Here is a 55,678-nt window from a genome sequence, read left to right on the forward strand (position 1 = left end):
GTGCGTGCTCGCACCTGGTACCGAGAATTTCGTGAACTCGTCGTGAAATGTGTCGTTTACAACATCAAGCGAGCCGTGATACGGTGAAATCAAGCGCTGTATGGCGATTCACCAGAGCCCATCGCGTGAAAACGTCTCTACCGATGGGGAGAGTCGGCCTCGGTCGTTCACGCGACCGATTCCGATGGGAAGAGTTCCGCTTTCTCATCGGTGCTGATTGGTCGAGCGACGGCTCGGTATCGTTCGAAAACGGAGATGGCCCACTCGCGGGCTTCGGAGGAATCGGTATCGATGACGGCTTCGAGCATCCCTGTCTCGGCATCGTGACAGCAGAGGCCGATGCGATCGTCGAAGATACCGATGCCACACCGATCCTCGTCGGGGAGGTCGTCGTGAAGAAAGATGGTACAATTATCACATGCAGCCGCCTGTGCAACCCGTTCCGGGTTCCACGCGATGGTCGCTTCGAGGATCTGCGGGGAGTAGATGTATTCGAAGTCCATGCCGTCCACGACACTCTGACAGACGGTTTCGTTGTTGATCGACTTGAACACGGTCGTGCCAAATCCTCTCATCACGGTCGTCTCTTCGATCAGTTGTGAAATGCGTTCGACTGGCTGATACGGGTAGCCGGGACCAGGATACGAGACTACCGCGTCAGCGAACAGGTCGACGGAGAATCCCTCCATCTCACGGGGAAGCCACCGCCAGACATCACGCAGCTTCCGCTCTGTTGCCATCGCGTCGCGGAGGTTCCTGAACTGTTCGGCCACGAACTCGCCCAGCGGCGTCAGTTCGTATGTTGGCCCGTTTCTCGTGATCCATCGGCGGTTCTCGAAATCGCCGAGGATTCGCCCGAGAGTCGGCAAGGAGGCACCTGTCCCCTCCTGCAGATCCTTCCGATCGCAGGGATGTTCGGCCAGCGTGTCAAGTACCCCGACGCGGTGGTTCGAGCGCGCCAGGAACTCGATGTCCTCGATCGGAGATTCCATGCTACTATAATAGGTTATCCGGTGTGTGGCATCGCTCATCGAAATCAATGGAACCGAGCAGCGACCGTGACCCGGATACATCTAGGACGGCGACGACTGGGGGAGTTGGCGAATATATCTTTTGTGAGTCCACTTGCCGAAACTCTATATCGACCGATTCCGAATTTGGTAGCATATACCATGCCACCCTCCAATCTCCTCGGAGCCCCACTTGAGGAGCTCGAATTCCTCGCCCGGTCGCCGAATCGCGTTAGCGTCCTCGACGCACTCACCCAGGGCCCGACCGGACGATACGATCTGGAGGAAACGGCTGGTGTGACGCGAGCTACGCTTGGCCGTATCCTCGACGATTTCGAAGAACGCGGATGGGTTATCGAGGAAGACCGGCAGTACGAGACGACCCAACTCGGAGCCTACGTCTCACGAGAGATCGTGAATCTCCTGGAGAGCTTTGAGCCTGTCCCTGCACTCAACGAGGTGGCGCAGTGGTTCCCAGAGGAGGGATTCGATTTCGATCTCAAACACCTTGCTGGTGCGAAGATCGTTCGCGCCACCAGGAACGATGCACTCGCCCCGACGGCTTACATCTCGAAGCGAATCCAGACGGCCGACCGAGCACGACTCAGTACGTATTCGGTGCTTCCGGGCATCATGGAGGTGTGTTGGCGGGGAACCGTCGATGGCGATCTCGAACTCGAGAGCGTGCTCGATGGGGGTGCGTTCGATAGTTTCGGAACAGACCCGCAGATGGTCGAACGGGCACAGGAAATGTTCGAGACTGGACAGGCTGAGGTCTTTCTGTACCACGGCGACATCCCGTTTACCGTTTTCATCGTCGACGATGTGGTGTTGCTGTGTCTCTCCGGTGGTGAGGGAGCTCCACTCGCGGTGATCGAAACTGATGACGAGGTGGTTCGCTCGTGGGCCGAATCTACGATCGATGACCACTGCCGCGAGGGAGAGCAAATCGATCCATCCCTGTTCACGGCGTGAGAATCGCGCACGGTGAGCGAGACTCCCAGCGCGAATCTATACTCTACGAAAGCGCTTCTCTCCAATTAGAACATGACGGTTAGTGAACGACGACCGCAGGAAAGCGGTAGACAAACGAGACGAGGACTACCACCGTCTCTCGCACGAAGAGCAACCGCCATCGAGCCCCAGATTGGCGAATCCCCCTGGGCGAATCACGAGTATGTACGGGGGTACGCCGTGATGGTACTCCCCTTTTCCTCGGGTCATCTCCTGGCACTCCGGGTCTGGCCTCAGAGCTCTTTCGGACCATATGCGTCGGTCTGGCACCGATCGCCCGATGGCCAGTGGTCGATGTATAGCGACGGGCCATCCCTGGAGACTACCTGTCCACGCTACTGGGGATCAGTCACAGAGCGGGCAGAACTCACGAGTATCGAAGTTACGTGGAGCGGCCCGAACGAACTTCGTGTCGACATGGACGAGCCTCGGCTGGTGTGGACGATGTCTATGTCAGCACCGCCCCTCATCAGGAAAATGAACATGATAGGCGCATCGCTACCGCTCTGGACGTGGAAGCCCAGTCTACTCCTGGAAATGCGAGAATGGATTGTAAGACGATTCCTCGATATCGGTGACATCCGTCTGTCTTTCACGATGCCGAGCGGCCACGACACCGTCATCATGCCAGAAGAGGAGTACACGATCCACGAATCGGAGGCCGTCCTGGAGGGGCACTCTCTGGGCGATCCCGTTCGACTCGAGGACAATCCGACGATCGGGGACATTCCACTGCCGACCCGGGGGAGTTTCGTGTTCGGCCAGGCTCACATGCGAATTCCAGATCTCGAAGAGTACCAGCGCACACGAGAACGAATCAACGAAGACGTATTCGAAAGTACTCTGTCGGAACGACGAGACGAACCGATCGGGTAGAGGAGATCACACACTGACACGTTTTGGCTGACCATTCGGTCAGTGGGCGTCAGGACTAATTCGATTTCTAGCGGATTCGTTGAGAATTCCAGCTACCGGACGACGCTATCCGTGCATGCTTCGAGCGAGAGCGTCGGTTACGGAACGTCGAGGAGAAGGCCCCCTCTAGAGCAGGAGGATGTCAAGGTGGAGCTCTCACTTCATGGGCGATTCTCACACCGTGTAGGACTCCCAGCGCGAGTGTATATTCCGTTGTCATCGGTACTGTTACGTGCGGAGATGAGACCAATGGCAACAGACCACCACCACCACGACCACGAAATAGATGGTCCCGGCTACGCGACGCCGCAGGCCGCCATCGAACAATCAGAGTCCGAGGAGCTCGCCTACGTGATGGGGCTCTACGTCGGTACCGACGTCGACGCCCCCGACTTTCTCGCCGTCGTCGATCTCGATCCGGATTCGGCGACGTACGCCGAAATCATCGAGCGGGTCGAGATGCCCAACCGAGGCGATGAACTCCACCACTTCGGCTGGAACGCTTGCTCGTCCTCGTGTCACGTCGACGGGCTCGAGCGTCGATACCTGATCGTTCCAAGCTTTCGCTCCTCACGGATTCACATCGTCGACACGAAGCATCGGCATCATCCGGAACTCACGAAGGTCATCGAGCCGGAGGAGGTTTTCGAGTACGACCTTTCGGCACCGCACACGACCCACTGTATTCCCGATGGCAAGATCGTGATAAGTATGCTCGGGGACGCCGAAGGCGAATTGCCTGGCGGCTTCCTCGAATTGGACGAGGAGTTCGAGATCAAGGGACGGTGGGATCCGCCGGGCGAGATCGAGATGAACTACGACTTCTGGTACCAGCCACGGCACGACGTGATGATTTCCAGCGAACTCGCGGCGCCGACGACGTACTTCCCGGGCTTCGACTTCGAAGATGTCGAGGCGGGCAAATACGGCCAGCGGCTTCACATCTGGGACTGGAGCGATCGAACGGTCGAGCAGACGATCGATCTCGGCGAGGAGGGTCTGGTTCCGCTCGAAGTCCGGTTCCTTCACAGTCCAGCGGCGACCCACGCCTACGTCGGTGCGGCGCTCTCCTCGAACATGTTCCACCTCTCGAAGAACGGCGACGAGTGGTCGGCTGAGAAGGTCATCGACGTCGAGGCACGCGAACACGAAGCGTGGGACATGCCCGTACCCGGGCTCATGACAGACCTCGTGGTCTCGATGGACGACCGGTACCTGTTCTTCTCGAACTGGCTCCACGGCGATGTCCGGATGTACGACATCAGCGACCCGGCAAATCCCAGGTTCACCGACCAGGTCTGGGCTGGCGGATACTTCGGCGACCGACGGCCGATCGAGGGTGAGCGAGCGGTGATCGGTGGGCCGCAGATGCTCCAGTTGAGCCTCGACGGCGAGCGCCTCTACTGGACCACTTCGCTCCTCTCGAGCTGGGACAACCAGTTCTATCCCGAGGAGGCTGAGAAGGGGTCGGTGATGCTCAAAGCCGACGTCAACCCCCGGAAAGGAACCATGACGCTCGACGATGAGTTCCTCGTGGACTTCGGCGACCTACCGGCGGGGCCGGCACGTGCTCACGAGATTCGGTGGGCCGACGGCGATTGCACAAGCGACGTCTGGCAGTAGTGCGATGAGTAGTCACGACCTCGCGTTGGAGTGGCGGACTGGCCGCGAGGAGACAGTACGCGCGAGCGAAAGCGAAACGATCCTCGAAGCAGCGGAGTCCGCGAGTGTTGGCCTACCGTTCGGCTGTCGCACGGGTGCGTGTTCCACCTGCGTCGGTCAACTCATCGACGGAGACATCTCGTACGATCGCTCGCCACGAGCGTTGAAGGTCCGACATAGCACGGCTGGATACCTCCTGTGCTGTATCGCTCGTCCCCGGTCTGATTGCCGGATCATCGTTGGCTCGCTCGTTCAGGCCGAGCTAGTATCGAATCCATGGAAGTAAACGACCCACTCGACTCACCAACTGATGCGACACCCGATACACCGTCGCCTGGTCACCGGTACGGAACCGACGAAGAGAGATCGATTCCCCACGGTTGGCTGTTCGTCCGTCTCGGTGCTGTGATTTGTAGCGTCAGCACGTTCTCGGTGCCTGCGAGTGCACACGGTGAGGCCGAAGCAGGGCACATTCCTGTGGGTTTCGCCGTCGTGATCGGATTACCGGTCGTCGCAGGCCTCCTCGGCGGCATCATTGCGATTCGACATCGACGCATGACCCACCAAATCGAGGCCCGGAAACGAACAAGCTACGCGCTCAGTTTCTTGCTGGTCTTCCTCGGCGGCACGTTGGTATTCGCTGCAATCAGGATGAGTCTCCTGGTAGGAATCATCGGGGGAACTATTGGAGTGGCTTCGGCCGTGTGGGTTACTGGGCCGGGGACAACCACGAGATTGGAACATCCGGGTCACGCCCATCTGACGCTTGGCACGATTTGCATCCATCGACTGCTCGAAGGGATCGTCTTAGGGGCGCTCTACAGTACCGGCGCTGTCGTCGGACTGGTCGGAGCCACGACCCTCGCTGCCCACACAGCCCTCGAAACAGCCGCTGTGGGTGGCCTGTATGCGTCTCATCGAGTCCAGGCACTGGGGACGATCGTCTTCGTCCAGCTAGCCTATGTCGTGGGGGCTGTTTCAGGGTTGGTCATGACAGGTGTAATTCCTGTGTCAGTTCGGATTACGGTGCTCGCTCTCGCAGGCGGAGTTCTCCTCGTTACAGGTGTGACCGAAACGAAGCGTTCGTTGGCCACGTGGATCGCCCCAGAATCCAGTGTTCCATGACGTAGCTACGAACAAGCGGAGGATTCGGGTATCCTTTCCTCGTACGAGCGATGAGCATCGCCCCTGCGAAGATATTTGGACTATCGGAAAAAGGGACGCTCTCTCCGGGAACGGATGCGGATATCGTCGTCTTCGATCCGGAGGAAACCAAACGCATATCGGGTGATGAGAACGCTTCGAAGGGCGATTTCACCATCTACGAAGGTCGTGAAGTCACGGGCACAGTTCAACAGACGTACGTTCGAGGAGAGCGCGTCGTTGAAGACGGTGACGTGGTTGGCCGACCGGGACATGGGCAGTACGTTTCACGCTCACTTCCGCAGTGGGAACCGACGGGCTGATCTGTGCGGATATCGTGAATCAGTTGGGCGATCCGTTCGAGTATTTAAATCAGGAATTCGAAATCAATCTCTGAACACAGCAGAAGACCTCGTCGTGTCCAGAGTCAATATCGAGTTCTAATGAAAGTGTCAAAAACAACTTCTAAACTCTGTGCTCATCTTTCAGCTACCGGTAAATCTCCTCATCTCCCATGACATCGAACTCATCGCCCGTCTTGACCAGCTGAATGCCACTTCTGAAAACATGAAAAATATTTTACAGAAGCTCGATTCTGCCCCCTGACCAACAGAAGTGTATTTCTGCTTTCATTTATGGTGCCGTGACGAGTCGGTGTAGCTATGCGAGATCTGTTCAAAAACTCGGACTTCAGACGTCTGTTCATCGGACGCCTGATCACGAACGCCGGTGACAGCCTCTACGCCGTCGCCGCGATGTGGCTTGTATACTCCCTCACGGGTTCGTCGACCTATACTGGGTTGGCGGGCTTCCTCACGATGGGCCCGCAGGTGCTTCAGGTGTTCGCCGGCCCCCTCGTCGACCGATTCCCGATTCGCCGCGTCCTCGTCGCCAGCCAGGGGGTGCAGGCAGTCCTCGTTCTGACGGTTCCCGCCGCACACCTGCTTGGTGTGCTCAGCGTGGAACTCGTCCTCGTCGTGATGCCGTTGCTCTCCCTGCTCAACCAGTTCGTCTACCCCGCTCAGACCGCCGTGCTCCCACGACTGGTCGACGACGATCAGTTGACTGCCGCGAACTCCGCGTTCAGCCTTGCCTACCAGGGCACCGACATGGTGTTCAACGCGCTGGCCGGCGTCCTGGTCGCACTGGTCGGCGCTGTCACGCTATACGCGATTGATTCGGTGACGTTCGTCATCGCGGTCGCATGTTTCCTCGGCCTGCGCATTCCATCCTCCAAGGACGCCCAGGCAGACGGTCAGCGCACAGATTCCTCCAACGGGGATGCCATCGTCGCCGACGGGGGCGAACCCGCTGAGAGCTCGTATCTCGACGACCTTCGGGACGGTCTTCGATTCATCCGCCACACGCCAATGATCTGGTTCTTCGGCGCGGGCTTCGTGGCGAACGGACTCCTGGGCGCGACCTTTGCCGTCCTCCCAGCATTCGCTGATGTACATGGTGCTGTCGGGATGTACGGCTTCTTTCTTGCCGGCCTTTCGGCAGGTATACTCGTGGGTGCGGTAGTGGCGAACCGCTTGGATCACGTCCCCTACGGTCGGCTATCGATGGGGGCGTTTAGTTTCGGCGCGGTGGCGTGGGTCGCTGCCGTCGCCAGCCCGTGGGCACCGGCGACGGTCGCCCTGTTCTTCCTCGCGTCCGTCCCGATCGGGGTCACCAACGTCATCGGGGCGACGCTCGTCCAGCGCCTCGTTCCCGACGACCTCCTTGGCCGTGTGAGCGCCGCGTCCGGGAGCGCCTCGACCGCCATCTTCCCCCTCGGCGCACTTATCGGGGGTATGGTGGGGGATCTGGCTGGCGCGACTGCCGTGATGTACGCCGGTGGGTTCGGGATGCTCTGGATCGTCGTCTACGTGCTCGCGGTGCCCTCGCTTCGAACCATGCCCGCTGCAAATGAAGTGGAACCCTTCGAGCGTCCCGCTCAGCTCGTGGCGGAGTGAAGGTTGCTGAAACGCGCTTGATCGAACGCGAGCAGTTCCACTTCCGGATTTCATTCTGTTTGAGTGGGATCAACTGCTCCCAGTCGATGTGATCGGCTCGATAGGCGACTACTCCTCATCGAATACAGACACCGACTCCGGCTTATTCTCCTTATCGCCATATGTCGATTCGATCACGCCAGTCTGATCACACGATCAGGATGAGAAAGCGTCGGCGTCTAGCTGTCGGGATTCATCCTTGTACTGCTCGTAGGTTCTCTCGGCCCAATCGAGCACGGTCTTATCATCGGTTTCGATGAACGCAGGGATGAGCCCACGACCGTCGTTTAGTTCGAATCCGATGATATCGTCGTTGAGTCCAAGCGTTACCATGGAGGTGGTATCGTCGTAGAGGTACAACACGCCGCCAGCCTGCATGTAGGAATCGAGATCCGCTCTCATAGTCGGATCGGATTTGACGGTGTCGAATGCCTCGTGCGTGTAGATGCCCTCGAAGACGGGAACCGTTCGGACTAACGCTGTAACCTCCTGGGTGGCCAGTCGGTCTACTGCGGTCACGAGCATCTGGAACCGGTTCGTGCACGCCGTCATGAGTTCTACCTCGCGTCGAATCGGCGCGATGGTGTCTGTTCGCGTCGGGCGCGTGACTCGAGCGCCTGCGAGATGGCGAAGATCGAAGTCGATCTCCTCGACTGGAAGATATTCGACCACGTCGCGTAACTGGGCGGCCGTTTCCATTCCCTCGTACATCTCTTCGAATACCGTTGCGACCAACTGCCCGAGTGGGGTAAGAACGTAGTGGTTGCTATCCCTCACAACCCACCCGCGGTCACCAAACGACCGTAAGAGGCGGCTGACGGTCGCTGAAGACGAACCGCAGACCGCTCGCAAGTCTGACTGGGTTCGTGGGTTTTCACCCAGGGCTTCGAGTGCAACGACACGATGTTCCGAATCGGAGAGGTATCGGATATCTTCGAGCGCGGAAGTCACATCGTCCGAATGTAGGCCGTGCAAAATCATTACCGTTGCGTCCGGTGAAGCGTCTTCAGTCGCTGCAAACGCCTCGGTCGTTCACCAAATTCCACTAGATGCCTACATGTTTTCCGGGGCCGTACTTGCTCTTGACGGGGTGAGCCGCGAGACGCGGCAGACACTCCCGAAACGAACACAAAGAGAGGTACGATATGACCGCAGAAACACACTCACAACCGAAAGCCCAGTCGGTAGAACTCTACAAGTTCGACGGAGCTGACGTCTGGCAGGAAGGGGACGAACACGCTCGTCTACGCGGGTACTTCCCGCTCTCACCTGGCACACCGAACGCTGGCGATGTCTCCCCGGAAGACCTGATGATCGTTTGCATAGAGATCGAACCCGGAAACTATCTCCCGACCCACCGGGATAGCAACGAGGAACTTCTCGTCGTAACCGCCGGGAGAGTCGAAGCGGCTGTCGACGACGAGTCAGTCGAGCTCTCGGCGGGCGAATGTGCTGTCGTTCCCGAGATGGCCCCACACGGTCTCCGAAACGTCGGCGACGAACCCGCCCGAGTCATCGGGTTCTTCCCGAACAACGAGCTAACCGCTACGTTCGAGAAACCGCTCATGCCGTTCGAATCGAACGTCGTGACCATCGGAGGAGAAGGCGAGGCTAAATGAGGGATGGAGATTCAGAGATCATGGCAACCATCGATACAATCGAACAGCACAAGCAAAACTTCCGTCGGCTCATGGCAGCAACCCACGAGGGGGATTTAGGCATCATCGGCGAACTCGTCGATGAGGACGTCGTGACTCACGGATTCTTTGGAATGGATGCGACCAACCGCGACGAGTACAAAGAGTTCTTCATAGGGTTCGGGTCGGCCTTCGGGGATCAGGAGTTCATCATCGAAGATCTCATCGCAGAGGAAGACCTGCTCGTCGTTCACTTCTCGATCAGTGCCGTCCACCAGGGACGGATTCTGGGTATCGAGCCGACCGGGACGGCGCTGTCCTGGACCGGAACTGCAATCGACCGTTACGAAGACGGGAAGATCGTCGAGGCGTGGCTCTACCCAGACTATCTGGCTATCCTCGATCAGTTGGATGTACTTCCGGGCGGGGTCGGCGCGTGAGGAGCGCGACGTGGACGCGATGCCGGAAGTGATCCGCCTCGGGGTCACGCCCCGAGGCACTCGGCCTGTTCCGCCTGTAGACCTCGCTCTTCCGGATTTTCCATCTAACACAACAATCGTGCCAGACCCGGCACGCCACTGAGCGACGAGCCGGATCAACGCGCGAGGTCGAGCGCTGCGTCAACTTCCCCGCGCCACGGGTTACCGTGACCGGGGAGGAGCGTCACCGACCCAAGTTCTTCGAGTCGAGCGAGCGACGCCCTGGCCTCATCGTGGTCCTCGTCGGCAGCACCGAGCAGTTGCGGGTCACCCTCCTGTCCCGTGAAGATGTTCCGCGTGGCGAGCACGTCGCCACAGAACAGGACGTCGCGGTTCTCGACGAACAGCGCACACGACCCGGGTGTGTGACCGGGCGCGAAGATCACGCGCGGTTCGCCGGGGACAGAGAGGACGTCCCCATCGGCGAGCGGCTTGGCATCGGCAACCGGTTCGATGAACGTGATGCCGTCGCGGATCATCTCGATGGCGTAGACGAAGAAACCGGGCCGCCAGAGGTTTCGGTAGAACCATCCGGGGGCACTCTGTGGCTGGCCACGGAGGAGGGGCAAGTCGTCAGGATGACAGTAGACGGGCACGCCACGGTCGACCAGGCGTTTGGCGAACCCGACGTGGTCGCCGTCCGCATGGGTCAGCACGAGCGCGGCAATGTCGTCGAATTCGTAGCCATTTCTGTCGAGCCAGTCGCCGAGTTGTGGCCAGTGAGCGGGGAGCCCCGCGTCGACGACCATCAAACCGTCGTCTGCTTCGAGGACGTACCAGTTGATTCGACGCGTGCCGAACCGGTAGACGCCTTCGGCCACCTCACGATCCGTAGGATCGGTCTTGTCGTCGGTCGTCGAGGTACTCATACTATTCCTATGGATACGTTACATATAGTCATTCTCGGTTCAATTGAACGATGTGGTGGGGATTTTCCGCCTGCAAATTCCGTCAGGTCGATCTGTCGCTGAGTAGCTGCTGGATCTCCTCGGCATCCCGGCATGGTTCCGGAAAGACCTCCGCGTCGAAGAGGCCGGTTGCGCGGGTCACCCCCGGATGATCCGTGCCTTCGCGTTCGATCTGGAGTGAGCCACTCACACGATGGCCGACGAACTGAGCAACGGGGAGCGGCACGCTTTCGCCACTCGCATAGTGAAATTCGAACGTCCCGGTGTAGAGGAGATCCGTCAGCTCGATCTCTAGCCCGGTCTCTTCACGTGCTTCGACGCGGGCCGCATCCGCGGGCGTCTGATTCTTTTCGATGACTCCACCCGGCGGTTCCCAGAAGCCTGCAGGATTGTAGACGAGAACCGTCTCCTCGTGAGCCGGCGTGTAGAACAGCACAGCCGACGCAATCCCGGCAATGATCTCTAGCTGGCCGTCGACCGATCTTGGAGGCTTATCGGGATCGTGCGAGCGAGGGCCGAAGTCGAAGGATTCTATAGAGCGAGTCGTTCCCCATTCCGATTGCAGGTCGGATACGATGCGGTCGGTTCGCTCGCCAATCCGCTCACGAATGGCTGCCCACGATGCGCTCATGCGGAATCACACTTCGACGCTGTTTCGAGCGCCTGTTTGGCCTCGTTCAACAACCAGTCCAAGCTGTCCGTTCCGAATCGGTCTACATGGGTGTGTTTTATCGTATGCTCTGAAGCAGCGAATTCGTCCGGGGTGAAGAACCGGGCATCCGTCGCGTCCGACCCGGCTTCGAGCGTCCCGGTCGTCTTCGATCGCGGGACTGCATAGTCGATTCCAACCATGTACTGGTTCTCGACTGGTTCCCCCGCTTCGTCGTAGAAGTACGTGAGGTCGGCTGGGTCGACGGAGAGCCCAGTTTCCTCTTCGAGTTCGCGGGCAACTCCCTCGCGTGGGGATTCGCCGAGCGCCATCCGTCCTGACGGCAACTTCCACTCGCCGGGCGAGCGGAAGTCCTCGACGAGGAGAATGCTGTCACCATCGACCACGGCAGCACTGCCGCCGGGCGTCGGATTGTAGAACACGTAATCGTCACACGATTCACACCGATAGATCATCGGAGTCTCGACAACGGAATGCATCGGTGTGTCGACTGTGGTCACCGCTGTGCCGCAATACGGGCAGTATTCAGGTGGTTGGTTCATCGCTACCACACTACACGACTATCTGAAAGATAATTCTACCGTCGAATCATTCGTGATAGAAACAATCGGAGCCATCCCTTCCTGACTCATCGCTTCGGTCAGTACCCTTGACCTCCTCCCACGCCTGAAGAACTGGGACACGTCGCCTATTACGTCCGAATCAGTGGGTCACGCTCGTCGCCTTACTTGAGTTTGAGAATCCAGCCATCCCAACTCTTCGGACAGACCCTGCGCATACCTGCTGCGGCGTATCCTCCATCCTGAGTCTGGATGATCGCGTGCAATCGGGCGAATTCACACTCTGCTCCGAACCGTCGCTTCCACTCTACTCTGCCGGTGGCATCCGTTTTCACCACCCAGCCGTCGCTGAACCGGTCAGATCTGTCCACCGTCCCAGCGACGGCGTACCCCCCGTCGGTCGTTTGGGTGATCGAGGAAAGCGATGTCTCGCCGGGTTCGAGCAGCGTGCGTTCCCACTGTTTGTTACCGCTGGCGTCTACCTTCACGAGCCATCCGCTACTGTAACCATAGCGTGGCGTGGTGGTGCCCGCCAGCACGTAGCCGTCGTCGTTCGCCCGAGTGATATCCGCGAAGGTGTATGTCTGATCCGTTGCAGTCCCAAACGACTGTTGCCACTGTTCTGTACCATCGGTGTCCGTCTTCAGGAGCCATCCTCGCTGCGGATAGTCAGTCTCTCCTGCCAAGACATAGCCACAGTCACTCGCCTGCACGTGGGCGTTGAAATAGTTCTCCCGACGCCCGCCAGGACGAGAGTAGTCCTTTTCCCACAGTTGCTCGCCATCGGCGTCCATCTTTTGTAGCCACCCGAAATCACCGATGTCGCCTGCAATTAGATCCAGCAAACTTCCGGCAACGGTGAACTCCCCATCTGATTCTCTCACGATCGATTGGAGAGAGATAGAGAGCGCCCCTGCGTTGTAATTTTTGCTTACTTGGGACGTCCCCGAGTAATCCGTCTGCAAGAACCAGCCGATGCTCGGCGATGCTTCGCCATGATATGGAAAGCCAGGATCATCGGTAAAATACGTCTGATCGCCAGCGATTGCATACCCAGTAGAGGGAATCGAGGCTATGTCTTCAAACGACCGCTCATCAGAAAAGGTACCGCCGAACGTCTAATCCCATTCTTGGGTTCCATTTTCGTCGGTCTTTACGATCAAAGCGGCATCTCTCGCTGCCCCGACCGGTTCCGTCGATCCGACGAGGGTGAACCCACAGTCGGGAGCTTGAACGAGCGCGTTGAATCGTTCCTTGCCACCGTTCTTATCGTAGAGATGGCTCCATTCCGTCGATGGCGCGGTGCTATGTGATGTCGCCTCTGCACTGTTCATCGAGAGAAATGGGATGATTCCACCCGCACCTATGGCCTGCAGCGTTGACCGTCGGTTGGTCGTAGTTGCTTCTTGGGACTGCTGGTTGTCTGTCTCTCTTTCTGAATCGGTTGTCGTCGGTTCACTATCGGAGGGCATTTGTCCCACGGTTTCAGTTCCCAGCAACCCGAGAAAAATATACTGGCCGATACCGTGGGAATATCAGATATGCCCGTGTGCCGGTGTATTGTTGCCTTATCACACCTGCGGCTCTGCGGGAAGCTTGTCCACGCTTTTCTACAGGCTGAAAAGGGGGAGTACCTCGGGGGCTCGACCCCGACCCAGTTCACTGCCCTCCGTTTCGAGCGTTCGGACTGATGTTCCGGTTCGAACGGAACACGTTGTCTGGGTCGTACCTCGTCTTGATCTCAACCAGGCGGTCGAGGTTGGCACTGTACATCGCCTGGATGCGTTCATCGTCCTCGTCGGCGGTCTGGAAGTTGACGTAATTACCGCCGGTCGAATAGGGTCGGAATCGTTCCCATGCATCGCGAACCCACTGCTTGAACGCTTCCGCGTCGGGTTCGTCCGGCTCCCACTGGGCGATTGCACCGTACGCAAATCGAGTGTCACGGTTGCCGACGACCCCGTCGTCCTCGTCGAACTCGTTGAGGGCACCGCCGATGTGCAAGAAGCCGAGCTGCGCCTCCGGGATGGGGCACTCGGCGGCTAGCTCCCGCATGGTCGACAGGAGTTCCTCGCTCAACTCGGCGGCGAACTCGGTCTTCCAGTAGTAGTGGTTGCCCTTGGGCTCGGTCGCGTCGAGATAGGACTGCACCTGGGTGTACGGCTGTTCCTGAAGCAGATCCACGACGGGGTCGCCCAGTGCTCGAATCGGGGCGAGTACCTCGTCGACGTCACCCATATCGCCGGTGTAACAGACGGCCATGGCGCAGATGCGCTTGCCGTGCCACTGCTCGGGCACGAACGGGGCCGGTGGCGCCCGAAGAAGGTGCAGAAATACGGTCAGCTTCCGTGGTGCTTCGGCGGTGATCTCCCGATAGGCGGCGAGGATCTCGTCGGCTCGTTCGAACGGCCAGGCGATGAGTCCGCCGTAGACGGTCGGGCCCACCTCGTGCAGGCGGTAAGTGAACGACGTGACGACACCGAAGTTGTGCCCAGCACCACGGATCGCCCAGAAGAGATCTTCGTTCGCCTCGCGGCTGGCCCGCCTGACCGTGCCGTCGGCGGTGACGAGTTCGACTTCGAGCAGGTTGTCGACCGTCCAGCCGAACCGCCGAGTCAGGTAGCCGAAACCACCACCGAGCGTCAGTCCAGCGATACCGGTTTCCGAGATGAAGCCCAATGGCGTGGCCAGTCCGTGGAGTTGGGTCTCTCGGTCGACGTCTGCGAGGAGGCAGCCGGCCTGAGCCGTCACGGTTCGTGCCTCGGGGTCGACGAGCACCCCCCGGAGCTGGGCCATATCGATGGTGAGGCCGCCGTCGACCAGTGCGGTGCCGGCGATGTTATGGCCCCCGCCTTTCACCGAGAGTGCGAGGTCGTGCTCGCGGGCGAAGTTGATGGCGGTCACGACGTCGGCGGTGCCTGTCGGCTGTACGACCAGTGCTGGCGTCTTCTCGATCATCCCGTTCCAGAGGCGCACGGCCTCCTCGAATCCGTCGTCTGCAGGGGAGAGCAGCGGGCCGCGCAGACGCTGGCTGAAGGCCTCGACGGTCTCCTGGATCATCGTGGTCGGTGGGCCGTCGCGTGTAGTAATGGTAGTCTGGGCCATGACTCATCGATGTCCACTACGCACCAGGTGAACCTGTAGATGCCTCGTGAAACATTTCACGGCGTGAAAGGCGGCTTCTGCAGGCGGAGCAGGCCGAGTGCATCGGGGCGTGACCCCGAGGCGGTTCACGTGGTAAGTTCTGAGGAGACGAGTGTGTCGAATGCCTGTGGCTCGACCAGTCTCGCTTCTTGGCGGACACGCTCGAACGTGGAGATGGCCCACTTGCGGGCTTCCGGTGCGTCCGTATCGATCACGGCTGTTAGTGCCCCGGTCTCGATATCGTGACAGCAAATACCGACTCGATCGTCGACGATGCCGAGACCGCACCGGTTCCCGTCGGGGAGGTTTTCGTGGACGAAAACGGTGCAGTTCTCACGGGTAGCGGCCTCCATGATTCGCTCGGGGTTCCAGGCGACGGTTCCCTCGAGAGCGGTCGGCGAGTACACGTACTCCAGTTCCATTCCGTCGAGGACTGCTTGGCAGACCGTCTCGTTGTTGATCGACTTGAAGACGATACTGTCGAATCCGCGCATCCGACTGGTTCCCTGGATGAGCTGTGTGAGCCGTTCGACGGGTTCGTATGGGTACCCTGGCCCGGGATACGAGACAACCGCATCGGCGAACAGGTCGGCACTGAACCCGTCCATCTCCCGTGGCAGCCACCGCCAGACGTCGCGCAACTTGCCTTCGATTTTCATGGCATCGCGGAGATCGAGAAATCGGTTGGCGACGAACTCGCCCAACCGAGTCAGTTCGTACGTCGAGCCGTCGCGGACGATCCATCGCCGATCTTCGAAGTCGGTGAGGATGCGCCCCATGGTCGGTGAGGAGGCACCCGTCGCGGCCCGAAGCTCCGCTCGCTCACGAGGAGTGTCGGTCAGTGCTTCGAGCACCCCAACACGGTGGCTCGACCTCGCGATGAATTCGATGGCTTCGATGGCGGACTCCATAGTCTAGATACGGGGGCAAAATTATATATCCGATGGTGGGACGTCGTGCCGGATACAGTGGGGAGGTCACTACCACTTCCAAGGAGATGAAGGGTCACATCTCGGATTTTGTCGAACCCTGACCGACATAGCGCTATCCAACCAGGCGGTTCCGGTGTTAACTCTCTTCCTCGGGAGCGACGACCGCAACAACGCCGAGTAACGGTTCCTCTTCCGGGCCGGTTCCACCCTGAAGGTCGGAGAACGTTCCGATGAGTTCGAAGTCACACGACGAAAGCAGGGACTCTCATCGACGGAATGTTCCAGGATTGGCAGTAGGTCGGCCGCCGTTTCGGACTATATATTTCTAGACAAATATAAGAAATATGTGGGAATTTTTATAATGAACCGTTATTATAGAACAACTTGGACACAAGGTGATGAGCAATGGCCCTACCAACTGGTCCAACAAGTTCGTGGTTCCAAGGTACTGACATCCCAAGCCGACTGTTCGAAACCGGAAGCAACGACTACGAACTGTACGAAGAAGACGGTGAATTCGTCCTCAGTGTCGAGATGCCGGGCTTCGATCCCGAGGAGATCGACGTCGCGTGGGACGAGGGCATCCTCAACATCGCAGCGGAGCACGAAGACGATCAGCGTGGTCAACGGAAAACGTACCACCGTCGGTTCCGCTTCCCGAAAGACGTCGACGACGATCAGATTACGGCCCGGTATAACAACGGGATTCTCGAAGTCCGGCTGCCGGTCACGACGGGCGCGACGGTCAGTGGAAAGCAGATCGAAATCCAGAGCTGACGTTCGTGGAGTTCCGTCCGTTTCGTGAGCACCGTTCGACGATCGTTTTTTCAATGCGTAACCGAGGTGAGTGCCATGCGTCTTACTGTCAAACAGCTCAAGAACCGAGACCCAGGAAGCGGCCTGGCTGTTATCGACCGTGAAGCATTACAGGAATTAGGTGTCAGCGGCGGTGATTTCGTCGCCATCGAAGGCCGTGACGGGGGACGTACAGTCGCCCGTGTTTGGCCGAGTGACACGAGCGACGCGGGGAAGGGAATCATTCGGATCGATGGCCAACTTCGCCAGGCCGCGAACGTCAGTATCGATGATCGAGTCCGCGTCGAGAAAACGGACGTTGAGCCCGCAGATCGCATCACAGTTGCACTCCCACAGTCCCTCCGAATCCGGGGTGACCTTCGCTCACACATCCGGGATGCACTTGCTGACCAAGCGGTGACTACGGGCCAGACGGTTGCGTTCCCGCTCGGCTTCGGCATGTTTTCTCGCCGATCTGGCCGTCGCATCCCTGTGAAGATCGTCGAAATGGAACCGAGGGACACTGTTGTCGTGCAAAACACAACCAACGTTGTGATTGCCGACCAGAGCGCTGAAGAGGTGTCTGTCGATGTCGGCGAATCTGCGGAGTCGGCCACGCCCACCGTTACGTACGAAGACATCGGCGGCTTGGACAAGGAGCTCGACCAGGTTCGTGAGATGATTGAACTGCCGATGCGTCACCCCGAACTGTTCCAGACTCTTGGAATCGACCCATCCAAGGGCGTGTTGCTGCATGGGCCACTGGGCACCGGGAAGACCTTGATGGCGAAGGCCGTCGCCAACGAGATCGACGCCTACTTCCAGACCATCTCCGGGGCCGGAGATCATGTCGAAATGTTATGGTGAGTCCGAAGAGCGACTCCGCGAGACGATCGAGTGGCCGCTGCAACAAGCTGACGCCTACGAACGGGACCCTCTCTCTCACTCCGGCGAAAGGTGTGTTACTCCATGGCCCGCCGGGCACCGGGAAGACGCTGTTGGCGAAGGCCGTTGCAAACGAGGCTGACTCGAACTTCATCTCGATCAAGGGCCCGGAGCTGTTCAATAAGTACGTCGGAGAGTCTGAAAAGGGAGTCCGTGAAGTGTTCTCAAAGGCCCGTGAGAACGCACCCACGGTCGTCTTCTTCGACGAGATCGACTCCATTGCGACAGAGCGTGGCCGGGGAGTTGGTGATTCGAACGTCGGCGAACGTGTTGTCTCGCAGTTGTTGACCGAATTGGATGGCCTTGAAGAACTCGAAGACGTCGTCGTTATCGCAGCGACGAACAGACCGGATCTCATCGACGATGCGCTCTTACGTCCTGGTCGACTTGATCGACACATTTCCGTCGCTCAGCCGGATGAGGAGGCACGGCGTGAGATATCCCACGTCCACACTCGCGATCGACCGTTAGCCGATGATGTCGACGTAGATGATCTGGCTGAGCAGACCGATGGCTATATCCGTGCAGACATCGAAGCGCTCTGCCGCGAATCGGCCCAAATCACCGTTCGCGAACATGTCCAAGCAGAAGCAGCCGGTGAGGAGTCCGCCGTCGAGGAGATCGAACTCACTGGAAACCATTTCGAGCAAGCACTCGAAGAATTTGAACCACAGGGCGCGACTCGATCTGGAACTGAGGATAACCAACCACTCGTCGCTGAACACGACGGCGATAAAGGATAGAACCCAAACTTGCTGACGCCCGGGACTGACAGAAAATTTGAATATTGTCCATCGACTCATCATCCGACCAACTAATGGGTTCGGTCATGTCATATTATTCTATGTGAACATATAACACACTCAGGGTTGTATCTCCGTCGATCAACGAGGGCTATCTTTGACCGGCACTGTCTAGATAAGGGAAATCGAGCGACAGCGATACGGTTGGCAAGGTTTTCTGCACCGTTCATCGGTGACATATTCTAGAAAATAAGATTGGTTGTACTGTGAGAAGCTAGAATTCGACAGCTTTAGCAAATATGTCATACCGATGGCTAACATTGATTTGTTAGCTGCGTCCGGTAGAGACCGTGAAACACTGCTCTACAACAGAATCGCTTAACTAGACAGTGCCCTTTGACCCTAATGATCAGTGGAGGAGAACAATGCAGAAAAACCGCCATATACAAGCGTTTGCCCTCTTGAAAGGGTTCCTACGAATCGTTCTGTGGCTCGGAATCGGGGTGATTGGCGTCGGAATCGTTATCATCGTTCCCTTGGCTGTGATCATCGTAGCTATCGGTGTGCTCAGTAAAGCGACTCCCAGCGAGGCCTCGCTTATGATGATAGGCATCATCATATTCACTGTCGGCTTTTGGAGTCTCGTATGGTGGTTCGATAAAAGCGGCATTGCCCGCTGGCACGAGAACGAAATAGAAACGATCGAAGCCGATTTCGAAGCGTCGGACGGAGAAATAGAATCAGATTCATGGAGGAGGTCATAGAACTCTTGTCATACCGTGATGACCGTGTGGGGGTGAGCAGGAGGACTGAGAGGATCAAGACAAGAGTTGCACGCTGTTCGTCTTTTGGTCGGTGTGGTTCGATAACGAATCCACACCTGCAAGATATGGCGAACCATCATCCCTACCAGTGCACGGTTTCTGCTCACTGGTTCGGTATACGGTTCCTGTTGGACAGTGCATTCGATTGGTTCCCCGCCGCAGAGTGGTCGCACGCAGCGGACATCGAATGCTCTCGCTGGCCAAAGTTAGCCAATCCTTATCCGCGGAGCCACACTTTGGACGTGATGTTTCCTCGAAAATCATCCGATATCTGAATTCTCGAACCGCCAGTAGCCGATAGCAACGGGGATAAGTGCCCACGCAATCAGGACGACGACCGAGAACCAGTCTTCCAAATAGAACGGGATCTCACCTACGATACGATTAGCGAGTTCGAGTTGCTTGAGCGGCGTGGTGGCGGGAACGTCTTCAAGAGGGAACTCGGGAACTTCGTTCACCCGCCGGTCAAGAACAGTGCTAGTCAGGACGCGGTATGCTTCAAGGGGATTGAGTCGCTTCAGCAAGAAGTACCAGGGCTCGGCTTGCATTCCCGGGAGCGTCCCGGTGACCAGATAATACAGTCCGACAGCTACTGGCTTCCAGAAAAACACCATTCCCATAAACGAGCCGATCGTGAGTGCCATTGCCCGTCCTCGGGTCGATGCCGTGGCTGACCCGCCAACAGCAAGCCCGGTGAACGTCAGCCCAACCAACACACCTGTGGCGACGAATCCCACGAACGTCGTGATATCAGGGGTGCCGTACAATACTCCAACGAGGATACTAGCGACGGCGAATCCAATGGTCAGCGCAGTGCCAGTGATTAGTGCTCGTCCGACGAGTTTTCCAGCCACGATGTCGAACCGGGAGAATGGGTAGCTCAGTAAGATTCGGAGACTTCCGGACTGACGCTCGCCGACCACGGACAGGTAGCCAGCGACCAATGCGATGCCCGGAATGAAAAGCTGTGAGAGCATCGCGACGCCCACTAATGCCATCGTGGCTGTAACGGTCACAGGGTCTGGGAAGAGTTGTTCGGCGGAGAGTAATGCCATCGTCAGAAAGGCGATGAAGACGAAAATGAACCCCCAGAGCATCTTCGAGCGAACAGCGTCCTCGAAGTCCTTCCGAGCCACGGCCGCCCACGTGACCGTCATACCGATACCTCCCGACCGGCAGCGTATTCGTCCGCCTCTTCGGGAACGCTTCCATCCGTCGTATATGCCCTGAATACGTCCTCCAAGGTCACCTTCGCAGAGTCGATATCGAGAATATCGACACCAGTGTTCGTGAGTCGGGTAACAACGTTTGCTTTCGCACGTGCGTCGGCGCACTCGACTCGGAGGATGCCGTCCGCCAGTTGCACTGCGGTGACACCCTCGATGTCGGAAATATCCGTGTCGATATCGCCGGTGACACGGAGGCGTAGCTCGGAGCCAGCGCCGACGGTTTTTCGCAACCCCTCGACCGTGTCGACGGCCACGAGCTCCCCTTCAGAAAGGATGCCGACCCGGTCACAGATTGCCTCGACCTGTCCGAGGATGTGGCTGGAGAAAAACACCGTCGTCCCGTCGTCGGCTGCCTCGCGAACGAGTTCGCGCATCTGGTGAATCCCGTGCGGGTCAAGTCCGGACGAAGGTTCGTCGAGTATCAGCAGGTCGGGGTCGCCCACCAGTGCCATCCCCAGCGCAAGTCGTTGTTGCATGCCTTTCGAGTAGTCTCCGACTGCGCGGACAGCATCACGGTTGGCCACCCCGACTCGATCCAATACCGCATCTGGGGTCGTGGTGGCATCTTTCCACTCGATCGCAAACTCGAGATGTCTCAGTCCTGTGAGCCGGTCGTAGAGACCGAACCCCTCCGGAAGCACCCCGATGTGTTTTCGGAGCGCTTCTGACTCCTTGTGGGCGTCCATCCCCAGTATCGTCGCGGTTCCCGTAGTCGGGCGAACGTAGTCCAAGAGCATATTGATCGTCGTGGACTTTCCGGCACCGTTTGGACCGAGAAACCCGAATATCTCGCCCTCCGCGACGTGTAAGTCGAGGCTATCAACGGCGACGACATCGTCGTCGAAGCGTTTGGTCAGGTTGTCAGTTCGGATGGCAGTCATCGCAGTAGCTGTACCGGGACGAGTGCCAAAGGTTGTCCTCCGAAGATGCTGGGACGATTTATAGAATTGCAGGCGAGAAAACCTACGACTTCAGTCGTGGGACGAATCGCCGTCATCGGTTTCAAACACTGAAATCAATAGATTTGAGTGCCCTCACCACGTATCTGGGTTTGTCGATTCGATGGTTTCCCATCGGATTCTGACAGTCCGAAAATTGGCAGTTGACTCGGTGTTTGCCTTACCAAATAAGTAAGCCCTCGGACACGCAGACCGACACAAAACAAGCAGGTACCTCCGAGTCTTTCCCAGGATAGGAGTAACGGGGGCGTGGCACTCCCATCGGCGCGTCGGGTCGAAAACCCGAGGTTCCCAAACCAACGCAACCGGGCGTGGGAAGCCCACGACTTCAGTCGTGGGAGGATGTCACAACCTATCCAGTCGAAGCGACATTGGACACTCGATTTTGTAGCCCGTTGGCAAGCATATCTCTGCCCAGTATCTTGGGCACAATGTTTTATTAGAGGTCGATCGATTACCGAGCTAGACCATGCGTGAAGCCCACGTCACATTCAGCGACTCGGAATTCGAGGCGATGGGCATCGAGAAGCTCGTATCACTCTGTCGTGAGGCGGGACTCAGTGAGTTTACCGAGTTAGTGTGCCATGGCGATGGGGCTGTCGTGCAGGTGAACGTCGAGACGCCACTCGAGAAAGACATGCTCTCGTCGCTGGAGTGCGTTACTGGGTGGGAATACGTCGCCAAATCAGGTGATACCTGGGTCTACGTTATTGCATTTACTGCACCAGAACTCCCCGAGTGTATCGCTGATCGAATGGACGACCTCGTCGGCACCTGTGATCCAGTCGTGAGCGACCGTGGTGCCACCCTGTCGTTCGTCGGAACCCATGACGCCATTTCTGGCACCGTTAGCGAGTACGAGGCTGCCGGGGTTTCGCTGGATCTCCAGAAACTCAGCACGTACGAGGGAAGTGCACGACCGATAGATCAACTTACTGACCGCCAGCGTCAGGTGATCCAGACCGCTTACGACATGGGGTACTACGAAGTGCCGCGAGCAGTGACGACCGCGGACATCGCCGCCAAACTGGATATCGATCCATCGACGGTTGCCGAGCATCTGCAACGTGCCGAGCGAAATCTGCTCAGCTATCACCTCCGAACGTGAACCCTCTCGGCCATTTTTCACCCGCAATACACGAGCATGTCTCGAATCTTAGAGACGGAGATTCGCCATCACGAAGATGATGAGGAGTTGGAGAAGACCCTGCACGCCACCGAGTTTCGCATTCCGCATCCCAATCCGGGAGATCGTATTTACGTCCGGTGTTTCCGAGACGATCTCACGGTAGATTTTCACCTCGCCAGGGAGGATGATCCCAAATCCGATGATCGATAGTAGCGTCGCGATTCCGAGTGCAGCGAGTAGCCAGTGGTATGACAGATCCCAGTATCCGAAACCCTTCGCGAGCTGAATCCCGGCCGTGATGGTGACGGCGGCGAGCGCCGGCATCAGGAACGTCATCTTCGGTGTGAATTTCTTGCACACGTTCGCTCGCTCTTTCGGACTCAGACTCCCAAGAACGGGCCCGAGCACTGCCCCCATGAAGACATCGACACCCGTCCAGAGCGCCCCGGCCATTATATGGACGTAGAATAGTGCCCGGAGGTTCCCAACCGTCAGTGAAAAGCCTAGTGCAGCAATCGGAATGACAACCGCTCCGATGGCGAATGCCGGGTTCGCCTGCGACGTTATCCCACTGGGTCCACGCTTCTTGTCTACCGTTGTCATACACCATTCTGACTCTGTCAATCTATAATATTTATCATATGAGTTAGTACGATCGTGTTTATTGACGACAAACTGGAATACGTCGCAAGAAAGCGACGAACCCGACAACAAAGCTGAGCAGTTCAACGAGATCGAGGAGAAACTGCGAGAGTTGATGGACGAGACCAGTGACAGAGTCGAGAATCAACTTGGAAATGCACACAACGAGTTGGACGCCTACCGACGAAACCACGATTTTGCGTGACAACCCTCTCTGATGAGAACGAAGGCGGCCGATTCTCAGTAACAGGAGAACCGGCCACAGCTTCGACCGTCAACCGATCGGAAGGGTGATGGGCGTGTTGGGAGATGATTTCCGCAACTGACGACAGGCATGGAGGCAGTACCTCCGTGGCGTATTGTGCAACCATTCCGTGTCGGTCAACTACCCCTGTCGGGGCGTATTGACCGTCGGCTTTCGTCATAGTGTAAGTACTGATTAGACAGGGTCGTCTGTTAGATTATTCCGGAATTCTACCGATATATCTAGTAAATTTCATACTACTTCTGTAATTGTGCTCGACTTGTCGGCTATTTGTGCTCGACCGTTCTTGGCTGACCGATTACCATCCGCTAGCTAGTAACGAGTTGGGGTGCTGGTTCGAAGGATTGCAGTACGAGATCGTCACCGTGAGGCCGTCGTCGGAATCGACCGAAATCACCACGTCGTCGACACGCGTGAAGTATTCGCTGGTGTGTTTGCCCGACCGGCGGAGGCGGGTCGCTTCCTGGAGGAGCCCGACGTCGGTGAGGATACCGAGTTTCCGGTACGTGGTCGAGAGCGGGACGTCACACGCTTCGGAAATTTCGCTCGCAGAGAGAGAGTCGTCGTCGGTCACTTCGAGGATAGTACGGCAGTCAGCGTCTTCAAGCGTGCTGAGGAGCGTTTGTACATCGTCCGCAGCGGAAACGACCGTCTTGTCGGTTGGGTATTTCTCGTGTGCTTGTGTCCTGACCGCGCTCATCGAAGATTGGCTCATACACTATCGTAACGGTGCTACTGCAACCAGTGTGCACCACTGATATCGGGGGTAGTTTATATACTCTGGTCGAAAACAGCCGTGAGACAGCCTGTAACGTGAGATAACGACTCACACGGCTTCGTGCGATATTCACATATCCATGGTGAATCGACGGTGACGTGAGAAGGATGACCAGGGCTTTCCGTACGGTGACGTAGGGGATGGTTCGGAGCGAAACGTGGGCGACGGTCAGAGGACGTCTTCGAAAATCTTGGCCTGTGCCGTCACCAGATGTTCGGTGAACGTCGATTGCGAGATGCCGAGTTCCGCCGCGATCTCCGTGGCGTTCGCTCGCTTCGGTCGTTCGAAATAGCCCATCTCGAACGCGGCTTGCAGGACTTCGAGTTGTCGATCCGTGAGTTTCCCTCGATTGACGAACACCCTATCGTCCGGTGTCCCTTCGAGTGGTGGTTGAAGCAGGCGCTGTACGTCTACCGAATCGTATCGTTCCCGGAACTCGGCCATCACGTCCTGCAACTGGGTGAAATCCTCCGCGTGAAATACGAGCGTTAGATCACCGTCTGTTGCGGTGTAGCGGTGGACGGGACAGCCGAATTGGCCGAGACATTCACACGGACAGCGTACCCCACCATCGTGAGCGATTCGATACAGATTCTCCGACCCGTAGGAGAAAACCGGCTCTCTGTCTACGTCGTCAGGGAGTCGGTCGACGGCGACCAGAAACTCGGAGACGCTTCCTGCCGAACCGGAAAGCGAGACGCTCGACGAGACCTGATCGATCATCGTGTCCGCAGTTTTCGAGAACTTTGCGAGCGGACACTCCCCCGGCGAATCGAATTTCACCGTCGCTCGTATCCCGGACGACATTGGTATCGGTCATTGGTTTCTGTTTGGGCATCTTTAGCGTACTGGTGGCCGGTTCGTCAGGGGTGGTGGCCGGTTCATCGATGGTCTTGTGCGCGTGTACGCGCAGGACACAAACCGCAACACGATATCCGAAAATCGAATCACTGCATCCGAATCTTTGCATTCAGTCTGCGAGGTGAGCAGGTTGTTCTCACCCGGTTGGAAATAGGAGAGTTCATTTATCAGGTACCGTCGTACTACAAACCAAGATGAGTAGCACCGAGAACTACACCTTCGTCTGTCCGAAATGCACCGAGTCCATCACGGTCGACACCGAGATGAGGGCTGCCCTCATCGACAACGGCTGTGTGATCTGCGGGAGTACCGTTTCGTCGTACGGCTTCACACCCGACTGAGATAACCTCCGAATCTATCGACCGTTCGACTGGCGGTCGATAGTACCGCTTCGACATTTTGTCTCCTTTATCTCCGAAGTGTGAATTATAATGAAAGAATCCGTCGAAGTGGGAATAGTTTAAGGTCGAACACACGCTCGGTGAATGTACGACTATGCCACTCGCCCAGGAAACTGCGATGACGGAGTCGGAAACCGATGACTTCCTCGGAAGTCACGAGACCGGCGTCTTATCTCTCGCGCAGGCTGAAGAGCCGTATGCTATCCCTATCTCGTATGGATACGACCCCGACGAACGAACGTTTTTCATGCGGCTCGTCTCCACACCCGATAGTGAGAAACGACAGTTTCTCGCGTCCTCACCACGAGCACGTCTCGTCGTGTACGACGAGACGGATGGTGAAGCAGGTACGAAGTCGACCTACCGGAGTGTCGTCGCGGTTGGCTCGTTAGAGGAGATCGCTCCCGAAGAGCTGACGGTCGACCATATCGAGCAGTACGGTTCCGCGAAGCGACCGCTCTTCGAGATCTGGGGTCGGTCGAAACAGAATCTCGACATCCAACTCTACGAGTTCGAACCAGTCGAGTTGAGCGGCCGTCGAACCGAAGTCGACCGCGAAGCAGACGAGTAACGAACGAGAAAGAACTGCAGATGGCGTCACGTCCGGCACGCAGCGGCTTCTAAGACGGCAAGAAGTTGTCCGAACTGACAGTGGCTCCACAGACGGGACAACCATGTGTCAGTGTGGCCTCCCGCATCGGGCCATTGATATCGATCTGTTGCCCACATTCTGGGCAGGTGAACTCGTATTCTTTCATGGCGTATCCAATGTATCCGTCCTTATAGGACTAGTTGCTAGTATCGGGGTAATGAGTTCCTCCCGGATATATGGGGTGGTTTAAGTTCTCGCTGTCTTCCGCCCAGATATCCTCTTTAACTGAACAGCGGAACGAACCGGAATAGAAGGTAGGCGGCGACCGTCGAAATTCCCGGAACGATGTTCTGCATCGTGATGACACGGGCGGTCGTCCATGGTTCGTAGAGTGCGTCTACATCCGGGAGGGTCTCACCTGCTCTACTCGCCGCCGATGGCCGCGAACTCGCCGTTTCCGTCTCACCCTCACCGCCCGCACCGACCACTGGCGTGTCCTCGGCGTCGACTGCCAGTGCGCCAGCAGAGACGCTCGGTGGCCCTTCCTCTACCATCTTGGAACGGTCGGTGTACTTGATGATGCGCGTTGCGCGCCCCCAGCCGAGACCGACGATACTCATCGTCGAGACGATGACGATACTGGCAGGAATGCCGAGTTTCGAAAGGATGGCGATGATCGTCGAACTCACGACCGCGACGATCAGTGCCGCGAGCAGTGGCATCTCGGTGAGTTCGTTCCCCATGGTATCGATGGTGCGCCGAGCGATGGTGAACGCACCGAGTGCGATAGCGCCTCCGGCGATGAGGATGCCGCTGTTCATGCCGACAGCGCCGTTACCGACGAGTGGGGCGACGGCGTTCGCCATATTCGATGCACCGGCCGAGAAAGCGGTATAACAGCCGACAGCGACTACCAGGAAGGTACCAACGAATTCCCGAGTGGTCGTGTTCGGGCCGAGGGCTGGTCGTGGAATCCGACCCGTGTGGTCGAGTTGCAGGAGCGTTCCTTCCGTCTGCGTGACCGCAAACCATTCGAGGAGCGTGGGGTACCAGTACCGACCGATGATCGCACTCACCCAGAAGGCGATCACGGGGGAGACGAGCCACCACGAGACGATTCGTCGCATCACGTCCCAGTTCAGTGCCCCGGTGGCGAGGCCGAGTCCGGCGATGGTTCCGACGCCCGTCATCGACGTCGAGGCAGGAACGCCGACGATGTTCGAGAGAAACAGCGATAACCCAATGAAAAAGAGCACTGCGATACTCGCTTCCAACGTGAAATACGCCGACGGGACGATCCGGCCTCCCATCGTCTCGATGACGTTCCGCCCGACGGTCCATCCACCGAGGAGCGCACACATACTCATGAGAATTGCAGCCCCGAGTTTCGAGATGGTTCGACTTCCGACCGCCGGCCCGAACGCAACACCCGTGTTAGACCCGCCGACGTTGAATCCGACGAAGATAGCGACAGCGAGACCGATAAGAATGAGGAGTTCTGCCATAGTTTGAAAAAGCCATCCCGTCTTAAATAGCTCATTGTCGATTCGGTGTCATCGCCCAGTGAACGAATCAATTTCCCACGATTGGTGTCTTCTGGCGTCGCCATCCGTTCCGATTCGTTCGCCAAGTAGTTTGTGAACCGGACAAAAGAATTAGCGTCACGCGCTTCGAACGATGTCCCGATGCCGAGCACCCGGGAAGATCTGCTTCAGCAACTAAACGAACTCCAGGCAGTCCACGGTGTCGATTCCGAAACACGAGCAGTCATCGGTTCCCTCACGGAGACGATTCGAACCCTCGGGGAGGAGATCGATGACCTTCAACAGCGGGTTACGGAGTTAGAAGACGCGCTCGACGAGGACGAACGACGGAAACGAACATGGTATTCGGAGCGTGAAACATCGAAATAATCGGTGACCAACCACACAGGTCGTAGATAAACGGTCGAAAACGTAGTTCGGTCAGACGCTTCGAGAACGATCGACAAATCAGTTTTCCCACCACATCGCTACGCGGGAGTACATACTCGGCCCCGCGATCAGGATTCCCCCGGCTCCGAGCACCAAGAGTGCGAGTACATCTCCGATCGTCCATTCGATGCCCGGATTACTACCATCTCCACCATCCGGGAGGTCGACTCCCCCGGCGACGGTTTTTGAATCTGTGGTCGACGTCGCTGGTGCCGTGGACGATCCTCGTTCGGTTCCCGTCTTCGTCGCGTGAACCGTTCCCGTCGTATTCGTGGTAGTCGGCGTGGCAGTCGATGACGGCAGTACCGAAGTCGCCGTTGACGTTGTCGTCGTCGTTCGTGGTGATGGCGTCTCCGTCGCCGTAGTTGTCGGTGAGACTGTGGTTGTACTGGTCGTCGGTGGTGTAGTCGCAGTTGTCGACGTCGTCGAAGTTGGCGGTGGTGTCGTAGAGGTTGTCGGTGTTGCTGTGGTAGTCGTCGTCGATGTGGTGGTCGAAGTTGTAGTGGTCGGTGCCGGAGTCGTGGTCGTCGTTTCGGTCGTTGTCGTTTCCGTCGTTGTACTGGTTGCAGTGGTCGTTTCAGTCGCGGTTTGGGTTCCTTCACACCCCGGATATCGTGGATTGTCGTACCGCTGGTCTGCGGTCTTGGATTCGATGGTGATCGCCGTCAGTGGTTTTCCGCTATCGTCCTCGGTGCCACGAACGACGTGGCTCCCCGGTGGAAGTCGAAACTGCTGATGGCCGCCGTCGGGGAAGTGCAGAATCGCCGTGACGGTGGTGTTCGTTTCTATCGTCGCCTGATAACACTGGAACGTGACGTCCGTTTCCTCTCCGACAGTCGTCGGTGGCATTCGTGCGTCACCAGTGCTCCCCGTGAAGGGGTCGAAACTTCCGGTGAGGAGAAGTCCCGCGATGAGCAAGAGTGTCAGTATCCGAGTCGGTGATGAAAGTACACGGCGTGGGGACATGGCTCACTATCCACCCCTTTTTTGTAATGGTTAATGTCGTTTCCGATTCTCCCAAAAAAGTCTAAGTATACTACTATATTAGAAGTATTTTTATGATATAATGAGTAATACATTTAATAATGTTCAGAATCTATCTCTGTGATTTTCGAGGACTCTTCACTAGGTATAGCATGTGTTTTATTCGTTCGCCCACTAGGCGCGGGTGATGAGTGTTACTCATGTGGGTCGCAACCGACCCACCGCCCCTCCTCGCTCGTCCTGTCGCGATCGCGTGTTCTGGTCGGTGATGCGACCATGATGCCGTGGGGACACGCCGCCTTCGGATACGTCCTCTATTCGCTCGGTCACCGTCTCGTGACGCGACGCTCACCGACTGCTGTCGCCGTGGTAGCACTCCTGTTCGGCACGCAGGTACCTGATCTGGTCGACAAACCACTCTCGTGGGGACTGCATCTGTTTCCGCAGGGCTACTCCGTCGCTCATTCGGTGTTCGTTGCAGTACCGGTCGGCCTCCTCGTCCTCGCCGTTGCGGCCCTCAAACGCCGCTACACTATCGGGATCGCCTTTACCGTTGGTTACTGGTCGCATCTCCTCGGCGATATGCTCATGGCGATTCCGAAACGGAACGTCTCGCCCCTCGACCGGGTGTTCTGGCCCGTCATCACCCTTCCGCCATACGGCTATGAGACGACGCTGTTCGGTAGGGTAAATGACATCTTCGAGGCGTTCCTCTATTCGCTGTCGACAGAGCGGCAACTGTTCGTCCTCGGCATCTACGGGCTCCCGTATCTGCTCGTGTTCCTCCTCTGGCTCATCGACGGTGCACCGGGTGTTGCCGCACTTCGCCGAACGATAACGGGGGAGTGACGTCTCTTATCGAGCCGCTTCTTAAAAAAGAAGATTGGACGTGATGACTCAAGTCAGGAGCCTACTGCCACGCTTCGGTCGGTTCTTCTTCGGCGGGTTCGTTGTCCAACAACTGCGGTTTGCCGAGTGGCAACGAACCGAAGAGGGCGTAGTGGATTGCGAACGAGACTGCGACGATTGCGACGAGGATGGTCAGTCCACGCGTGATTCGACCCATGGGTGGGCGCACGGATAGCGGGAAAAAGAGTGCTTCGGTCGCGACAAAATCGAGGAGTTGTGGCGAGACTGATTCGGTGTCCCGAAATGGAGATTTATGCCATCGACATTCGGTATGTTGAATGCTAACAATCTACTTCTACCGACGGAACGATGGTGTGGTCGAGATGGAAATTCAAGACACGCCCGTAGATGAGGGTGCCGTTAGCGAACTGGAAGAGCAGCTTCGCGGCGAACTCCTCAGCTTCGACGGCCCCGGATACGACGAGGCACGCACGGTCTGGAACGGAATGATCGAACGGTATCCAGCCCTCATCGCTCGCTGCCGTGGGGTTGCTGACGTCATCGCAGCGGTCGACTTCGTCCGTGAGAACGACCTGCTGGTTTCCGTTCGTGGCGGTGGCCACCATATCGCCGGTAACGCGGTCTGTGACGATGGATTCATGATCGACCTCTCGCAGATGGATTCGGTTCGAGTCGATCCGGACGCGAAGACGGCCAGCGTCGGGCCCGGTGCCACGCTCGCCGATTTCGACCACGAAACACAGCAATTCGGGCTCGCAACGCCACTCGGCATCAACTCCACGACTGGCATCGCGGGACTCACCCTCGGTGGCGGTTTCGGATGGCTCACCCGGAAGTATGGGATGACCATCGACAACCTGCGGTCGGTCGACATCGTCACCGCAGACGGCAAACTTCGCCATGCTAGCGAGACGGAGAATCCCGACCTCTTCTGGGCTGTGCGGGGCGGGAGCGGCAACTTCGGTGTCGTGACGTCCTTCGAGTTCGACCTCCACGAGGTCGGTCCCGAGGTGCTCGCAGGCCCCATCGTCTACGCGGGCGAGGACGCGCCGGACGTCATCCGAAATCTGCGGGAGTTCAACGACGATGCCCCGGACGAGTCCTCTGTCTGGGCCATCCTCCGAAAGGCGCCGCCGCTTCCGTTCCTCCCTGCGGACGTTCATGGCGTGGGTGTCTGCATCGTCGTCGCGTTCTACGCGGGAGATATGGACGAGGGTGAGGAGGTGTTGGCACCGATTCGAGAGTACGGCGACCCGATCGCCGACGCGGTCGGCCCACACCAGTACGCGGAGTTCCAGCAGTCATTCGACCCATTGCTCACCGAAGGTGCGCGAAACTACTGGAAATCGCACAACTTCGACGGACTCTCGGACGAGGCCATCGACACCGCGATCGAGTACGCGGCGCACCTCCCGACATCGCTGTCCGAAATCTTCTTCGGCCAAGTCGGCGGCGAGATGGCGCGCGTTCCCGCCGACGCGACGGCGTATCCCCACCGCGATGCGACCTACGTGATGAACGTCCACACTCGCTGGGAGGATGCCGAAGATGACGATCGCTGTATCTCGTGGGCTCGTGAGTTCTACGACGCGATGGCACCGTACGCGTCCGGCGGCGTGTACGTGAACTTCGTCAGCGAGGAGGAAGGCCAGGAGACCAACGCCTACGGCGAGAACTACGACCGGTTGGTCGAACTGAAAGACGAGTACGATCCGACCAACCTGTTCCGCATGAACCAGAACGTCGCACCGAGCGCGGAGTGATCACCGAAATCGGTGACTCTCGTTTTTCTCGTCACTACCCATCATCGTGTGTGCTAATCTCAACCACAGTTTTTACAAAGGATGAGTAAAAATACTGTGACTGTCGGGCGGTAGCAAGTCCGGTGTTCGGTCGCGGTGCCAAGTCGGATGGGTTGTCCGGCGTGGAGGCAGAACACGTATCGAACGCACTACGTACATTGCAATTGCAACTGTTGGTCACGTCGTCTCGTGGGCTGCAGACGGGTGGCTCACTTCCCTGTATGCGGCGTGGCCAGTTCTCGCCCCTCGGTCGGTGGATATGATTCTAACTTGGATTCGACGTGTATGGATGATACGTCAATATCGTCAGCGGACGTGCAGTCAATCTGAGCGTAGCGACTAAGTCTCCAGTTAGTGGTGATTGTTAATATGGTGGGGTACCCGTCTCTTCTGATGATTATCGGAGGAGTCCAACCGATGGGGGAGACTGAAGCGCAACTTCTCAGGTTTCTCACCGTATTCACCATCGCAGGTGTCGTTGGCATATTTACCACGAGAGTCATTCGCATACCGTACACCGTTGGACTCCTCCTCGCTGGACTCACGATTTCACTTCTCGACCTCCCCTTGACGATACCACTTTCGGATACGTTCATTCTGCTCGTCATTCTCCCGACGTTGATATTCCAGAGTGCGATGAACATCGACACCGACCGCTTGCGGGATAACATCGTCCCCATCTTGATGCTGGCCGTGGTCGGCCTCATCCTGTCGGTGGTGATTGTCGGTGCCGTCGGTACATCCGTGTTCGGCTTCTCCGTCGTCGTCGCCCTTCTGCTTGGCGCGATAGCGATGCCGACCGATCCGGTTTCGGTAGTCGCGCTGTTCGAAGAACTCGGTGCGCCAGAACGGCTTTCGGTACTCGTCGAGGGTGAGAGCATCCTGAACGATGGCGTCGGCATCGTTCTCTACACAGTCCTCTTGTCGGTATTGCTCGAAGCAGGGTCCCAAGGAATCGCCGCCACTGCCATCGTCACGCCCACCCTTCTATTCAGGGATGTCGGGTTCGGCATCGTCATAGCGATGGTCGGCGGCACTCTCATCGGGGCTGTCGCCGGGTACGTCGCGTATCGTCTCCTCGTTCTCGTCGACGATCCGATGACTGGCATCGTATTCACTGTCGTGCTCGCCTACGGTGTGTATATACTCGCAGAACAACTCGAAGTCAGCGGCGTCATTGCCACGCTCGGCGCTGGTCTCGTCGTCGGAACTCAGGGAGCCAGCGACGAGGTGAGCGCACGAACGCGGTTGACGCTCGGGACCGTCTGGGCAAGTGCGGCGTTCATCGCGAACACAGTCATCTTCGTTGCGATCGGCATCGCTACCCCACTTGACCTGCTCACACAGTACGTTGAGGAGATTCTGGTCGCCGTCGTTCTCGTCTTTTTGGCGCGGGCCGTCGTCGTTTATCCACTGGTCGAGTTGATGAACAGGGCGCTTACGAACCCGATTTCCCGGTCATCCCAGCACGTCATGGTCTGGAGCGGAATCCATGCCTCCATCCCGATTGCACTTGTCCTCGGTCTTCCGGAGAGCCTTCCAGCAGGATTGCGGGAGGAACTTGCTGCAATCGTCTTCGGTGTCGCGGCGATCACCCTCGTCGTCAATGGCCTCACGATCGGGGAACTCATCGACCGTCTCGGAATCGTCACGACATCTCGGGGAGAACAGCAATACGAACTGCTGTTGGGTCGTCTGCACGGCATCGACGCTGCTCTCGTTGGCGCAAAGGAACTACACGAACGAGACGACATCCCGGAAGAGTTCTACGAACAGATCGTTTCGCAGTACACGACCCAGAAACGGCAGACGAATCGTAATCTCTCGAATCTGCTCGACGATCATCCCCACCTCCGCGAGAAAGAAGCACTCGCCGCCGAAGAGGAGATCGTTCGCCGTGAGATCCTCGGCATCAAGACGGCGATGGAACGGGGAATCGTCAGTGGCGATGTCGGCAACCAGCTCCTCGAAGAAACCGAACGAAGACTCGAACGTATCGTCGACGAGCGACACACACTCGATGACGATTCCGGGCACTACAACGGATCTATGTGGGAAGCGATGGATGCCGATCTCGACGCCGAAGCCGACTCACCGAAACCCTCGTCCGAGGACGAACGACCGGGTGATGATCCGAATTCGTGACGAAGAATCAAGTTCGCTGTCGACGAATGCTCGTAAGTGTGGGAAGGGCGAGGCACACTCGAAACGAATTTGAACGGTAGACTGTCTCACGATATCTGCATCGTACGTGAGGCGACTCAGTCGTACTTGGCAAGGAACTCACGATCGATGTCCGCGAACTCGACCCTCCGACCGCCGTGTTCGTCGATGAACAACTCTGCGTCGTCGGAATCGGAGAAGGGGATGAGATCCTTGCCCATCCCGCCGAAGACGTCGCTTCCTGCGACGTAGTTGACCTTCGATGCCAACGCGAACGTCTCCGGTGCAGTGTGCGTGCTGATGAACGTATCGTCATTACGAGTTTCGAGTTCGTAGTCGACACTGGAGTAATCGGTCACGTAGATCGCGACTGCCCGTCCGCCGTGCCGTTCGCGCTCGAAGTGATACGGGAACATGCTCGCGGCGAGCGTATGAAACCACGCCGGATCGTCGGGGCCATGGGGAGAGTGCTCTGCATAGAAGATCTGCCCGTTCGGGCCGAAATGCTCGCCGATTATCATCCCGCCCATGTCATCCTGCTTCCCGCCCGAAAGGTCGACCGGCTCAGGTACCGCTTCCGCTGCCTCGGCCTGATTGTCCTCTTCTCTGCCGAGACAACCTGCCAAGACGCCAGTTACACTGATACCGGCCATCCCTATAACGCTGCGTCTGGTGAGTCTGTCTCGGGGTCGGTGTTCGGTCATCGTCGAACGGTCACAGTCACGGAAAGGAATACCGACCGCTCATTCTCAGTGGCCGAGAATTAAATCGAACACTGAGATGGCGACAGGTCAGTTGCCGATTTCAGACTCTCTTGTGTCTCTCCACAGATGACAGCAACCGCACGGTGAATTCGAAGAGCGAGGAAGAATTCAACGCTTCAGTCGTGGGAGGAATCCTACCGGTCGTACGTCGGGATGTTCTCGATCTCACTCGAATCGACGTTCTCGAACGCGTTTCGTGCGATGACGCGCTTGTGAACTTCGTCCGCCCCATCGACGATGCGGAACTGGCGGACGTTCTCGTAGAAATCAGCGAGTGGGAGGTCTTTGCCGATGCCGCTGCCACCACAGAGTTGCACGCAGTCGTCGATAACGGTCTGGACGACGTTCGCCGTGAACACCTTCGCCATGGAGACGGGAACGCGGGCCTCGTCGCCTGCTTCGATCGCGCGAGCAGCGTGGCGAACCATGGTTCGTGCGGCGTGCAACTGCGTTTCGGCCTCGGCGACGGTGAACCGCAGGTCTTGCTTTTCGCTGAGCGGTGTTCCGAACGCTTCGCGGTCGCTCACGTAGGCTTTCGCCACGTCGAGCGCGCGTTCGGCCATCCCCGAGAATCGCATACAGTGCGTGAGACGGGCTGGGCCGAGCCGCTGTTGTGCGTGTTTGAACCCCTCGTCGAGCGTCCCGAGGAGAGCGTCGTCGGGGACGCGAACGTTCTCGTACTTGATTTCTGCGTGGCCCATACCGGTGAGACCGCCGCCGAGGTGCGGGATGTCTCGAACGACCTCGACACTCGGCGTGTCGGTGGGCACCAGAAAGAGCGAACAGCCCTGATAGGGGTGCACGTCGGGGTCGGTTCGCGCCATCACGATGAGGACATCTGCTTCGGTTCCCTGTGTCGTCCACCACTTGTGACCGTCGATGACCCACTCGTCGCCGTCTTTCTCGGCTGTCGTTCGGATCATCTTCGGGTCGGATCCCGCACCGGGCGATGGTTCGGTCATCGAGAAGCCGGAACGAGCATCACCGGCAACCAGTGGCCGTAGCCACCTCTCTTTCTGTTCGTCGGTGCCGAACAGTTCGAGCGTGTGCATGTTCCCCTCGTCGGGTGCATCGACCCGGATGGCCGTCGGGCCGAGCAGACTGCGTCCAGCTGCTTCGAACACCGGAAGCATCTCTCGATAACTGAGGCCGTGGCCGCCGTATTCCTCGGGGAGGTGCGGTGCGTAGACGTCGTACTCGCGGGCAGCCTCGCGTAATTCTCGAATCGCCTCGTCACCGACCGGCCCGTTGCCAAGTGCCTCACGCTCGACGGGTATCACGATCTCGTCGATGAACTCGCGTGTCCGAGTGGCGAATTCGGTCGCCCTGTCGGTGTCGTCGTACTCCATGCGGTTCACACCAACCCTCACGGTAAAAAGCGTAGTGCAGGAATCGATCGAAACGGCTGCCAGCAACGCACGCTATCGATCTGGTCGCTCTGTTTCTGCCGTCTGCTCTCCCCACCCGTTCTGCCGTCTACTCTCCCTACCCGTACTTATTCGTACGATGAACGCGAAATTCGCGGTATGTCCGACCCGGATCAGGACGAGTATTTCGCCCGGCTCGTGGACGAAGACGCGTTGGAGTCATTTCTCGCGGACGAACTCGATCCGGCGGCGACGTTTGCAGTCGAACGTCACACGGCAGGCCACTCGAACGAGACGTTGTTCGTCGAGTGGGGTGACCGGATGCTGGTCGTCAGGCGACCGCCCCCTGGTGAAACGGCGGAGACTGCCCACGACGTTCTTCGAGAGTATCGCGTCATGGATGCCCTTCAGGAAACCGACGTGCCGGTTCCGAAGACGGTCATTGCCTGCGACGATCACAGCGTCATCGGCAGTGACTTCTACGTGATGACACTGGTCGAGGGAGACGTTCCCCGCGAGAGCGAACCTGACCGGTTTGCCGAACCGGGCTATCGCCAGCAAGTGGGCGAGCAACTCGTCGATACGCTCGCGTCCATTCACGATGTCGATTACGATGCTGTCGGTCTCGGTGAGTTCGGCTATCCAACGGGATACACGGAACGACAGGTCACGCGGTGGGGAGAACAACTCGGATGGGCGTTCGAACGGACGGCAGACGAGCGCCCGATTCCGGAGCTGGAGCGGGTCGGCGAATGGCTCGAACGGTCGACGCCTACCGGCAATCCGGAGACGCTCGTCCACGGGGATTACAAACTCGACAACGTGATGTTCGGGCCGGAGACGCCGCCGCAACTCGTTGCCGTCTTCGACTGGGAGATGAGCACGCTTGGCGATCCACGCGCCGACCTGGGGTGGATGCTCTCTTACTGGCGTGATGCGAAAGACCCCGAACCGGCGGTTCCGGAACTGACGGCGACGTTCATGGAGCGCGAGGGGTATCCGACCCGGCGTGAACTGGTCGAGCGATATGAAAATCAAACGGGGATCACCTTCGAACACGAGCGATTCTATCGAGTGCTCGCGGTCTACAAACTCGCGGCGCTCGGTGAGATGTTCTATCGGCGCTATCTGGAGGGGAACAGCGACGATTCGATGTATCCTCGCATGGAAGAACGCGTCCCCGCACTCGCAGACCGTGCGGTTCGAATCATCGAGGGGGACGAACCGCTATGAGTCGATATTCGGACGTCACCGTCGGCGATGTCGAAGAGTTCGGCAGATACGAAGTCACGAAAGCGGAGATCATCGAGTTCGCACAGCAGTACGACCCACAACCGTTCCATATCGACGAGAAGGCGGCGGCAGAGTCGGAGTACGACGGCCTCATCGCGAGTGGTTGGCACACCTGTGCGATGACGATGCGGATGCTCGTGGACAACCAGTTAGCCGAAGACGGCAGTCTGGGGTCGCCGGGCGTAGACGAGGTTCGATTCCGGCGGCCCGTTCGTCCCGGCGACGTCCTCTCCGTTCGAACCGAAGTAACGGGAAAGCGACCACTGGAGAGCGACCCGAGTCGTGGCCTCGTCACGTCGCACGTCGAGACGCTCAATCAAGACGATGCCGACGTTCTCACGATGGACACTACCATGTTCGTCCGTCGTGAGGATTGATGTGGGACGCTGTGGACGAGTACAGTATGAACAGCAACGACATCGAACGCGTGGCTGTGCTCGGTGCGGGGAACATGGGTCACGGCATCACCGAAGTCGTCGCGTTGGCTGGCTATCCGGTCACGATGCGCGATATCGAAGCCGACATCGTCGAGACGGGGTACGAGAACATCGAGTGGAGCCTCCAGAAGCTCGACGAAAAGGGCCATCTCGACGAGTCTCCGGAGGCCGTCCTCGGTCGAATCAGTACGACCGTCGACCTCGAACACGCGGTTTCTGACGCCGATCTCGTTATCGAGGCTGCTCCGGAGCGACTCGACCTCAAACGGGAGATATTCGACAAGCTCGACGCATTCACCCCTGAGCACGCGCTCCTCACGTCGAACACGTCGTCGCTCTCCATCACGAAGATAGCCGAGGCAACCGACCGCCCAGAGAAGGTGGTCGGACTGCATTTTTTCAACCCGCCGGTGAAGATGGAACTCGTCGAGGTCGTCTACGGCGACACTACCAGCGACGAAACCGCCGAGATCGCCGCCGAGTTCGTCGAAGCTATCTGCAAGACGCCGATATTCGTCCGGAAAGACGTCAACGGCTTCGTCGTCAACTCCGTGCTCGGCCCGTTCATGACCGAACCGGCCTGGATGGTCTCGAACGACGAAGCCACCATCCGACAGGCGGATGCGGCGATGGTTCACGAACGCGGCTATCCCATGGGAGCGTTCGAACTCGCCGATCTCACTGGACTCGATATCGGCTACCACGTTCGGGTGGAGGCAGGGAAAGAAATCCCGCCGATACTAGAGACCAAGGTCGAGAACAGCGACCTTGGCAGGAAAACCGGCGCAGGGTACTACGAGTACGAAATGGGCGACGGCCCGGACTATTCGCCCGAAGACAGCGCCGATTTCGATACGCTCCGCGTCGAGGCCCGGATGATGAACGAAGCCGCGAAACTCGTCGGGAGCGATGTCGCTACTCCCGAGGCGATAGATACGGGAATGCGTCTCGGTGCTGGATTCCCAGAAGGGCCGTGCCGACGTGCGGACGAACTCGGACTCGATGTGGTGCTCGAAAAACTGACCGAACTCCACGAGGAGACTGGTGCAACGCGGTTCGAGCCTGCTGACCATCTCGAAGCGCTCGTCTCCGATGGGAAGACCGGTCGGGATTCAGGGGAGGGATTTTTCGAGTATTCGAGCGAGAACCGCTCGACGGTTGAGGACAGGTGACATCCTCCCACGACTGAAGTCGTGGGCTTCCCACGCCCGGTTGCGTTGGTTTGGGAACCTCGGGTTTTCGACCCGACGCGCCGATGGGAGTGCCACGCCCCCGTTACTCCTATCCTGGGAAGGACTCGGAGGTACCTGCTTGTTTTATGTCGGTCTGCGTGTCCGAGGGCTTACTTATTTGGTAAGGCAAACACCGAGTCAACTGCCAGTTTTCGGACTGTCAGAATCCGATGGGAAACCATCGAATCGACAAACCCAGATGCGTGGTGAGGGCACTCAAATCTATTGATTTCAGTGTTTGAAACCGATGACGGCGATTCATCCCACGACTGAAGTCGTGGGTTTTCTCGCCTGCAACTCTATAACGACGCCACTGAACCCCTCAAAATCGATTGCCGGTTGTCGCCCGCTACTGCTGGTCGTCACAACGCCACTACTGGAAGGGCTACACTATTGCTGGAAGGGCGTTCTGAGCGAGAGATACCGATTCGTCGTGCCGCCCGGTGGTCGTTCCCTCGGCCTATACGAACCGCTCGGTGCCCTTCCTGACGATGTAGGGGAATCGTTGCGCGAGACACAATCCGATTTTCGTGTACCAGTCGGCCATGATGACGGGATCGGTCGATTCGATCTTTTCGGCCAGCTTACGGCCCACCTCTGCGGGGTCGCTTAGCATGGACTCCGGATATCCAAGTTCGGCCGCCGACCGAGTGTTTGAGAGCGCGGGATGCATCACCGAACACGAGACGTTCTCGTTCCGCAGTTCCAGCCGCAGCGAGCGTGTGAGTGCCTCGACTGCGCCCTTCGTGGAGGCGTACCCGGAGAGTCCCGGATGGCCGACGAGTCCGACGCCAGAACTCACGTTGTGGATGATACCCTCGTTCCGGGCCTTCATATGCGGTAGGACGGCCCGGATGGTTTGTACGTACCCGAAGTAGTTTACCTCGAACTCGCGCCTCGTGTCGGCGAGGGTCTGGTATTCGAAAGGGGCGAAATTGAATATCGCGGCGTTGTTGACCAGGATATCGATCTGGCCCCAATCAGCTATGATCTCGTCTATCGCCGTTTGGACATCGTCATCCGCCGTCACGTCACAGTCGTGAAAGTGCACTCGGTCAGGGTATGTCTCCTGGAGCGACCGAATGTGTTCTCCGTTGATGTCGAGACCGGCGACTCGGTAGCCCCTCGTGCGTAGCGCGGTTAGCATATGATAGCCGATTCCCTCATTCGCGCCGGTGATGACGACGTTTCTCTCCTCGGAACTGCCCATAGTACGGTGCAAACGACCTCTATGAATATTATACTATTGACAACTTTTTCAGAAAATCTCGTCAGCGTGGTGCCGACCCAAATACTTCGATTCGTCTCGTCTGGAGACGCAGTACTGAATACGTGTTCTGTATTTTGTAGCGCCTGGACTGATTATAAAATCACTTATGTGAATATCGTTGAATCTACCCTCTGTATTCAGCACGTCTGTCTAAACCGTTTACTGCTTGCAGATTTCAACAGAGCCTGACAACCGACTACAGAAGTCGGTCGGAGATGATGTTTTTCTGGATCTCGCTCGTTCCTTCGTATATCTTCGTGATACGAGCGTCACGGTAGTACCGTTCGACGGGATGGTCGGTCACGAATCCGGCCCCGCCGTGTACCTGGATGGCTTCGTCGGCGACATCGACCGCGTGTTCGGACGCGAAGAGCTTCGCCATGCTCGCGAATCGAGTCGCCATATCGTCGTTGCCGGACTCGACGTGGGATGCAGCGCGATAGGTGAGCGACCGGGCAGCTTCCACGTTCGTCGCCATGTCGGCGATCTTGTGACTGATCGCTTGATAATCCTTGATGAGACGGCCACCCTGCTCGCGCTCGTTCGCGTACGCGATGGCCTCATCGACGGCGGCCTGTGCGACCCCGACCGCTTGCGCGGCGACGTTCACGCGTCCGGACGCGAAGAAGTCCATGAGCTGGTAGAAGCCCTCGTTCTCCTCGCCGATGACGTTCTCCGTCGGCACGCGAACGTCGTCGAGGACGATCTCGGCGAGGTCGGACGCACGGATACCGAGTTTGTTGTCTATCTTCGTCGGCTCGAATCCGTCCGTCTCCGTCGGAACGAGGATGGCGCTGATACCGCGATGTGGGGGTTCGGCTTCGGGGTCGGTCTTCGCCATGACGACGGCCACGTCTGCGATTGTCCCGTTCGTGATCCACATCTTGTTCCCGTCGATGACGTACTCGTCACCCTCGGTTTCCGCGACCGTCTCGATACCAGCGACGTTCGAGCCGTGACCGGGCTCGGAGATACAGCTACAGCACGCGGATTCACCGCTTGCGATTCGTGGGAGCCACTCTTCTTTCATCCACTCGTCGCCGTACTTCTGGATCATGTTCGAGCCGAACCCGCGGCTTCCGATGGCGCTCCCGATGCCACCATCGGCTCGCCAGAGTTCTTCGGTGACGATGGTCGACGAGAGGGTGTCCATCCCGGCACCGCCGTACTCGACGGGGATGCTCGGGGCGACGAAGTCGTATTCGGCTGCCTTCGCTACCAGGTCGTGTGGGTACGCTTTCTCCTCGTCGTGCTCACGGGCGACGGGTTCGATCTCGTTCTCACCGAACTCACGGACGGCCTGCCGGATGGCGCGATGCTCGTCTGAGAGTTGGAAGCTCATACACCTAGCTTGGATTCCAAATGGATTGAATCTTGGTGGAAATATCGTTATGAGTGATCACACGGCCTCAGTGATCAACTTCGTGGGGATTCAGTTCGGTCTCGTACGCTTCTGCGTGGTCGGTGTAGTCGATGAATCGCGGCGCATCCGGGTCGAACGGCCGGTTCAACGACGAGAACGCCTTGTCTTTGTCCCAACTTTGCAATCTCCCGATGGCGCTCCGGTCGTAGAGGTCCTCGTATTCGAGATCCGGTTCGGCGTGGTTCCACGCCTCCAGTCCGACTTCGGTGCGGACGATGACGCTGGAGTACTCGTCCGGACTGCCAACCGAACCGACGGTGAGGTCCGCGCAGTAGCCCGTGAAGTCGGCACACTCGTCACAGCCCTTGAGCGCAGCGTCGTGGAAGTTCTTGATGGACTCTTCGAACACGAGTTCTCCGTCGTGGTCGTAGACCCGCAGTTCACCGTCGAGCACGTCCAGCTTGCCGATATCCTCGGGTGAGATATCGCGCTTTTCCTCCAACTGCTCTCCGATGAGCTTCTCGTGGTTGAAGTTCTTCGTACACATCAGCGCGATCGTGTAGTCGATGGCGCGTACACCTCCCTCGTGGGACTGGTAATCCCAGTCGAAATCCTGGAGTGCGCGGATGCCTTCGATCTCGCACGGTGTTCCGACGATGGCGAGGCTCAACTCGTCGATGCGCTTGTCGGGAAGCTTGTGCTCCCACTGCGAAAGGTCGAGATTGCCGAGCGCCATCGTCTGGTTGTAGAAACTGCCCGCATTCTCGACCAGTTCCTCGTGACTGGTGGCGAGGAACGATTCTGCCTTCCAGGCCTCCTCGTCGGATTCCGTGGCGATGAGTGCGCCGTCGATCTCCCCCACGTCGAGGAGATGACTGAGGATCGACGTGACGACGCCACCGTCCTGTGCGTTCTCGCGCCAGTCGTCCGAGACCTTCGCGGAGAATTCCGTTATCGGGTCGCCTGCGCCCGATACGTTATCGTCGCCACCGGTGATCTTCCACTGGCGCTCGTATCGTAGGCCGCCGCGAGGACAGAAGTCCCAGCACAGCGAACAGCCGGTACACATCTTCACCAGCTCCGGCAGGTCGTCGTCTCCGATGCCGATAGAGTCCGACGGGCAGGCGGCGACACAGGTGCCACACTGGATACACCGGTCTTCCTCGATGACCGCTTCGTCGAGTTCCATGAACCACGTCTTGTCGTCCGGCGTGTCGATGTCGTTCATCTCTCCCCGGATAGAGTAGCCGGGTGTGTCGAGTTCGACACCCTCCGGCACTCCGGGGCGGGTTGCCGGGTTTTCGTCTGGGTCGTCCACCTTCTGGCTCTTCCCGACCGACGGCTCGGTGAACTCGATGTCACCGAGGCTTCCGTCTTCATCGAGGTTAGCGGGCTGCGTACCACCATCAGAACGAAGTTCCGACGAGGTTCGAATCGTATCGCTTCGCTCGCCACTGTCCGTTGCGGCTTCGCTCGCGCGACACGTGCACTGACCGTCCTCGCAGCAATCGTCGGTCGAAGCGGAGTTGGTGGTGTCGGGCGTTCCCGGCATCGACTTCTCAGTCATCGTGTGCCACCCCCTTGGAGACGGGTGCGTCGGCGCGTTGCATGATGCTTCGCAATCGGTCGACGTCGGTTCGACGGTTCCACTCGTAAAATCGTTCACCGTCAGTGCGCTCGTTCACGTACACCTCGAAAAGCGTCTCGATTGCCGGGATGATCGCGTTCGCGGGGACGGCGGTTTCGACCCAGTCGATGAACTCGTTGTCGGCTCCCAGCGACCCACCGAGACCGAAATCCATCCCTTCGACGATCGCGTCGCCTTCTTCGTTGGTGGTTTCCTCGACGTGCTCGACGTTCACGGTCTCGCCGCGGAACCCGATATCCGCGATCTGGGGTTGGGCACACGAGGCAGAACAGCCGCTCATGTGCATCCGCACCACGTCGAGGTCGTCGGGCGTATCGATCTTCTCGTCCAGTTCCCTGGCCCATCGGCGAACCCGCTTTTTCGTCTCGATGATGCCGTAGTTGCAGAACTCCGACCCGGTACAGCCGACAGCACCTCGGGAGAACGGGCCGGGGTCGGGCTGGTAATCGTTTGCGAACGGCTCGTTGACGAGAGCAGTGACGCGATCTTCTGGAACGTGCGTGAGCAGGAAGTTCTGATCCGTGGCGAGACGAACCGACGCGTCGTCGGTGCCGTATCGCTGCGCCGCTCGCGCTGCTTCGGCGAACTCGTCACCACCCATGCGGCCCGTGATGACGTTGAATCCAACGTACTGGAGCCTGTCTTGCTTCTGGTCGTGGACGCCGACGTGGTCGCCGGTGTAGCTCTCACTGCGGTCGCTGCCCTGCGAACGGAGGTCGACGCCGCACCGGTCACGGACTGCTTCCTCGAACTTCTCGACACCCATCTGCTCCACGAGGTAGCGCATCCGACAGACGCCGCGATTGTGCCGATCACCGAGTTCCTTGAACACCTGCGCGACGGCGCGGCAGAATTCGACGGTGTCCTCGGGCCGAACGAACACATCGAGTGGGGTGGCCATACGAGGTCCGTCCGATAGGCCGCCACCGACCTTCGCATGGAAGCCGAAGTACTCCTCACCGTCGATACGTTTGCGAGCAGGCGTCAGTCCGACGTCGTTGATCTGTGACTGGGCACAGTCTTCCCGGCAACCGGTGATCGTCATCTTGAACTTCCGGGGAAGGTTCGCGTACTCGCGATTTCCGGTGAAGAAATTCGAGACGGCATCGACGACCGGCTGCGCGTCGAAACACTCGTGCTCCGTGAGACCTGCTGCCGGACACCCGAGGACGTTCCGAGCACCGTCGCCACATCCTTGGACGGTCGTGAGGCCGACCTCGTCGTAACGTCGCCAGATTTCGGGAACGTCCTCGATCTCGATCCAGTGCATCTGTACGTCCTGTCGAGTCGTGATATCGAGGAAAGCGTCACCCCAGACCGCGTTCTGATTCTCCCCGCCGAACTCGTCGGGTGCGGTCGCAAAATCGTCGGCGACCTTTCCGATGACCTCCGCCTGTTCGGGCGTGAGGCGACCTCCGGGAACCTTCGTACGAAGCATGAAGTAACCCCGATGCTGGCCGTGTTTGTAGAGCCCAGCCCACTTCAGGCGCTCCCACTCCCCGTCGCCCGCCCGTGCTTCGATCTCGTCGAACGACAACTCCGCTTCTGCGTAGTCGTGGACGTCTTCGATGACCTTCAGCGGGTGTTTCGACTGCTTCCACTGCTCAACCGTATTCATCGGTCGTGCCACCTCCGTCGTCAGTCGATTCCTTCGATACCGAACGAAGTTGTTTGCTAACTCCCTGCATACCATCGAAAAGCGGGCCTATCGGCTTTTACTTCTGTATCCCGGTAGCATCTGTCGTGAGTCCCCGAAACGAGCAGTTTTTGCGTCTATCTGAGACGTTCTGAACGTCGACTCCCACTTCGACCGAGTACCAGCACAAAGCTTATTCCGTATTGTGAGAAGCACAGAGCGAGAAACCAACCTCCGACACGATTCAGAATTTCCGAACCATGACCCTTCGACAAATCGTATTCGGCCTGCTTTCCGTCATCGTGAGTATCTTTACACTGGCGATCATCTTTGGTGGTGACCCGGACGAAATCTAGGGCTGTCGCTGGCCGAGAGATCTTCCACCGTACTCCGTCGCGTGGTGTCAGCGACAGCGGAAAATCCTCCCCTACCTTGAATTATCACCGAGCATGACGTAACTATTGCCGAGTATTTTTCCATCGCTGAGACGTACGTCTGACCATGGAATCTCTCCGCTGGGTGCAACTATCCGAGGAAGAACGGGACGAAGTTCTCGGTCGCGGTGGGACTGGCGTCATCTCGTTTTCGACGGTGGACGACGACCCTCCGTTCACCATCCCAGTTTCGTATGGCTACAACGCGGATACGGAGACTTTCTACTTTCGGCTGGCGTTTCCGGACGACAGTACGAAATTGGAAGTCGTCGAGAGACCTGTCTCCTTCGTCGTGCATCACCAGACGGATGCGGGGTGGCGGAGCGTCGTCGCAACTGGTCAACTGGAGGAGATGACCGAGATGCCGTACGATTCGGTCGCTATCCAGGGAATGTGGGCGGTTCAGATACCGAAAGTTGACATCTTCGACCGTCCCCGAGACGAGATCACGTTCCGTGAGTTTCGTCTCGTTCTAGAGACATTGTCGGGGCGGAAAGAGGTCTCACACTGACTGAATGGAAAGAGACTGATTGCGGAAATATATCAGCAAGCATCACATAGAACTCGGTTCGTGACCGAACTGCAGGCATGCCTTTCTTGCCCATTTGGAGTCGTAGACTGGTCGATAATGAACCGATGCGACAACTATTTTTCACTGATGATCTTTCAGCAATACTCTCAACATCTATAGATATTTTAAAATATATGTACTAAAATGGATTGATCTTCAGGAGGGGGTTTTAAAACGTGTATTTGCTAAGGCACAGACTTTGGCATGGTTGCTGAATACAAGATTTTGTTGACCGTCAGCATGGAGATCTACTATCTACCGGCACATCGTATTGATGCGCCTCTCCGCTGACGGTTGTCCAAAAAACGCTGGATCAGAAAATGAGCAACGAAATCGACGCACGAGAAATCGCCGAACACGACGAGACGCACGCGAACGAGAAGACGACGCGACGAACGTTCTTGAAAGGAGTGAGCGCAGCTGGTCTGTGTGCCGCTGGTGCGAGGGGGATGACCGGGACGGCCCGCGCCGGATGGAGTCCACCTGTCCTCGACGACTACGGAACGGTCATCGACATGGTCGAAGACGCCGGTGCTGACCCGAACGGCAACGAACCGATCGGCCCACAGCTCCGCGAGTACGCCGACGACGATACGCTGTTGGTGTTCCCGCCGGGGCGCTACCGGATGAAAAGACAGTTCCGATTTACGGGATTCAAGAACTTCGGCATCTACGGGAAGTGGAACGTCACCATCGTCCCCGACAACTACTACGACTTCGACGATGGGGGCGACTGGAACTACCGCCTGTTCCGTCTCGGCATCAGCTACGCGCCGGGGAAAGACCTCCTGTTCAAGAACATCCACGTCGATCAGACCGCCAACGACACCGGCATCCGCGTACTCGAAGCCGCAGTCAGCGACGGACTGGAGGTGCGAAACGTCACCGTCCAGGGTCGTCACGACAGTGGGACGTGGGGACCACTTCGAGTCGTCATCACCGACCCCGACGGTTCCGGTATCGTCAAGGGATTCCGTGCACCCGATGGTGGTGACTGGACTGGAAGTACGCCGGGTGACCGCCTCTGGCGTGGCCCGACGGGTATCATCTGCAACGGCCACAACAAGGGGAAGATGACGTTCAAGAATTGTAAGCTCGGATTCTTCCCGGATAACGGTCTGTACGCCGCGAACGGCTCCGGCCAGATCGTCGTCGACGGTGGTGTCTACAAGAACAGCCAGACCGCGAGCGTTCGGATCGGAGGAAAAAGCAGCATCGTCAAGAATGCTCGTATCGTCGTGGACAATGCCACCTGGAAGGGAGCCCAACACGCCATCCGCGCCGAGAACAGCAAGTTCCTCCGGGTCAAGAACTGCGACATCGAGGTGACCGTCCCGAACGGCGCTGCGATCAAGACACTCGACGTCGGTCTCTTCCGCCTCGTAAATACGACCGTTCGAACCGCCGGAAACGAGGTAGTGCATGGGCTGCGAGTCCGGAGTAAGACGAACAAGGTTCAGGTCTGGGGATCGAAATTCGTCCACGACGCGGTAGGTGGGTACTCAGTCTATATCGAGGACGGCAAGAATCCGGTGTACATCAATAACAGCGATTTCAAGGGTGATGGCGGCCACGAGAGCGCGCGTGCGGCCATCCGCTGTGAACGCGACGAATGTGAGTTCCGCAATCTCGATATCAGGCAGACCGGAACGTGGCGTCGCCGCGCTATCGAAGTGATCGGGAAGGACTGCCTACTCTACCAGGGGAAGTACGTCAGCCGTGAACCGCCACTCATCAATCGGGGAGACAACACGTGGGTCGAGGACATTTACGCCAAATCGACCGCCGGTAAAGTTGCTGTCCGACTCCACGACAGTGGCGATGGCGTGTACCTGAAAAAGAGCACTCTCATCAACTGATTCGACGACCGCGGCTGCGAAGGACTCCGCCTCTACGACAACACCTACTGAGTCGGGACGACGACCTCTTCCAGTGTATCCTCTTTCTGGGAACTTCGCTGATTAATTGATCTATAATCTTTATAGGATATCCATAACTTAAAATGGGTGGGAATCCCTCTTTTCGTACTGCTCGCAATCGTCGCCGAGTGGTGCCCTGAGACCATGTTCGAGTCACACGACAGCCACGAAACCGAACCGATCTTCGAAAACTCCCCCGTTTCACGACGTCAGTTTCTTCGCCTCTCTGCCGCCACTGCTGGAGTTCTCTCTCTCTCCCAGGCACCACTGCTGCAGAGCGTTCTTCGCAGAAGTTCACTGATCTATACGAGTTCCTCGTCGGTCACGTCCCGTCGGAGTACGCGATACCGACGCTCGTCGAACTGACGGGCACGTCCGGGTTCGACGACCTTCAGACGCTCGGTCTCGATCCGGTGACGACGACCGTTCCACAGACCGCAGCGCACGTCTCGGTGACGCCGAACGACGTCGATTCTGTCGTCGAATTCGACAGCGTGGAGCGACTTCGCTTCTCGCCGGGGTCGAACCCGTTCTGGCTCATCGACCACTACCCCGACGGTGTCTTTCCTGCGCCCGACGACAGCGTCGATTTCATCGATTTCGAGCAGATGGTCGCCGGAATGACTCATCTCCAGTCTCGACACGGTGACCGACTTCGACTTCGCTCGGTCGGAGAGAGCCCCGGTCACTCTACCCTCTTCCGAGACGAAGCCGACCCGCAGAACCTCTGGGCTGTCGAAGTGACGAACGATATCACCGACCGAGATGCCTTCGAGACAAAGGAGAAGACCGTCTTCATGCTCTCTATCCACGGCGACGAACGCTCGGGTGCCGAAGCCGGGTCTCGGTTCGTCGAACGACTCCTCAACGGAGACGAACCGGCGACCGAGGCGCTTCTCGACGACATCGTCCTCGTGTTCATCTATCCGAACCCCGATGGGTGGGTATCCCGAAACTACCAGTACCGCGTCGATGGCGATGGTGACTCGAAGCCCGAACACAACTCGTTCAAGCGCGTCACCGCGACCGGTGTCGACCCGAACCGACAGTTTCCGACCGTCGGCTGGATCGATAGCAGGCACTTCCCGGCAGAGCCGATGGGAACGAATCTCGAAGCCAACGATCGAGGAGTCGATAGCGACGTACCAGCACGATACACCGAAACCGTCCCGGACGCGCTCGATATCGTGGAATTCCTCCGTGGCTACGAGAATCTCCGGATCGGTTCGGATCTTCACGGGATGTTCTGGTCGACCGACTTCATCGACGGCCTCATCGTCAACGACCAGTACGACACCGACGAGTTCCACGACCTCTACGAGTGGAATCGGCGCACGAAAGACCGGTTGGAACGTGCGCTCGGCGACGAACTCGCCGCGAATCGGGAGAAGTTCACGGCACTGAACGAAGCGTACTGGGCGGATTGGGGATTCGACGGCTCGACGTTACCCACGCCGCAGAACGTGTATCGGTACGGTACAACCGTCGATACCATCGGATACACGACGACCGGGACGCTCGCAAGCTGGATGAGCCAGCCACGCGGCCAGGGAGGGCTCGGTATGCAGATGATGTCCCACGAGATGGGGTGGGACAACCGCGTGTTCGAGCGGATGCAGTTCCGGCCTTGGCTCGTCGAACTCCAGGTAACTGGCTATCAGGAGATCATCCGTGAGACTGCCCAACACTCGCTTCGGACGGTGGAGGCGACGATAGAGACGGATGGTCGGACGACAGCCTACGTCGATACGGATTCGCTCAGGCGAACCTCGACCGCGCTGTCCTTTTCGGATGCGGAGACGCAGACGAAGACGCAGCACGTCGTCGCCGGGTCGGCACCCGAGACCGTTTCCATCCCGGTCCCCGAGACTGCACGAACAGCCTCGTTCTCGCTCGTCGCGTCGGGACTCGTCTCTGCTCGCTTGCGCGACCCCGAAGGTCGTGTCGTTCGCAGATACAACGCAGCGGCGTCCGAAACTCCGTCGAAGGCGACCGAGTGGCCCGTGTAACGGCCCGCAGACGGGGAGTGGACGGTCGAGATAAAGACGGTCGGCGGCACCGAGGAAACGGCCGTCACGATCCAAAATTCCATCGTCCTCGTGGACGCAGACGAGTCGATCACCGCGCCGAATCCGACCGATGCCCTCGGTTACCGGCAGCGGGCCTACAGCGCCACACCGCTCGCGTACTTTTCTGACTACGAAACGACCGCCAGCAGGTCGAATCGGCGTGGTGGTTCCCGCAACTCGGCAGTCGAAGCCGGCTCCGGGCTCTCGGTCGACGAAATCGCAACCGGTGCCCTCTTCCGGGGTCGAAGTCACCAGCGCGCCATCGAGAACCTCGTCGTCATACACGCGGAGGGTCGCTCGAACGGGGCATACATCGACGCACTCGACCGATTCGTCGCTGCCGGGGGTAACCTCGTCCTGACCGACCGAGGCGTCTCCCTCCTCGGCGTGATGGAGAACGACCTCGTCGGTGGAATCTCCGAGGACGATGTGATCGAAATCGAAGCCGTCAGTGCTACCCTCTCCGAGCGTGTCGACGATCATCCATTGCTGACCGACACTCGATCGATTCAGTGCGAGTTCTGGAAACCTGCGCCGCTCGGCTATCCCACCACCGTCCCCGGCAAGGCTCCCCTGACGGTCGTCGAACCGACTGCGTTCGACACCGCTGGGGGGTCGGTCGCCGGATACACTGACAACGATCCGTTCGGCGCGACCAGTGACTCGGCACGTTACGTCTCCGCAGGGACGCTCACGAACGGCGACGGGGCTGTCCACGTTCTCGGTGGACTGCTACCACCGGCACACCAGTCGGATCTCCATCCGTTCGGGGTGCTCGAATACGCGACGACGTTCCTCGGTCACACGATGCTGTCGAACGCACTGGGCCACACACAGAAGCGGTACGTGGATGGTGAATACGTCGCCTCGTTCGGCCAGTAGGAGACACCGCACGCTCGATATCGAGTGCTCAGGTCGACTCACCATGCGAGTCCCACCTCGAATCGGTGATCCGACGATCGGTTTTCGTCGGTGTCGAAAAAACGCCCGAGGTGTAGAATTATTACTCTCGTCGTGGTACCCAGTCTGGGTAAAGCATGCCTAGTGTTACCAGATTACAAGATATGTACGAGCAGATGGTGACGGCGCGCTACTACGAAGAACGCCTTCAGGAGGAGTATCTGGAGGGTAAACAGCCCGCGTTCGACATCTCTGCGGGGCCGATTCCGGGCGAACTCCACCTCGCGGCTGGCCACGAGGCGTCGGCAGCAGGGGTGTGTGCCCATCTCCGGGACGAAGATACCGTCACTGCACCGCATCGTCCACACCACGTAGCCATCGCAAAAGGGGTCGATCTGAAACGCATGACTGCAGAGATTTTCGGGCGCAAAACCGGTCTCTGTAAGGGAAAAGGTGGTCACATGCACCTGTTCGACCCCGAGGTGAACTTCGCCTGTTCGGGTATCATTGCGGAGGGCTGTCCGCCTGCGGTCGGGGCGGCACTCGCGTCGAAGAAACGCAACACGGACGACGTGGCGGTCGCATTCCTCGGCGAAGGTGCTATCGACCAGGGTGGTTTCTTCGAGTCGCTCAACCTCGCAAGTGTCCACGATCTGCCAGTCGTGTTCGTCGTCGAGGACAACGATTGGGCCATCAGTATGCCCAAAGAGCGAGTAACCGACGTCAAGAACGGGGCACAGCGCGCCGACGGTTTCGATCTCCCCGGTGTGCGCGTCGACTACGACGACGCTGTCGCAGTGCACGACGCTGCCGAGGACGCCGTCGGGCGTGCGCGCGCTGGCAACGGCCCGACGTTGCTCGAAGTACAGGTACATCGCCGGATGGGTCACTTCATGGGTGACGCCGAGGGCTATCGGCCGGATGCAGATATCGAACGATCCGAGCGTCTCGACTCTATCGGCCGACTGGCGGATGCCCTTCGAGAACGTGACGTCGATGACGACGACCTCGAATCGATCCGCCACGATGCGGAAGAGCGCGTCGACGAAGCCATCGAGTGGGCGAAAGAGCAGCCCGAACCAGACCCCGAGGCTGCGTACGAGGATGCATTCACGAACCCCCCCGAGCGTTGGTTGCCTCATCAAACGACGACGCCATCAGGAGGTGACGACTGATGGCAGACACACAGGAGACAACGCAACGCGAACTCACGATGAGTCGCGCGATGGTCGAAGCCATCGCCGCTGAGATGGAGGCGAACGATGAGGTGTTCATCATGGGTGAAGATGTCGCCGACTACGGCGGTATCTTCGATAGCACTCAGGGACTGCTGGAGGAGTTCGGTCGTGAGCGGGTGATGGACGTACCGATCAGCGAGACGAGTTTCATCGGTGCGGCTGTCGGCGCGGCACAGGCTGGAATGCGCCCGATTGCCGAACTCATGTTCGTCGACTTCTTCGGCGTCTGTATGGATCAGATCTACAACCAGATGGCGAAGAACACGTACATGAGCGGCGGCGGCGTCAGCGTCCCGATGGTTCTGATGACCGCAGTCGGTGGTACTTACAACGACGCTGCACAGCACTCTCAGACATTGTACGGCACCTTCGCCCACCTTCCTGGGATGAAAGTGGTCGTCCCGTCCACAGCGTACGACGCCAAGGGCCTCATGCACGCCGCCATCCGCGACGACGACCCGGTGGTCTTCATGTTTCACAAACGGTTGATGGGTATCGGCTGGATGCCCGCGCCGGACGGTCCGAAGGCGCCGGTTCCAGAGGACGATTACACCATCGAGTTCGGCGAGGCCGACGTGAAACGCGAAGGCGACGACGCGACCGTCGTCACGCTCGGCCTGCACGTCCACCGATCGGTCGCCGCCGCTGAGGAACTCGCCGCCGAGGGAATCGACGTGGAGGTCATCGACCTTCGAACGCTCGTCCCACTCGACATCGAAACCATCGAGCAGTCCGTCCGAAAGACAGGACGGTTGGTCGTCGTCGACGAGGATTACCGCTCGTTCGGCGTCTCCGGCGAGATAATCGCCCAGACGACGGAGTGTGCTCTCGACGACCTCCAAGACGTTCGCCGCGTCACCATGCCCGACATCCCGATACCGTACGCCCGGCCGCTCGAACAGGAGGTCAACCCCGACGTGGACGACATCGCCCAAGCGGTGCGTGACGTACAGGGATGAGTGATGAAACGGTCGACGTGGACTCCGCCGACGTGTGGCCAGCAGATGCCGACGATGTCGAGGAGGCGATCGTCGCCAATTGGTTCATCCGCGAAGGCGGTCACGTAGCGAAAGGGAACACGATAGCAGAGATCCAGATCGAGAAGGTGAGCGTGGACGTTCCGGCACCGGCAACCGGCGAGATCGTCGCGGTGTTGGTATCCGAAAATGGTGAGTTCGAACGGGGAGATATCTTGGCGCGGATTCGCCCCGATTGACTGCCCCAACTAACCGTCTTCGCACGGTTTCGTGCCCTTTCGTTCGGGGTAACAGCGGGTCGATGACGTTCACCCGCCGTCAGCAATCGACGGGATAGGTCAGGGAAGAACGGATCCACGCCCCGGCGTTCTCCGAATCGTACACCATCACGATTCGGCCTCCGCCGTCGAAATACTCGGTACTGCGGATTCGTGAGATTCTGTCGTCGCTGGTGGTCGTCATGAGTGTGTTGAAGGAATGTCTACCGTATGTCGAGTCATCGTTCAGTCTGTCTTCCAGGCATCGTGACACGATTTGTCACAGAACGAATGGAGGCGAACCGATCCGTCTTCTGTAGTCTCTGTAACGACAGGGAACCAACTCGTGGTATCGATGGGGTCACCACACTGGGCGCAGACTGGTGTATCCATCGGCGATTCGACCTCGACACGGGCATCTACGTTCTCCGTTCCTGGAATATCGTTCATGGCTCCTCTGCTGGATATGGCGTCGCGTCGACGACTCGGTTGTCGATGATGGTCACTTTACAGCCTTCCATGGTGAAACTCACCTCTGACTCAGTATCCCGCTCGCTCGTCGCACTGGGTCGGAACAGTCGGTCGAGAGCATCGGGATCGATAACGTCGTATAGCGGGGTATCCATCTCGATCGGGTCGATATCGGTGGCCTGACCGACAGCGTGGAGGACAGCTTCGCTGATACGTCCGTCCTCGACTGCGACCGTGCCGGGGGTGCCAGGATTACTTCGTTCGTTCATGCCTTCCATGATATCCGTTCATGGCGGTATCGGGTTAGTGGTTTCAGCTAGCTATGCAGTACCGAGTAGAACCCGGCGCTAGATATCTAGCGGTTCGGGTTCGAGAAGGAGTTCGAAGAGCTTCCGTTGGGCCGCTCTGAGATGATTCATGAAGGTCGGTTGTGCGATTCCGAGCGCCTGTGCGACCTCCTGGCCTGACGTGGTGCGTGGCGACTCGAAGAATCCGCTGAGGTAGGCAGTCTCCAGGACCTGTTGTTGGCGATCGGTGAGTCGTTCCTCGAAGGCAGCACGGCACGTCTCTACCGACTGCAAGGGTCGTTCGTGGTCACGGCGGGCGGCGAGTTTCACTCCCGAATACCGCGTTTGGAGCGCCTCGACGAACTCTCGAACGTCCATGGAGTGCGGCAGGTTGACGACCGCACGGATCTCCTCTTCGGTAGCGGTGATGGATTCCGGTACCGCGCCACGCTCGCTGAGCACGACTGCGAACAGTGGTTCGGTGACGGAGATATCGAACAGTGCGGTCTCGTCGCGTTCGGTGACGATACGGCTGGCTACGACTCCTGCAACGTCATCGAGATACGCCTCGACGTCGCTGGCGTCCGCGTCCCGAACCGTGACGAACAGGTGGTCTGCTTCGTCATCCGAGACGACTCCCTCGTACTCTAGCGAACACTCCAGCGTCGTCGCTATTCGTTGAAGGATGTCGTCCGAGTGACGAACGCACAGGACGAGTTCGGATATCCGGTCGGTCAACAGGCCACGTTTCGTTTCGATGGCATCGATGGCGTACGCGATGGTTTCGCTGAGTTCGTCGAACACCGATCGGGAGAGTGCACTGAACGCATCGGGGCGGGTCGCATAGACGGTCAAGACACCGTACGAGTGGTCTCGATAGACGAGTGGCAAACTGATGATTCCCTGATAGCCACGCCTGAGCGCCTCCGAGCGCCAACTTTCTCGGTGTCCGCCCGTGGAGATGTTCTCGATGGTCGTCAGCTCCCTGTCCAACGCTACTTTCACAGCTGGCTCCATGGTCGCCCGGTCGTCGTTCGTCCGTAACGAAACGCTATCGAGGTACCCACGCTCCGAACCTGCCCACGCTTCGGGGATAATCTTCGATGCCGTTTCGTCGAGCGTCCCGATCCACGCCATGGCGAATCGGTCTGTCGCCGCGAGACGCTCACAGACGGTACTGACGACCTCCGAACGCGAGTCGGCGAGGACGAGTAGGTGCTCGATATCCCGGAGGAGTTCCGTGGTTTCGTGGAGTCGTTCGAGTCGTGTTTTCTGTTGTTCCAGCTCCGTTTCTCGCTCGCGCAGCGCAGACTCCCGTCTGACACGATCAAGTGCTGCCTGCGTGGTCGCAGCGAAGATGCTCGCCAGTTCGATGGCATCCGCTTCGAAGACTCCCGGTTGGTCATCGACAGCGATCAGGACACCGTGGTCACCGAGTGGAACGTACAGCCCGCTTCTGAGATCCGTCTCGGGATTGTAGACGTGCTCTGACTCGCGCACGTCATCGAAGACGCGCGTC

General features: G+C 58.4%; 56 protein-coding genes and 3 pseudogenes (1 of these 59 cut by a window edge). 31 read left to right on the forward strand and 28 right to left on the reverse strand.

Going from position 1 to position 55,678, the window contains the following annotated elements:
• Positions 1 to 167 precede the first annotated feature (167 nt).
• On the reverse strand, positions 168 to 992 hold the full coding sequence (locus ACR3FE_RS22285) for a helix-turn-helix transcriptional regulator (protein ID WP_458209910.1): 825 nt from the start codon (positions 990 to 992) through the stop codon (positions 168 to 170).
• Positions 993 to 1,172: 180 nt separating this feature from the next.
• Between ACR3FE_RS22285 and ACR3FE_RS22290 the strand changes: the two genes are divergently transcribed.
• The 7 genes and pseudogenes from ACR3FE_RS22290 (at position 1,173) to ACR3FE_RS22320 (ending at position 7,702) form a co-directional block, all read left to right on the forward strand.
• A complete protein-coding gene (locus ACR3FE_RS22290; protein ID WP_458209911.1) occupies positions 1,173 to 1,985 on the forward strand; it encodes a helix-turn-helix transcriptional regulator in 813 nt (270 codons plus the stop codon).
• A gap of 516 nt (positions 1,986 to 2,501) precedes the next feature.
• Positions 2,502 to 2,900 carry a hypothetical protein gene (locus tag ACR3FE_RS22295; RefSeq protein WP_458209912.1) on the forward strand — a complete coding sequence of 133 codons (399 nt, stop codon included), beginning with the start codon at positions 2,502 to 2,504 and terminating at the stop codon, positions 2,898 to 2,900.
• Between the two features lie 288 nt (positions 2,901 to 3,188).
• Positions 3,189 to 4,562 carry a selenium-binding protein SBP56-related protein gene (locus ACR3FE_RS22300; RefSeq protein WP_458209913.1) on the forward strand — a complete coding sequence of 458 codons (1,374 nt, stop codon included), beginning with the start codon at positions 3,189 to 3,191 and terminating at the stop codon, positions 4,560 to 4,562.
• A gap of 4 nt (positions 4,563 to 4,566) precedes the next feature.
• On the forward strand, positions 4,567 to 4,887 hold the full coding sequence (locus ACR3FE_RS22305; RefSeq protein WP_458209914.1) for a 2Fe-2S iron-sulfur cluster-binding protein: 321 nt from the start codon (positions 4,567 to 4,569) through the stop codon (positions 4,885 to 4,887).
• A complete protein-coding gene (locus ACR3FE_RS22310) occupies positions 4,878 to 5,726 on the forward strand; it encodes a ZIP family metal transporter (RefSeq protein WP_458209915.1) in 849 nt (282 codons plus the stop codon). The genes ACR3FE_RS22305 and ACR3FE_RS22310 overlap by 10 nt, the downstream gene beginning before the upstream one ends.
• A pseudogene (locus ACR3FE_RS22315) lies at positions 5,713 to 6,067 on the forward strand (amidohydrolase family protein); the annotation flags it as partial. The gene ACR3FE_RS22310 and the pseudogene ACR3FE_RS22315, both read left to right, overlap by 14 nt.
• Before the next feature lie 339 nt (positions 6,068 to 6,406).
• Entirely contained in the window at positions 6,407 to 7,702 is a 1,296-nt protein-coding gene (locus ACR3FE_RS22320) for an MFS transporter (RefSeq protein WP_458209917.1), read from the forward strand.
• A 195-nt stretch (positions 7,703 to 7,897) separates the two neighbouring features.
• On the opposite strand, the gene ACR3FE_RS22325 is transcribed toward ACR3FE_RS22320, so the two are convergent.
• The gene (locus ACR3FE_RS22325; protein ID WP_458209919.1) at positions 7,898 to 8,692 is read right to left on the reverse strand and encodes a helix-turn-helix transcriptional regulator; all 795 of its coding nucleotides are present in this window, start codon (positions 8,690 to 8,692) and stop codon (positions 7,898 to 7,900) included.
• A 194-nt stretch (positions 8,693 to 8,886) separates the two neighbouring features.
• On the opposite strand from ACR3FE_RS22325, the gene ACR3FE_RS22330 reads away from it, so the two are divergent.
• Positions 8,887 to 9,360 (forward strand): cupin domain-containing protein, encoded by a 474-nt coding sequence (locus ACR3FE_RS22330; RefSeq protein WP_458209920.1) that lies wholly within the window; start codon positions 8,887 to 8,889, stop codon positions 9,358 to 9,360.
• Between the two features lie 20 nt (positions 9,361 to 9,380).
• Entirely contained in the window at positions 9,381 to 9,818 is a 438-nt protein-coding gene (locus ACR3FE_RS22335) for an ester cyclase (protein WP_458209922.1), read from the forward strand.
• Between the two features lie 155 nt (positions 9,819 to 9,973).
• Here the strand turns inward: ACR3FE_RS22335 and ACR3FE_RS22340 are convergent, their stop codons facing one another.
• From ACR3FE_RS22340 to ACR3FE_RS22370, 7 genes are all read right to left on the reverse strand, one after another.
• Positions 9,974 to 10,726, reverse strand: coding sequence for an MBL fold metallo-hydrolase (locus tag ACR3FE_RS22340; protein ID WP_458209923.1), 753 nt, complete (start codon positions 10,724 to 10,726; stop codon positions 9,974 to 9,976).
• An 82-nt stretch (positions 10,727 to 10,808) separates the two neighbouring features.
• A complete protein-coding gene (locus ACR3FE_RS22345; RefSeq protein WP_458209924.1) occupies positions 10,809 to 11,396 on the reverse strand; it encodes an NUDIX hydrolase in 588 nt (195 codons plus the stop codon).
• Positions 11,393 to 11,914, reverse strand: a complete 522-nt coding sequence (locus ACR3FE_RS22350) for an NUDIX domain-containing protein (protein ID WP_458209925.1) — start codon at positions 11,912 to 11,914, stop codon at positions 11,393 to 11,395. The genes ACR3FE_RS22345 and ACR3FE_RS22350 overlap by 4 nt, the downstream gene beginning before the upstream one ends.
• A gap of 245 nt (positions 11,915 to 12,159) precedes the next feature.
• The gene (locus ACR3FE_RS22355; protein WP_458209927.1) at positions 12,160 to 12,879 is read right to left on the reverse strand and encodes a hypothetical protein; all 720 of its coding nucleotides are present in this window, start codon (positions 12,877 to 12,879) and stop codon (positions 12,160 to 12,162) included.
• 234 nt (positions 12,880 to 13,113) lie between these two features.
• A complete protein-coding gene (locus tag ACR3FE_RS22360) occupies positions 13,114 to 13,467 on the reverse strand; it encodes a hypothetical protein (RefSeq protein ID WP_458209928.1) in 354 nt (117 codons plus the stop codon).
• 187 nt (positions 13,468 to 13,654) lie between these two features.
• Complete coding sequence (locus tag ACR3FE_RS22365) at positions 13,655 to 15,100, reverse strand: FAD-binding oxidoreductase (protein ID WP_458209930.1); 1,446 nt, start codon at positions 15,098 to 15,100, stop codon at positions 13,655 to 13,657.
• A 125-nt stretch (positions 15,101 to 15,225) separates the two neighbouring features.
• Positions 15,226 to 16,050, reverse strand: a complete 825-nt coding sequence (locus ACR3FE_RS22370) for a helix-turn-helix transcriptional regulator (protein ID WP_458209932.1) — start codon at positions 16,048 to 16,050, stop codon at positions 15,226 to 15,228.
• A gap of 426 nt (positions 16,051 to 16,476) precedes the next feature.
• Here ACR3FE_RS22370 and ACR3FE_RS22375 point away from each other — a divergent pair, with 426 nt between their 5' ends.
• The 3 genes and pseudogenes from ACR3FE_RS22375 (at position 16,477) to ACR3FE_RS22385 (ending at position 19,318) form a co-directional block, all read left to right on the forward strand.
• A complete protein-coding gene (locus ACR3FE_RS22375; RefSeq protein WP_458209934.1) occupies positions 16,477 to 16,848 on the forward strand; it encodes an Hsp20/alpha crystallin family protein in 372 nt (123 codons plus the stop codon).
• Positions 16,849 to 16,923: 75 nt separating this feature from the next.
• Positions 16,924 to 18,554: pseudogene (locus ACR3FE_RS22380) on the forward strand (AAA family ATPase).
• Positions 18,555 to 18,979: 425 nt separating this feature from the next.
• Positions 18,980 to 19,318 (forward strand): hypothetical protein, encoded by a 339-nt coding sequence (locus ACR3FE_RS22385; protein ID WP_458209935.1) that lies wholly within the window; start codon positions 18,980 to 18,982, stop codon positions 19,316 to 19,318.
• A 320-nt stretch (positions 19,319 to 19,638) separates the two neighbouring features.
• Here the strand turns inward: ACR3FE_RS22385 and ACR3FE_RS22390 are convergent, their stop codons facing one another.
• Complete coding sequence (locus ACR3FE_RS22390) at positions 19,639 to 20,535, reverse strand: ABC transporter permease (protein ID WP_458209937.1); 897 nt, start codon at positions 20,533 to 20,535, stop codon at positions 19,639 to 19,641.
• Positions 20,532 to 21,488: an ABC transporter ATP-binding protein gene (locus tag ACR3FE_RS22395; RefSeq protein WP_458209938.1), complete on the reverse strand. Its 957-nt coding sequence runs from the start codon at positions 21,486 to 21,488 to the stop codon at positions 20,532 to 20,534. Before ACR3FE_RS22395 ends, ACR3FE_RS22390 begins: the two co-directional genes overlap by 4 nt.
• Positions 21,489 to 22,035: 547 nt before the next feature.
• Between ACR3FE_RS22395 and ACR3FE_RS22400 the strand changes: the two genes are divergently transcribed.
• Positions 22,036 to 22,674, forward strand: coding sequence for a helix-turn-helix domain-containing protein (locus ACR3FE_RS22400; RefSeq protein ID WP_458209939.1), 639 nt, complete (start codon positions 22,036 to 22,038; stop codon positions 22,672 to 22,674).
• A 48-nt stretch (positions 22,675 to 22,722) separates the two neighbouring features.
• On the opposite strand, the gene ACR3FE_RS22405 is transcribed toward ACR3FE_RS22400, so the two are convergent.
• On the reverse strand, positions 22,723 to 23,298 hold the full coding sequence (locus ACR3FE_RS22405; protein ID WP_458209941.1) for a DUF4149 domain-containing protein: 576 nt from the start codon (positions 23,296 to 23,298) through the stop codon (positions 22,723 to 22,725).
• Positions 23,299 to 23,359: 61 nt separating this feature from the next.
• On the opposite strand from ACR3FE_RS22405, the gene ACR3FE_RS22410 reads away from it, so the two are divergent.
• Positions 23,360 to 23,542, forward strand: coding sequence for a DUF7553 family protein (locus ACR3FE_RS22410; protein ID WP_458209942.1), 183 nt, complete (start codon positions 23,360 to 23,362; stop codon positions 23,540 to 23,542).
• A gap of 358 nt (positions 23,543 to 23,900) precedes the next feature.
• Here ACR3FE_RS22410 and ACR3FE_RS22415 read toward each other — a convergent pair whose 3' ends face one another.
• Together ACR3FE_RS22415 and ACR3FE_RS22420 are read right to left on the reverse strand one after the other, a co-directional pair.
• Positions 23,901 to 24,317, reverse strand: a complete 417-nt coding sequence (locus ACR3FE_RS22415) for a helix-turn-helix domain-containing protein (RefSeq protein ID WP_458209943.1) — start codon at positions 24,315 to 24,317, stop codon at positions 23,901 to 23,903.
• A 231-nt stretch (positions 24,318 to 24,548) separates the two neighbouring features.
• Complete coding sequence (locus ACR3FE_RS22420) at positions 24,549 to 25,187, reverse strand: helix-turn-helix domain-containing protein (RefSeq protein WP_458209945.1); 639 nt, start codon at positions 25,185 to 25,187, stop codon at positions 24,549 to 24,551.
• A 248-nt stretch (positions 25,188 to 25,435) separates the two neighbouring features.
• Here ACR3FE_RS22420 and ACR3FE_RS22425 point away from each other — a divergent pair, with 248 nt between their 5' ends.
• Positions 25,436 to 25,582, forward strand: coding sequence for a DUF7560 family zinc ribbon protein (locus ACR3FE_RS22425; protein WP_458209947.1), 147 nt, complete (start codon positions 25,436 to 25,438; stop codon positions 25,580 to 25,582).
• A 154-nt stretch (positions 25,583 to 25,736) separates the two neighbouring features.
• Positions 25,737 to 26,213 carry a pyridoxamine 5'-phosphate oxidase family protein gene (locus tag ACR3FE_RS22430; protein WP_458209949.1) on the forward strand — a complete coding sequence of 159 codons (477 nt, stop codon included), beginning with the start codon at positions 25,737 to 25,739 and terminating at the stop codon, positions 26,211 to 26,213.
• A gap of 49 nt (positions 26,214 to 26,262) precedes the next feature.
• Here the strand turns inward: ACR3FE_RS22430 and ACR3FE_RS22435 are convergent, their stop codons facing one another.
• Both ACR3FE_RS22435 and ACR3FE_RS22440 read right to left on the reverse strand, forming a co-directional pair.
• On the reverse strand, positions 26,263 to 26,400 hold the full coding sequence (locus ACR3FE_RS22435) for a DUF7560 family zinc ribbon protein (protein ID WP_458209951.1): 138 nt from the start codon (positions 26,398 to 26,400) through the stop codon (positions 26,263 to 26,265).
• A gap of 115 nt (positions 26,401 to 26,515) precedes the next feature.
• Complete coding sequence (locus ACR3FE_RS22440) at positions 26,516 to 27,739, reverse strand: inorganic phosphate transporter (protein WP_458209952.1); 1,224 nt, start codon at positions 27,737 to 27,739, stop codon at positions 26,516 to 26,518.
• A 180-nt stretch (positions 27,740 to 27,919) separates the two neighbouring features.
• Between ACR3FE_RS22440 and ACR3FE_RS22445 the strand changes: the two genes are divergently transcribed.
• Positions 27,920 to 28,147: a hypothetical protein gene (locus tag ACR3FE_RS22445; RefSeq protein WP_458209953.1), complete on the forward strand. Its 228-nt coding sequence runs from the start codon at positions 27,920 to 27,922 to the stop codon at positions 28,145 to 28,147.
• Positions 28,148 to 28,225: 78 nt separating this feature from the next.
• On the opposite strand, the gene ACR3FE_RS22450 is transcribed toward ACR3FE_RS22445, so the two are convergent.
• Complete coding sequence (locus tag ACR3FE_RS22450; protein ID WP_458209955.1) at positions 28,226 to 29,173, reverse strand: hypothetical protein; 948 nt, start codon at positions 29,171 to 29,173, stop codon at positions 28,226 to 28,228.
• Positions 29,174 to 29,467: 294 nt separating this feature from the next.
• Between ACR3FE_RS22450 and ACR3FE_RS22455 the strand changes: the two genes are divergently transcribed.
• A complete protein-coding gene (locus tag ACR3FE_RS22455; protein WP_458209956.1) occupies positions 29,468 to 30,040 on the forward strand; it encodes a metal-dependent hydrolase in 573 nt (190 codons plus the stop codon).
• A gap of 61 nt (positions 30,041 to 30,101) precedes the next feature.
• Here the strand turns inward: ACR3FE_RS22455 and ACR3FE_RS22460 are convergent, their stop codons facing one another.
• A complete protein-coding gene (locus tag ACR3FE_RS22460; protein ID WP_458209957.1) occupies positions 30,102 to 30,257 on the reverse strand; it encodes a hypothetical protein in 156 nt (51 codons plus the stop codon).
• 166 nt (positions 30,258 to 30,423) lie between these two features.
• On the opposite strand from ACR3FE_RS22460, the gene ACR3FE_RS22465 reads away from it, so the two are divergent.
• Together ACR3FE_RS22465 and ACR3FE_RS22470 are read left to right on the forward strand one after the other, a co-directional pair.
• The gene (locus ACR3FE_RS22465; protein WP_458210082.1) at positions 30,424 to 31,824 is read left to right on the forward strand and encodes an FAD-binding oxidoreductase; all 1,401 of its coding nucleotides are present in this window, start codon (positions 30,424 to 30,426) and stop codon (positions 31,822 to 31,824) included.
• Positions 31,825 to 32,280: 456 nt separating this feature from the next.
• Entirely contained in the window at positions 32,281 to 34,008 is a 1,728-nt protein-coding gene (locus ACR3FE_RS22470; protein ID WP_458209958.1) for a cation:proton antiporter, read from the forward strand.
• A gap of 116 nt (positions 34,009 to 34,124) precedes the next feature.
• Here the strand turns inward: ACR3FE_RS22470 and ACR3FE_RS22475 are convergent, their stop codons facing one another.
• Entirely contained in the window at positions 34,125 to 34,679 is a 555-nt protein-coding gene (locus ACR3FE_RS22475; RefSeq protein ID WP_458209960.1) for a nitrous oxide reductase accessory protein NosL, read from the reverse strand.
• 245 nt (positions 34,680 to 34,924) lie between these two features.
• A complete protein-coding gene (locus tag ACR3FE_RS22480) occupies positions 34,925 to 36,139 on the reverse strand; it encodes an acyl-CoA dehydrogenase family protein (protein ID WP_458209962.1) in 1,215 nt (404 codons plus the stop codon).
• A gap of 177 nt (positions 36,140 to 36,316) precedes the next feature.
• On the opposite strand from ACR3FE_RS22480, the gene ACR3FE_RS22485 reads away from it, so the two are divergent.
• The 3 genes and pseudogenes from ACR3FE_RS22485 to ACR3FE_RS22495 all read left to right on the forward strand — a co-directional run.
• Entirely contained in the window at positions 36,317 to 37,390 is a 1,074-nt protein-coding gene (locus ACR3FE_RS22485; RefSeq protein WP_458209964.1) for a phosphotransferase family protein, read from the forward strand.
• Positions 37,387 to 37,827: a MaoC family dehydratase gene (locus tag ACR3FE_RS22490; protein WP_458209966.1), complete on the forward strand. Its 441-nt coding sequence runs from the start codon at positions 37,387 to 37,389 to the stop codon at positions 37,825 to 37,827. The genes ACR3FE_RS22485 and ACR3FE_RS22490 overlap by 4 nt, the downstream gene beginning before the upstream one ends.
• 26 nt (positions 37,828 to 37,853) lie before the next feature.
• Positions 37,854 to 39,029 (forward strand): annotated as a pseudogene (locus ACR3FE_RS22495) (3-hydroxyacyl-CoA dehydrogenase); the annotation flags it as partial.
• A gap of 550 nt (positions 39,030 to 39,579) precedes the next feature.
• Here the strand turns inward: ACR3FE_RS22495 and ACR3FE_RS22500 are convergent.
• The 4 genes from ACR3FE_RS22500 to ACR3FE_RS22515 form a co-directional block, all read right to left on the reverse strand.
• Positions 39,580 to 40,329 (reverse strand): SDR family NAD(P)-dependent oxidoreductase, encoded by a 750-nt coding sequence (locus ACR3FE_RS22500; protein ID WP_458209968.1) that lies wholly within the window; start codon positions 40,327 to 40,329, stop codon positions 39,580 to 39,582.
• Positions 40,330 to 40,585: 256 nt separating this feature from the next.
• A complete protein-coding gene (locus ACR3FE_RS22505; RefSeq protein WP_458209969.1) occupies positions 40,586 to 41,731 on the reverse strand; it encodes an acyl-CoA dehydrogenase family protein in 1,146 nt (381 codons plus the stop codon).
• Positions 41,732 to 41,798: 67 nt separating this feature from the next.
• A complete protein-coding gene (locus ACR3FE_RS22510; protein ID WP_458209971.1) occupies positions 41,799 to 43,319 on the reverse strand; it encodes a Coenzyme F420 hydrogenase/dehydrogenase, beta subunit C-terminal domain in 1,521 nt (506 codons plus the stop codon).
• Complete coding sequence (locus tag ACR3FE_RS22515) at positions 43,312 to 45,018, reverse strand: nitrite/sulfite reductase (RefSeq protein ID WP_458209973.1); 1,707 nt, start codon at positions 45,016 to 45,018, stop codon at positions 43,312 to 43,314. The genes ACR3FE_RS22510 and ACR3FE_RS22515 overlap by 8 nt, the downstream gene beginning before the upstream one ends.
• A 519-nt stretch (positions 45,019 to 45,537) precedes the next feature.
• On the opposite strand from ACR3FE_RS22515, the gene ACR3FE_RS22520 reads away from it, so the two are divergent.
• From ACR3FE_RS22520 to ACR3FE_RS22555, 8 genes are all read left to right on the forward strand, one after another.
• A complete protein-coding gene (locus tag ACR3FE_RS22520) occupies positions 45,538 to 45,981 on the forward strand; it encodes a pyridoxamine 5'-phosphate oxidase family protein (protein WP_458209974.1) in 444 nt (147 codons plus the stop codon).
• 380 nt (positions 45,982 to 46,361) lie between these two features.
• Positions 46,362 to 47,900 carry a hypothetical protein gene (locus tag ACR3FE_RS22525; protein ID WP_458209975.1) on the forward strand — a complete coding sequence of 513 codons (1,539 nt, stop codon included), beginning with the start codon at positions 46,362 to 46,364 and terminating at the stop codon, positions 47,898 to 47,900.
• 204 nt (positions 47,901 to 48,104) lie between these two features.
• The gene (locus ACR3FE_RS22530) at positions 48,105 to 48,326 is read left to right on the forward strand and encodes a twin-arginine translocation signal domain-containing protein (protein ID WP_458209977.1); all 222 of its coding nucleotides are present in this window, start codon (positions 48,105 to 48,107) and stop codon (positions 48,324 to 48,326) included.
• Positions 48,327 to 48,373: 47 nt separating this feature from the next.
• Positions 48,374 to 49,969 carry a M14 family zinc carboxypeptidase gene (locus tag ACR3FE_RS22535; RefSeq protein ID WP_458209978.1) on the forward strand — a complete coding sequence of 532 codons (1,596 nt, stop codon included), beginning with the start codon at positions 48,374 to 48,376 and terminating at the stop codon, positions 49,967 to 49,969.
• Positions 49,970 to 50,059: 90 nt separating this feature from the next.
• Positions 50,060 to 50,911 (forward strand): hypothetical protein, encoded by an 852-nt coding sequence (locus ACR3FE_RS22540; RefSeq protein WP_458209980.1) that lies wholly within the window; start codon positions 50,060 to 50,062, stop codon positions 50,909 to 50,911.
• A 182-nt stretch (positions 50,912 to 51,093) separates the two neighbouring features.
• Positions 51,094 to 52,104 (forward strand): thiamine pyrophosphate-dependent dehydrogenase E1 component subunit alpha, encoded by a 1,011-nt coding sequence (locus tag ACR3FE_RS22545; protein WP_458209981.1) that lies wholly within the window; start codon positions 51,094 to 51,096, stop codon positions 52,102 to 52,104.
• Positions 52,104 to 53,126: an alpha-ketoacid dehydrogenase subunit beta gene (locus ACR3FE_RS22550; protein WP_458209983.1), complete on the forward strand. Its 1,023-nt coding sequence runs from the start codon at positions 52,104 to 52,106 to the stop codon at positions 53,124 to 53,126. Before ACR3FE_RS22545 ends, ACR3FE_RS22550 begins: the two co-directional genes overlap by 1 nt.
• A complete protein-coding gene (locus ACR3FE_RS22555; protein ID WP_458209985.1) occupies positions 53,123 to 53,383 on the forward strand; it encodes a biotin/lipoyl-containing protein in 261 nt (86 codons plus the stop codon). Before ACR3FE_RS22550 ends, ACR3FE_RS22555 begins: the two co-directional genes overlap by 4 nt.
• A 79-nt stretch (positions 53,384 to 53,462) precedes the next feature.
• On the opposite strand, the gene ACR3FE_RS22560 is transcribed toward ACR3FE_RS22555, so the two are convergent.
• From ACR3FE_RS22560 to ACR3FE_RS22575, 4 genes are all read right to left on the reverse strand, one after another.
• Entirely contained in the window at positions 53,463 to 53,606 is a 144-nt protein-coding gene (locus ACR3FE_RS22560; RefSeq protein WP_458209986.1) for a hypothetical protein, read from the reverse strand.
• A 41-nt stretch (positions 53,607 to 53,647) separates the two neighbouring features.
• The gene (locus ACR3FE_RS22565) at positions 53,648 to 53,851 is read right to left on the reverse strand and encodes a DUF7576 family protein (RefSeq protein WP_458209988.1); all 204 of its coding nucleotides are present in this window, start codon (positions 53,849 to 53,851) and stop codon (positions 53,648 to 53,650) included.
• Positions 53,848 to 54,150: a HalOD1 output domain-containing protein gene (locus ACR3FE_RS22570; protein WP_458209989.1), complete on the reverse strand. Its 303-nt coding sequence runs from the start codon at positions 54,148 to 54,150 to the stop codon at positions 53,848 to 53,850. The genes ACR3FE_RS22565 and ACR3FE_RS22570 overlap by 4 nt, the downstream gene beginning before the upstream one ends.
• Positions 54,151 to 54,219: 69 nt before the next feature.
• A protein-coding gene (locus ACR3FE_RS22575; protein WP_458209991.1) for a PAS domain S-box protein crosses the window boundary here: on the reverse strand, positions 54,220 to 55,678 show its 3' end. It continues 2,540 nt past the right edge of the window; only the last 1,459 of its 3,999 coding nucleotides appear in the window; the start codon falls outside the window, past its right edge — the gene reads right to left on this strand; its stop codon occupies positions 54,220 to 54,222.

This window comes from Haladaptatus rarus (assembly GCF_054177585.1).

What these genes read in the sequence shown, in the direction of transcription:
- ACR3FE_RS22285 (WP_458209910.1), bottom strand. Translation starts at nt 992, where the DNA reads ATGGAATCTCCGATCGAGGACATCGAGTTCCTGGCGCGCTCGAACCAC.
- ACR3FE_RS22290 (WP_458209911.1), top strand. Translation starts at nt 1,173, where the DNA reads ATGCCACCCTCCAATCTCCTCGGAGCCCCACTTGAGGAGCTCGAATTC.
- ACR3FE_RS22295 (WP_458209912.1), top strand. Translation starts at nt 2,502, where the DNA reads ATGAACATGATAGGCGCATCGCTACCGCTCTGGACGTGGAAGCCCAGT.
- ACR3FE_RS22300 (WP_458209913.1), top strand. Translation starts at nt 3,189, where the DNA reads ATGGCAACAGACCACCACCACCACGACCACGAAATAGATGGTCCCGGC.
- ACR3FE_RS22305 (WP_458209914.1), top strand. Translation starts at nt 4,567, where the DNA reads ATGAGTAGTCACGACCTCGCGTTGGAGTGGCGGACTGGCCGCGAGGAG.
- ACR3FE_RS22310 (WP_458209915.1), top strand. Translation starts at nt 4,878, where the DNA reads ATGGAAGTAAACGACCCACTCGACTCACCAACTGATGCGACACCCGAT.
- ACR3FE_RS22320 (WP_458209917.1), top strand. Translation starts at nt 6,407, where the DNA reads ATGCGAGATCTGTTCAAAAACTCGGACTTCAGACGTCTGTTCATCGGA.
- ACR3FE_RS22330 (WP_458209920.1), top strand. Translation starts at nt 8,887, where the DNA reads ATGACCGCAGAAACACACTCACAACCGAAAGCCCAGTCGGTAGAACTC.
- ACR3FE_RS22335 (WP_458209922.1), top strand. Translation starts at nt 9,381, where the DNA reads ATGGCAACCATCGATACAATCGAACAGCACAAGCAAAACTTCCGTCGG.
- ACR3FE_RS22340 (WP_458209923.1), bottom strand. Translation starts at nt 10,726, where the DNA reads ATGAGTACCTCGACGACCGACGACAAGACCGATCCTACGGATCGTGAG.
- ACR3FE_RS22345 (WP_458209924.1), bottom strand. Translation starts at nt 11,396, where the DNA reads ATGAGCGCATCGTGGGCAGCCATTCGTGAGCGGATTGGCGAGCGAACC.
- ACR3FE_RS22350 (WP_458209925.1), bottom strand. Translation starts at nt 11,914, where the DNA reads ATGCATTCCGTTGTCGAGACTCCGATGATCTATCGGTGTGAATCGTGT.
- ACR3FE_RS22360 (WP_458209928.1), bottom strand. Translation starts at nt 13,467, where the DNA reads ATGCCCTCCGATAGTGAACCGACGACAACCGATTCAGAAAGAGAGACA.
- ACR3FE_RS22365 (WP_458209930.1), bottom strand. Translation starts at nt 15,100, where the DNA reads ATGGCCCAGACTACCATTACTACACGCGACGGCCCACCGACCACGATG.
- ACR3FE_RS22370 (WP_458209932.1), bottom strand. Translation starts at nt 16,050, where the DNA reads ATGGAGTCCGCCATCGAAGCCATCGAATTCATCGCGAGGTCGAGCCAC.
- ACR3FE_RS22375 (WP_458209934.1), top strand. Translation starts at nt 16,477, where the DNA reads ATGGCCCTACCAACTGGTCCAACAAGTTCGTGGTTCCAAGGTACTGAC.
- ACR3FE_RS22385 (WP_458209935.1), top strand. Translation starts at nt 18,980, where the DNA reads ATGCAGAAAAACCGCCATATACAAGCGTTTGCCCTCTTGAAAGGGTTC.
- ACR3FE_RS22390 (WP_458209937.1), bottom strand. Translation starts at nt 20,535, where the DNA reads ATGACGGTCACGTGGGCGGCCGTGGCTCGGAAGGACTTCGAGGACGCT.
- ACR3FE_RS22395 (WP_458209938.1), bottom strand. Translation starts at nt 21,488, where the DNA reads ATGACTGCCATCCGAACTGACAACCTGACCAAACGCTTCGACGACGAT.
- ACR3FE_RS22400 (WP_458209939.1), top strand. Translation starts at nt 22,036, where the DNA reads ATGCGTGAAGCCCACGTCACATTCAGCGACTCGGAATTCGAGGCGATG.
- ACR3FE_RS22405 (WP_458209941.1), bottom strand. Translation starts at nt 23,298, where the DNA reads ATGACAACGGTAGACAAGAAGCGTGGACCCAGTGGGATAACGTCGCAG.
- ACR3FE_RS22415 (WP_458209943.1), bottom strand. Translation starts at nt 24,317, where the DNA reads ATGAGCCAATCTTCGATGAGCGCGGTCAGGACACAAGCACACGAGAAA.
- ACR3FE_RS22420 (WP_458209945.1), bottom strand. Translation starts at nt 25,187, where the DNA reads ATGTCGTCCGGGATACGAGCGACGGTGAAATTCGATTCGCCGGGGGAG.
- ACR3FE_RS22425 (WP_458209947.1), top strand. Translation starts at nt 25,436, where the DNA reads ATGAGTAGCACCGAGAACTACACCTTCGTCTGTCCGAAATGCACCGAG.
- ACR3FE_RS22430 (WP_458209949.1), top strand. Translation starts at nt 25,737, where the DNA reads ATGCCACTCGCCCAGGAAACTGCGATGACGGAGTCGGAAACCGATGAC.
- ACR3FE_RS22435 (WP_458209951.1), bottom strand. Translation starts at nt 26,400, where the DNA reads ATGAAAGAATACGAGTTCACCTGCCCAGAATGTGGGCAACAGATCGAT.
- ACR3FE_RS22440 (WP_458209952.1), bottom strand. Translation starts at nt 27,739, where the DNA reads ATGGCAGAACTCCTCATTCTTATCGGTCTCGCTGTCGCTATCTTCGTC.
- ACR3FE_RS22445 (WP_458209953.1), top strand. Translation starts at nt 27,920, where the DNA reads ATGCCGAGCACCCGGGAAGATCTGCTTCAGCAACTAAACGAACTCCAG.
- ACR3FE_RS22450 (WP_458209955.1), bottom strand. Translation starts at nt 29,173, where the DNA reads ATGTCCCCACGCCGTGTACTTTCATCACCGACTCGGATACTGACACTC.
- ACR3FE_RS22455 (WP_458209956.1), top strand. Translation starts at nt 29,468, where the DNA reads ATGATGCCGTGGGGACACGCCGCCTTCGGATACGTCCTCTATTCGCTC.
- ACR3FE_RS22460 (WP_458209957.1), bottom strand. Translation starts at nt 30,257, where the DNA reads ATGGGTCGAATCACGCGTGGACTGACCATCCTCGTCGCAATCGTCGCA.
- ACR3FE_RS22465 (WP_458210082.1), top strand. Translation starts at nt 30,424, where the DNA reads ATGGAAATTCAAGACACGCCCGTAGATGAGGGTGCCGTTAGCGAACTG.
- ACR3FE_RS22470 (WP_458209958.1), top strand. Translation starts at nt 32,281, where the DNA reads ATGGGGGAGACTGAAGCGCAACTTCTCAGGTTTCTCACCGTATTCACC.
- ACR3FE_RS22475 (WP_458209960.1), bottom strand. Translation starts at nt 34,679, where the DNA reads ATGGCCGGTATCAGTGTAACTGGCGTCTTGGCAGGTTGTCTCGGCAGA.
- ACR3FE_RS22480 (WP_458209962.1), bottom strand. Translation starts at nt 36,139, where the DNA reads ATGGAGTACGACGACACCGACAGGGCGACCGAATTCGCCACTCGGACA.
- ACR3FE_RS22485 (WP_458209964.1), top strand. Translation starts at nt 36,317, where the DNA reads ATGTCCGACCCGGATCAGGACGAGTATTTCGCCCGGCTCGTGGACGAA.
- ACR3FE_RS22490 (WP_458209966.1), top strand. Translation starts at nt 37,387, where the DNA reads ATGAGTCGATATTCGGACGTCACCGTCGGCGATGTCGAAGAGTTCGGC.
- ACR3FE_RS22500 (WP_458209968.1), bottom strand. Translation starts at nt 40,329, where the DNA reads ATGGGCAGTTCCGAGGAGAGAAACGTCGTCATCACCGGCGCGAATGAG.
- ACR3FE_RS22505 (WP_458209969.1), bottom strand. Translation starts at nt 41,731, where the DNA reads ATGAGCTTCCAACTCTCAGACGAGCATCGCGCCATCCGGCAGGCCGTC.
- ACR3FE_RS22510 (WP_458209971.1), bottom strand. Translation starts at nt 43,319, where the DNA reads ATGACTGAGAAGTCGATGCCGGGAACGCCCGACACCACCAACTCCGCT.
- ACR3FE_RS22515 (WP_458209973.1), bottom strand. Translation starts at nt 45,018, where the DNA reads ATGAATACGGTTGAGCAGTGGAAGCAGTCGAAACACCCGCTGAAGGTC.
- ACR3FE_RS22520 (WP_458209974.1), top strand. Translation starts at nt 45,538, where the DNA reads ATGGAATCTCTCCGCTGGGTGCAACTATCCGAGGAAGAACGGGACGAA.
- ACR3FE_RS22525 (WP_458209975.1), top strand. Translation starts at nt 46,362, where the DNA reads ATGAGCAACGAAATCGACGCACGAGAAATCGCCGAACACGACGAGACG.
- ACR3FE_RS22530 (WP_458209977.1), top strand. Translation starts at nt 48,105, where the DNA reads ATGTTCGAGTCACACGACAGCCACGAAACCGAACCGATCTTCGAAAAC.
- ACR3FE_RS22545 (WP_458209981.1), top strand. Translation starts at nt 51,094, where the DNA reads ATGTACGAGCAGATGGTGACGGCGCGCTACTACGAAGAACGCCTTCAG.
- ACR3FE_RS22550 (WP_458209983.1), top strand. Translation starts at nt 52,104, where the DNA reads ATGGCAGACACACAGGAGACAACGCAACGCGAACTCACGATGAGTCGC.
- ACR3FE_RS22555 (WP_458209985.1), top strand. Translation starts at nt 53,123, where the DNA reads ATGAGTGATGAAACGGTCGACGTGGACTCCGCCGACGTGTGGCCAGCA.
- ACR3FE_RS22560 (WP_458209986.1), bottom strand. Translation starts at nt 53,606, where the DNA reads ATGACGACCACCAGCGACGACAGAATCTCACGAATCCGCAGTACCGAG.
- ACR3FE_RS22565 (WP_458209988.1), bottom strand. Translation starts at nt 53,851, where the DNA reads ATGAACGATATTCCAGGAACGGAGAACGTAGATGCCCGTGTCGAGGTC.
- ACR3FE_RS22570 (WP_458209989.1), bottom strand. Translation starts at nt 54,150, where the DNA reads ATGGAAGGCATGAACGAACGAAGTAATCCTGGCACCCCCGGCACGGTC.